Genomic DNA, 43,513 nt, shown 5'->3' with positions numbered 1-43,513 from the left:
GATAAAGTGCATAAGGCTAAGGAGTTAGGTGAAACATCGGACAATATTTCTACCTAATCCTTAGCCTTTTTTGTTGCGCAAATGCCTGTCTTAAACCAAATTAATTCCCGAGTTCACGTTAATTATTCTAATGAAAATACCCTTCCAGAGAGCATAGAGCAAAAAAATGCTGATGCCTGCAAAGCCGGAGTTACACTTTCGCCACAAGGCTATATTTGTGTTCCGCAGCTCTTGCTGGCATCAGCGCTGAGAATAGTTTTGGTTTTACTGCTTATCCTTTTTTTTGAAAATATCGAAGGGGCCTGGCTTCTCTTCTACCTTTGGCGGTTCTTTTTTCTTGAAGATATCAAACGGGCCAGATTTTACCTCCTGTTTTGGAGGTTCCTTCTTTTTAAAGATATCCAGCACACCCGGCTTTTCTTCCTCTTTCTGGTTATTCTTTTTCTTGTTTTTAGTGTCCTCCTCTTTTCTGCCAAAAGGCCACAGGGTTTTCTTTTTCTTTTTTTCCGCCAGAATGACGTACCTGATCGAAATGCCTGTTGATAGGGCTACCCAGTCTTCGTGATTTATATGAAAAGCCGGTTTTATATCTGTAGAGATAAGAATAGGAAGGCCGTTTACTTTATACTCCAGCCCTAATATCGCATCCAGGCCAGTAAAGGCTCCTCTGTCTTTTAAGTTGCCAATGTGGCCGCCAGCTCCCAAGTAGTAATTGAGCCGCCTGCCAAGTATAGGGCGGTGCCACTCATACAAGGCAGTGGCGCTAACATCGCGGGAGCCAACTGCAAAAATGCCTTCTATAGTCGATTTCTCAAACACCCGCTGCTGAACTGAAAGCCCAAACCGATCCCCATCTAACCTAACACCGGCGGCAGTACGGTATACCTGCGCCTCACTAACAAAGGCTGTACCCATAAGCAGGCAGCCCATCCAAAAGCTTTTCTTCATGCTACATTTAGTCTACTGCTGCCCCTGCAAATATCTTACCTAATGTGGCGACTATTATAGATGCAACAGGCAAAGTTTCTGGGCTAAGCTTGCGATGCCTGTATTCTTGCATAGCAAAAGCACTTTCCTGAAACTGAAAAACACTGGTACAATTACTTACTATTTCTAATTGAAAGACCAGGGCTAAACCAATTATTCTAATGAAAATGGCCTTCCAGAGGCATTTTAATCAGAATCGCCCCTGAACCTGCCCCTGCCCGATTTTTTCTCACTTTGCCTCCGCTTGCTTTCCAGGCGCTGTTTTACGGAGCCATGCGTAGGTTTGGTGGCCTTTCGGTGTTTCTGCTTTGTAAAGGCCTGGCGCAGTAGCTCATAAAATTTGCGGATGCAATCTTCTTTGTTCTGTAACTGGCTTCGTTCTGCCTGGCACACCACCTGCAGGTACCCGTCGCCCGTTATGCGGTTGGCTAGTTTCTGCTCCACCAGGTGTTTTTCCTCTTCTGTAAGCAAGGCCGAAGAAGCCACATGAAACCGTAGTTCTACTTTGCTGGCTACTTTATTTACATGCTGTCCACCAGCGCCCCCGCTTCTGGAAGCCTGAAATTCCAGCTCCCTGGTAAAGTCTCTTTCACCTAAACGCATATCTGTTTTGTTTCTGATTTATGCTGCTATCGTACCTGTGCTGCCTTTGCGCCTGACTTTTTTTAAATAAAACAGCTAAGCAGCAGGGCATTTATTTAAATGTAGCAGTAATACGCAAGGAGTTTATCAGGAGGTGAATATAACCATACATCTTAAAATTATCGTAAACCCGATACGAGTTCCGGTAGCGCAGGAACAAAGTAACGTTAAACAGCTAAAACCACACCTATGAAAAAAGAAATTGGCCATAAGGTATGGGCCATTGCCGAAGGGTACATTCCGTCTTACGGTAATGGTCCCGAGCCTGCCTTTACCAGCCACGAAACCGCCTGCATTTTGAATACATCGGAGCAGGATGCGCACATAGAGATTTTTATATACTTCGAAGATCGTGAGCCTGTTGGCCCATATAAGGTAACGGTGCCGGCAAAACGCACCAAGCACCTCCGGTTCAACGACCTGCAAGACCCTGAGCCTATTCCTCGCGATACCGATTATGCCAGCACCATTACCTCCGATGTACCGGTAGTAGTGCAGCACACCCGCCTCGACTCCCGGCAAGCAGAAAACGCTTTAATAAGCACCTTGGCTTATCCTGTAATTAATTAATATGAAAAGAGCTATGTTAGAAAAAGACCATTGGTATAAAGCAGGCGTATGGTACGCACTAGATGTAGAAACTTTTCAGGACTCTGATGGCGATGGTGTTGGCGACTTTCAAGGTCTGATAAGCCGCTTAGATTATCTGGCCACACTAGGTGTAACCTGCATCTGGCTGCTGCCTTTCTACCCCAGCCCCGGCCTCGACAATGGGTACGATGTAATGGATTACTATAACGTGGATAAGCGCCTGGGCTCCCTTGGCGATTTTACGGCTTTTGTGCGAGAAGCCAAAGAGCGGGGTATGCGCGTGCTCATCGATCTGGTGGTAAATCACACCTCGCGGGAGCACCCCTGGTTTCAGGAGGCAAGAAAAGACAAAAACTCCAAGTACTATAAATACTACATCTGGCGAAAAGAGAAACCGGAAGACTCGCATGCTGAGCCTATGTTCGGTGGCGAGGAAGACGACATCTGGTCTTACGACGAAGAGGCTAAAGAATACTACCTGCACCGTTTCTACAGCCATCAGCCCGACTTGGAAATCACTAATCCGGAGGTGCACAAAGAAATATTTAACATAATGGGATTCTGGCTGGCGCTGGGAGTAGCTGGTTTCAGGGTAGATGCCGCCCATATTCTGGTGCAGGACGACAACAACGAGTCAGCAGAGCACTTTTACAAACTGCTCGAAGACATGCGCTCCTACATTAACACCCATAGTACCGATGCCATTTTACTGGCAGAGGCTACCGGACCGCCAGAAATGATCGGCAACTTCTTTAAAGAAGAAACGCGCATGCACATGGCGTTTAATTTCCTGATGAACCAGCACCTGTTCCATGCCATGGCCATACAGGAGGCCGAGCCGTTGAAAAAAGGCTTTGGCTTACTGCCAGACAAGCCGGAAGCCTGCACCTGGCTTAACTTTTTGCGGCACCACGATGAGCTCACGCTGGTAGACTTAAAACAAAATGAGATAGAAGAAACCTTTGCTGCCTTTGCCCCGGAAGAAAACATGCAAATCTTCGGGCATGGCATCCGCCGCAGGCTGGCTCCTATGCTGGGCAACAACAGGCAGCAGCTTGAACTCTGTTATAGCCTCATGTTCAGTTTGCCAGGCACTCCACTCATCCAGTATGGAGCCGAAATAGGTATGGGCGACGATTTGTCGTTACCTGGGCGTATTAGTGTACGTACCCCCATGCAATGGTCTTCTGTTCAGAAAAATGGAGGCTTTTCTACTGCCCCTGCCGATAAGCTGGTGCGGCCCGTTATTAGCGGCGGTCCTTATGGCTTCGAAGAGGTATCGGTGCGGGACCAGCAGAACGACAGCTTCTCGCTCCTGAACTGGATAGAACGCCTGATCCGGATACGCAGGCAATGCCACGAAATTGGCCGGGGCAGGTGGGAGATAATTGAGGTAGGGCATAAATCGGTGCTGGTACACAGCTGCATCTTGCACTCCACTACAGTCTTTTTTCACAACCTAAGCGATACGCCCTGCTCCTTTACAGTGCCATCGCCTCTAAACGAAGCAGAAGAAGTAACAGAATACCTTAGCGACCAGTCTTACAGCCGCCCCGATGCTAACGACAAAATATTAGAGTTAGGGCCCTATGGTTACCGCTGGTTCAGAATAGGACATACCAAGTAGCAAGAGTTAACATTTAGAAAACGAAAAAAATGGTAAGAATAGGCTATCAGGCATCGCATGAGCAGTTTAAGCCAAGCGAGTTGCTTAAATATGTTAAAATGGCGGAACAGGCTGGTTTTAAGGCCTGTAACTCGTCTGATCACTTTCATCCCTGGAGCCACGACCAAGGGGAGAGTGGCTTTGCCTGGTCGTGGCTTGGAGCCGCCATGCAGGCTACTTCGCTAGACTTTGGTATTGTAAATGCCCCTGGGCAACGCTATCATCCGGCTATCATTGCGCAGGCCGCCGCTACCCTGGCAGAAATGTTTCCGGAGCGGTTCTGGGTAGCGCTGGGCACGGGGCAGTACCTAAACGAGCACATTACCGGCACAGTATGGCCCGTAAAGCAGGATCGTAATAGCCGCCTGAAAGAATGCGTAGACATTATAAGAGCGCTTTGGGCCGGCGAAAACGTAACGCACCACGGCCTGGTGACTGTAGAAGACGCCATCTTGTTCACGCGTCCCGCTACCCCTCCGCCTATTATAGGTGCTGCCATAACACCACCAACTGCCAAATGGGTAGGTGGCTGGGCCGATGGGCTTATTACCACAGCGCGACCACCTAAAGAACTTCAGAAAATGGTAGATGCCTTTAAAGAAGGTGGCGGCGAGGGCAAACCGATGTTTCTGAAAGTAGAAGTCTCTTTTGCCAAAACCGAAGAAGAAGCCATAGATGGAGCTTACGAGCAGTGGCGCTCCAATATATTCTCAAGTAGCGTGCTTACAGAGCTTCGCACCGCTAAACAATTACAGGAGGCTGCCCAGCTGGTGCAAAAGGAGATCATGAAAGAGCATGTACTCATTTCTACCGAACCGCAACAATATGCCGAGTGGCTGCAGCAATACATCGACCTGGGCTTTACAACCCTGGTGCTGCACAACGTAAACCTGGAGCAGGAGCGGTTTATAGAAGTGTTTGCCGAGCAGGTGCTGCCACAAGTGCAGAAATAACCCAGAGCACTAAAATAGATTTTAAGCTCCGGAAGGGCTTTTTTATTAGAATAATTGGTGCGGCTGCGCCAAGTGTAGCTGCACCGATTTAGAAACTATGAAAGCCCTTCCAGAAGCTGCAGTTTAGCAAAAAGCCTTGGACATAAAGTCTCTAAAAAAGCTCTGGAAGGCCAGTTTCATTAGAATAATTTAGCTTACTCTTGTTGCACTTTCATCTGGGCGCGTCTTGCGAAAGCCCAAAAAATAAACAAACCACAGAACCCTGACCTCAAAATAAGACATGATAGAAAAAGACTTCTGGTATAAAAATGCAGTGTTGTACACCTTGGATGTAGAAACCTTTCAGGATTCTAACAACGATGGCATAGGCGACTTCAGAGGCCTGATTAGCCGCATGGATTACCTGGCCACATTAGGTATTAACTGCATCTGGCTGCTGCCCTTTTACCCATCTCCCAACCGCGACAATGGCTACGATATTACCGATTATTATAGTGTAGACAGCCGCCTGGGCAACCTCGGAGATTTTGCCAGCTTNCATCTGGCTGCTGCCCTTTTACCCATCTCCCAACCGCGACAATGGCTACGATATTACCGATTATTATAGTGTAGACAGCCGCCTGGGCAACCTCGGAGATTTTGCCAGCTTTATTCAGGCGGCCAAAGAAAGGGGCATCCGGGTAATTATAGACCTAGTTATAAACCACACCTCTAACCAGCACCCCTGGTTCCTGGAGGCCCGGAAAGATAAGAACTCGCCCTACCGCGAGTATTATACCTGGAGTAAAGAAGAACCCAAAAACCCGGAGTACGAGCCGGCTTTTAAAGGCGAAGACAACAGCATTTGGGAATACGACGAAGTGGCAAAAGAATATTTTCTGCACCGCTTCTACAACCACCAGCCCGACCTGAACCTTGCAAACACAGCTGTGCGAAAAGAGATCCATCAGATCATGGGTTTCTGGCTGGCACTGGGAGTTTCCGGCTTTAGGGTAGATGCCGCCCATATTCTGGTGGAGAACGACGATCCAAAAGACCAGGGCGAGTTCCACGACCTGATAGAAGACATGCGTGAGTTTATAACTTCGCACAGCCGCGATGCTATTTTACTTGCCGAAGCCTCCGGGCCACCCAAAGTAGTAGGCAAGTTCTTTAAAGGAAAAGAGCGGATGCACATGATGTTCAATTTCCTGCTGAACCAGTATACTTTTCTGGCTTTGGCCACAGAAGAGGCAGAACCTATCCGAAAGGGAATTTCTATTCTTCCGAAGAAAGATATCTCGTCGGCCTGGCTCAACTTTTTGCGGCACCACGACGAGCTAAACCTCGAAGACCTGCAGGAGAAGGAACAAAAAGCCGTATTCGAAAAATTTGCTCCTGATGAAGACATGCTCATTTTTGGCCGTGGCATCAAACGCCGGCTCGCTCCTATGCTTAACGGCGACCAGCGCCGCCTGGAGCTGGCCTACAGCCTGCTGTTCAGCTCGCCTGGCACGCCCGTTATACAATATGGGGCCGAGATAGGTATGGGCGACGATATTTCGCTGCCGGGCCGGAACAGCGTACGCACCGCCATGCAATGGTCGCCAGAGCGGAATGGTGGCTTTTCGGAAGCTCCGCCATCCAAACTATCCAGACCAGCCTTAGCCCAGGGCGACTACTCTTATAAGCGACTGAATGTGATACAGCAACAGTGCAAACCAGACTCGTTGCTTAACTGGATGGAGCGCCTGATCCGGCTGCGGCGGCAGTACCTGGAGCTTGGTAACGGAGAATTGGAGATACTGCCAGTAGAGCATAAAGCTGTGCTGGCTTGTGCCTACAAACTTAGTTTTGAGATTGTGGTGGTGCATAACTTAGGTCAGGAAGCCTGCGAAGTTAACCTGCCCTTGCTGAAGGAAGACCACGAGAGCCTTATAGAGATTTTTAGCGACAGCACCTATCCTACTCCGAAACAAGGTGAGGTAGAATTAAACCCTTACGGTTATCGCTGGTTCAGATTAAGGCGAAAAGAAGATAAAGAAGAAGCCGCCAAGAAAAAGAAAATGCAGAAATAGGTGGTAAATTGTGGCAACAGCCATCAGAATTGCCTGGAGCGCGTGCCTCTGCCATTCTGATGGCTGTTGCATTTTAGTTGCACCTTCTCAATCTCAGTTAAATTGCGGAACTTGCGCCCAATTTTATAATGCCTGGTGTGCAGGTACAGCAGTATGCGGGAGAAGGTCGTACAATATATTTTTTTCTTTTCAGGGCTGATTTTGATCGCCCTCGGAAATGCAGTGGCGGTAAAGGTGAAATACCTGGGCCTGAACCCCTGGGAGGCACTTAACGTGGCGCTTTTTCAGAAGCTTGGCCTCACCATTGGCGCATGGAGCACCATTACAGGGTTGCTGTTGCTGGTGGTGGCGCTGTTTGTAAAACGGACCTACGTAAACATCGGCACTTTTCTGAATGCCCTGCTCATAGGCCCCATGATGGATTTTTTTCTCTGGCTTGATTTTCTTCCGAATGCGACAGAAACCCCTATAGACTATATTAATCTGGCTTGTGCTATTTTGCTGGCTGGCGCAGGAGGTGGTTTATATGTATCGGGTGGTGTGGGAGCCGGCCCTAAAGATGGGTTTATGCTTACCGTTGCCGAAATGACAAAGCTATCGGTAAGTCGTGCCCGCATGGCTGTGGAACTAGTGGTGCTGGTCATCAGCTATTTTTTGGGAGGACCTGTGTTTGTGGTTACATTTTTCTACACGCTGCTACAGAGTCCGATATTTCAGGGAAGCCTGAAATATTTTGGTAGGCTGAGAGTGTCGCTTACAGAGAAATGGCTAATGCAGGGAGCTGACTGAGGTTTGGTTGCTATAGGCAGGCTGTTCCTGTCTTAACTAATAAAGTATATTAGCTCCTCCGCTTAAAAAGATTCATAGCTGCACCAACACTTCTTCTTTCTCGCCGGAGTGCAGGTCTACTTTAAACAGTTGGTGGCTATTGGTGCTGGTTACCCAGAGTTTACCAGCCAAGAACATAATATCGTTTGGCTCCGAAAAACCATCGGCTAAAGTGCTTACCCGGTTCCGCTCCAGGTCGAGTACTTTAACTTTACCATTGTAGGTATCTGCAATGTAAATGTTGCTGTCTATTACCTCCACTCCTACACAATGCTGCAGCAAGGCATCATCTACAGTGCCATCAACGTCGCCAAAATCGAAAAGTCCTCTGCCCACCAGCGTAAGTACCATTCCTGATTTCAGATGCAGCGTACGAATGGCACTGGCCTCCGCATCGGCAATGTATAGCACCTCGCCGTATATGGCCAAGCCGCTTGGTTGGTTAAAGGCAGCCTCCAGAAGCAAACCATCGGTCAGGGCTTCGCGGCCGCTGCCGGCAAAGCGGTATACTTTTTCGGTGGCCAGATCCATACGTAAAATCTGATGATTGCCGGCATTGGCAATAAACAGGTTGTTGCCAACAAGCAGCAGGTCCCAGGGGCTGTTGGGATTTACAGGCACTCCGACTTGGTCTTCAAAGAAATAATAACCAAGCTCGCCGGTGCCTGCTACCGTGCTAACTTGCTTCTGCTGCAAATCTGCTTTCCGGATGGCATTATTTTTAGTATCGGCTATGTAGAGGGTTTGGCCATGCAAGGCTAGCCCGTGTGGTTCCTGAAAAGTAGCAGAGGCAAAATCACCGTTTTGAAAGCCTGCTTCGCTGCTTCCGATTGTCTCCAGCACCTGCCCCTGCTGATTTAGTTTCAGGATGCAGTTGTTGCCGCTGTCGGATAGGTATATATTGCCGTCCTCATCGCTGATGAGCTTGGAAGGGAAGGCCAAGGCAGCCGTGCTCTGGCTATGTTCCCCGTGGAAACCGAAGGGCACTTTATTTAAATCTTCGGCAAACTCTTCCTTCATTTTCTGAATATAAGGCTGTACCTTTTCGTACACGCCCTCCCCGGCATGCTGCCCAATTACTTTGCCATTTGGGTCTATGAGCACCACGGTAGGCCAAGCTCTTATGCCGTACTGGTTCCAGAGGTAATAATCAGCATCGTTTACCACGGGGTGCTCCACTCCAAACTTCCGGATGGCCTGCAAAATAGTTTCGTTGCTTTTTTCGGCGTCGAATTTAGCGGAGTGTACGCCAATTACCACCAGTACATCGGCAAATTCCTGCTCCAGGCGCCGCAAGTCTGGAACAATGTGCTGGCAGTTAATGCAGCCAAAGGTCCAAAAGTCGAGCAGTACTATCTTGCCCCTGAAATCTCTGATCGACCAATTTGTGTCGGTGTTGAGCCAGCCAAAGTGGGTGTTTAGTTCAGGTGCGTTTACGCGTCCGGTTAGCATAGGCGGTGCAGCTTTTCAGGTGTTTAACTCGTTTCTGTTACCGGAATAGACAGGAGAAGGTTGTGTAAGAAATGTAAGAGACAGGACGTTTTGCGCGAATCAAGATACAAAGGGGTCACAGATAAACTAGATAGCAACGAATTTCATTCGCTCAATCAAAAATTCCATATTAATCAAATTACTCTAATGAAAAAGGCCTTTCGGAGCCTTATAAAGCTCCGGAAGGCCAAGGGTCTTACCAACTGCTGCTGGCCCCGCCGCCTCCAAAGGAGCCGCCACCAAAGCCGCCGAAGCCGCCGCCACCACCTCCTCCAAAACCACCACCGAAGCCGCCGCCACCGCCAAAGCCACCCGGAATAAAAATGGGGCCACCGCCTAAGGTACGAGCGCCTCTGCGGCCTCCTCTGCCACCGCCGCCGCCTCTTCTGGAAATAAAGAACACGATCAGCATAACGATAATAATGATGAAGAAAATAGAAGGGCCACCTTCGTTGTCGCCACCTTGTTGCTGTGGGTCTGCCTGGTACTCGCCGCTGGCCAGGCTGAAGATGCGGCTCGTGGCTTCATCGAGTCCTTTGTAGTAGTTGTTCTGCTGGAAATTTGGCTTCAGAACGTTTTCTGTAATGCGCTTGGCAATGCCATCGGTTATAAAGTGCTCTACGCCATAGCCGGTAGCTATGGCTACCCGGCGCTCATTTTTCGCAATTAATATAAGCAAGCCGTTGTCGTTGGCTTTGCTGCCGATTCCCCATTGCTCCCCTAGCCGTGCGGCGTAATCGTCTATGGCATAGCCGCCAATGGAGGTAAGGGTTACAATGGCAATTTGGGTAGAAGTGGTGTCGTTGTAATTTACCAGTTTCCGCTCCAGGGCTGCCTCCTCTTCTGCGCTTAACATGTTGGCCAGGTCGTTTACAAGCCGTGGCGGGTTAGGGCGCGGCGGAAAATCGCTGTTCTGGGCAAAAGCCAGTACGGTGGCCAAACAAAAGTATATCGCAAAAAGTAGGTGCTTCATAGTGTTTATTCTCCGAAAGAGATATCGTCTTTGAGTTCGTTGAGATCCCCTTTCTGGTTGTAAGGAAAGTGCGCCTTCAGTTGCTCGCCAGCCATCAATATGCCCTCAGACAAGCCCTGGGCATACCGTTTCTCTTTGAAATGTGAAATAACTTTTGCCGTTACGTCTTCCCAGAAATGTTCTGGCACAATGGCATTGATGCCGGCATCGCCCAGAATGGCAAACTGGTGGTCGAGCAGGGCCACGTAAAACAGCACCCCGTTGCGCCCTTGAGTCTCGTGCATGTGCAGCTCTGCAAACACTTCGGTAGCCCGGTCGAGCACCGGGCCTTTGCAGTTGTTTTCTATGTGCACGCGTATTTCGCCAGAGGTATTTTTTTCGGCCTCTGCAATCGCCGCTACAATCTGCTGCTCGTCTGCCTCGGTTATAACATCTTTTGGCATGTCTTTGGTTGTTTAATGGCTAAATGGCTAAACTGTTACTTATTGGTTAGCGGGAGGCACAGTAAAAGCCTTCTTACATTTGCTGTCGCTCCTACAACCATTTAACAATTTAGCCATTTAACAGTTTAAATTAAAACTCCACCGTTGGGGCGCGTTCTGCGCCAGGGTCTGCCTGGAAGTGGCCTTTGCGTTCAAAGCCATAAATTCCGGCCATCAGGTTATTGGGGAACGATCGCACGGTGGTATTATAATCCTGCACCAGCTCGTTGTACTTACGTCGCTCGGTGCTTATCCGATTCTCGGTACCCGATAGCTCGGCCTGTAGCTCCAGAAAGTTATTGTTTGCTTTTAATTCCGGGTATGCCTCTGCTGTAGCCAGTAACCTCGACAGAGCTCCACTCAGTTGGTTCTGCGCCTGCTGAAAACGCTCAATGTTCTCTGGTGTCAGGTCTTCGCTGCTGATTTGGATGCTAGTGGCTCTGGAGCGGGCATTTATAACGGCTTCCAGGGTTTCTTTCTCAAAGTTGGCAGCCCCTTTTACGGTATTCACAAGGTTCGGGATAAGGTCGGCACGCCGCTGATACGAGTTTTCTACGTTGGCCCACTGGCCCTGAACCGCCTCATCCTTCTGCACCATCGTGTTGTACCCACAAGACGACTGCGAGGCTAGAATTACAAACCCAATCAGGTAAAAAAATAGTTTTTTCATAAGTAGCTGTTATAATTTAGTTCTTCGCGTGTATGTACTACAGGGCGCGATATGACTACGAATTTATTAAATCATCGTTTAGATAAACGTAAAACATACTAAAAATTGTATATTTTGTTTTGCTACCTCCCTCCTGCTTCCTTTGTTCACTCGCCTCTAAGCTTCTTCAATTATTCTAATAAAAAGGTCCTTCCGGAGGTTATTTGCCTTCTATAAGCCTAAGGCTCATGGTGTTTCTGGCCGAAAGCAGAAAGGCGCCGGCTTAAAGAACAGCGGAGGAATTGCGGCAGCCGGAGAAAAAAACGTGAATTGCTAACATAAACTTTTCGCAAAATCTACTGCCACTGCCGACTTTTCAACGTAAGCATCCAACAACTGCCAAGTTTTCATCAGAAAAGGTGGATATGATGCAAAAATCACAGCAATAACCTGGATTAGCAGCTGTTGGTGTTATAGATTGCGTCTGGAATTTGATATATTGCCTCAAATTGCGATTTATGAAAGTAGTTATACCCGTAGCCGGAGTTGGTTCAAGGCTTCGTCCGCACACACATACACAGCCTAAATCGTTGGTGCCGGTGGCAGACAACACGATATTGGGGCATATTATTGAGCGGCTGCTGGAGGCTGGTATCCAAGACTTTGTCTTTATTATTGGGTACATGGGCGAAAAAATAGAAAACTATGTGCGCAACAAGTACCCCCAGCTTAAGAGCGAGTTTGTAGTGCAGGAGCCACGCGAAGGCCTTGGCCATGCCTTGTGGGTAGCCCGCGACACTTACCGCACCGAAAGCAGCATTTTGATTATGCTCGGCGATGCCATTGTTGATGTAGACTTTGAGGCAGTGATAAATGCGCCGCACTCGGTACTGGGTGTGAAGAAGGTGGCAAAGCCATCGCTTTTTGGCGTTACAGAAGTAGGCTCCGATGAGTTTATAACGAAGCTGGTCGAAAAGCCCATGATTCCGAAGTCGAACTTTGCGCTGGTGGGGCTTTATAAAATTATGCACCCAGAGAAGTTGGTCGAGTCGCTGGAGTACATCATGAAAGCCGATATTCGCACCCAAAACGAATACCACCTCACCGACGCGCTCATGCACATGATCCGGAACGGCGAGAAAATGACCACCTGGAGCGTAGACAACTGGTTCGACTGTGGCCGCAAAGAAACGCTGCTCGAAGCAAATGCCACGTTACTGAGCCGGCCTGAGTTCCGCAAAAGAGACTACAGCCAATTCCCTAACACTATTATTATTCCGCCGGTGAGCATCGGGGAAAACTGCCAGGTAGCCAATTCTATTATCGGGCCCTATGTGGCCATCGGCGATAACACCATTGTTACCTCCTCCATCCTGAGCAACTCCATTATCGGCTCCTTCAGCGAGTTACAATACGCCGTAATGCGCGATTCGATTATTGGCAGCGATGCCTCCTTTAAAGGCCTCAGCCACAGCCTTAACATAGGCGATAGCACCGAAATTAACTTTGGGCAGTAGCTAATTAATGTGTTAATGAGTTAGTGTGCTGATGTGCTAATTTATTAATTTTGAATGACTGAGAGAATGGATGAGGAGTTCTTTTTAACTCTAAGCTCATAACTCTTAACTTAGAAAGCCTAACATCTACTATCTATCGTGAAAAGACCATCCTTACTTTTGCTGGCCGGGAGCATCGCTGCTTTTTCGGCCTGCAAGCCATCCCAAACAGAAAGCACTGCCACTGGCATGAAAGAAGAAACCACTGCAACTATGGCCGCAGCACCAACTGCCGGCACTTTAAAATATCCCGAAACTAAAAAAGTAGACCACACCGACGATTACTTTGGTACTACCGTAGGCGACCCGTACCGCTGGCAGGAAACCCACGATGAGGAGCTGGACCAGTGGATTGCTGCTCAAAACAAGGTAACACAGGGTTACTTAGGCAGTATTCCGTTCCGCAACAAGATCAAAGACCGCCTCACCCAAATCTGGAACCACCCGAAATACGGTGCTCCTTTTAAAAAAGGCGGCAAATACTATTTCTATAAAAACGACGGACTGCAGAACCAGAGCGTGCTGTATGTGCAAAACACTCTGGAGAGTGAGCCAACCGTTTTCCTGGACCCAAACAAGTTCTCGACAGATGGCACGGTGGCGCTAACGGCACTGGCTTTCTCTAAAGATGCCAAGTATGTGGCCTATGGCACTGCCAGCGGAGGCTCCGACTGGAACACGTATTACGTTATGGAAGCTGCTACCGGCAAAAAACTCGACGATGAGGTGGAGTGGGTAAAGTTCTCCGGACCAAGCTGGTACAAAGACGGTTTCTTCTACAGCCGCTACGATGCCCCTAACGAAGGCAACAAACTGGCCAACAAAAACGAGTACCATAAAGTGTATTACCACAAAGTAGGTACCCCACAGAGCCAGGACAAGTTAGTGTATGAAGACAAGCAGCACGCACTCCGTAACTTTTATGGCGGCACCACCGAAGACGAACGTTTTTTGGTACTAAGTGCTTCGGAAGGAGCCAGCGGAGCCAATGCTCTTTACTACCGCGACCTCACCGATCCTAAATCCACCATCAAACCAATAATCGATAATTTTGAGTCGGAGTACGATGTTATAGATAACATTGGCGATAAGCTGCTGGTGCGCACCAACAAAAATGCCCCACGCTACCGCCTCGTGCTGCTCGACCCTAAAAAACCGCAGGAGTCTAACTGGAAAGTGCTGGTTCCCGAAACTGATAATGTGATGAATAGCGTATCGTTTGTAGGTGGCCGCCTGATTGCCTCTTATATGAAAGATGCCGCCAGCGAAGTTGTGGTATTCGATACAAATGGCAAACGCCTGAACAACGTGGAACTTCCGGCTATCGGCACGGTAGCAGGCTTTAATGGCGAGCGCAACGACAAAGAGGTATTCTTCACCTTCACTTCCTTTACCTACCCCACCACCATTTACCGCTACGACATTGCCAGCAACAAGGCGAGCCTGTTCCGTAAATCGGATGTAGACATTAATACCGACGGTTACGAAACCAAGCAGATATTCTACACCTCGAAAGACGGTACCAAAGTGCCCATGTTTATTGTGCATAAAAAAGGCCTGAAGCTGGATGGCAATAACCCGACTTACCTGTATGCCTATGGCGGCTTTAACATTTCGCTTACGCCGAGCTTCAGCATCTCGAACATGCTGTGGCTGGAGAACGGGGGCGTGTATGCACTGCCAAACTTGCGTGGTGGTGGCGAGTACGGTGAGGCCTGGCACAAAGCCGGCATGACTCCGAACAAACAAAACGTGTTCGACGATTTTATTGGTGCTGCCGAATACCTGATTAAAGAAGGCTACACCAGCAGCGAAAAACTAGCAGTGGCAGGTGGCTCTAACGGTGGTTTGCTGGTGGGTGCCTTTATGACACAGCGCCCCGAACTGGCCAAAGTAGCCTTGCCAGCTGTAGGTGTTATGGATATGCTACGTTTCCACAAGTTTACTATCGGGTGGGCCTGGGTACCGGAATACGGCTCATCAGACAATGAGGCGCAGTTTAAAAACCTGTTTACGTTCTCACCTCTCCACAACATTAAAGAAGGCGTAAAATACCCGGCTACGCTCGTTAAAACCGCCGACCACGACGACCGCGTAGTGCCAGCACACTCCTTTAAATTTATTTCGGAGCTTCAGGCCAAAGGTGCACCAGGTAACCCTTACTTAATTAGAGTAGATGTACGTGCTGGCCACGGAGCCGGTAAACCTACTGCTCTGGTTATACAAGAAGCTGCCGATACTTGGTCATTTGTATACCAGAACATGGGTGTAAATCCTTATCCAAACTAATAACTGTTATTGGATTTATTTTATCGAAAGCCGTGCTACCTTCAACAGGTGGCGCGGCTTTTTTACATCAATCAGGGTAGAAAAAACCGGATAGTGTTTTGCTCTGTGGCCGTAGAGGCTTTTACAATGTAGATACCACTGGAATAGGGCCATGCTATCTCTATAGGAGCAGCCACATGTGCATAGGAGCTTTTGAAAATTACCTTACCCTGCAAGTCGAGTACCAGGAGCTGCAGGTTCTTTAGCTCCTGGTCAGGCGTAAGAACTACCTTATTGGCAGCAGTAGCCGAAAGGCGCAAGAATGTGTTATCAGCAGGTGCAGGTACGTGCGTGGGAGTTGCCTTATTTAGGAATACATGCACCTGAGGTTCCTGCGCCTGCGACAGTACCAGATCCAGGTAACCATCCTGGTTTAGATCTGCTAACTGGTAAATAGCCAGCTGCTCAGTTGTTGCTACAAGCACTGGGTTGCTATAACTGCCATTGCCATTGTTCCGGACAACATACAGCTCATTTCCCCAGGCACCATCTGCAGAAGAAGCAAATAGTATATCGAGTTGGTTATCGTTGTCAAGGTCTGCAATGATTGGCTGCACCGGGTGCGGCACCTGGAGCGTTAGCGCAGGTTTTGCTGCAAAATGCCCATTGCCGTTGTTTAAGCGCACAGTTATGCTATCATGCTCAAAATGAGCTGTTACCAGATCAGGATACTTATCGTTGTTGTAATCCCAGAAACTGATTCCTCTTTCGAACATAACACTATACAATTCAACGGTGTGGTGGGTAAAGGAGCCGTCCGGCTGCTGCATAAACACCAGAAAGTAATTTGCTGAAACAGGTGCTGCTATATCTAACCTACCATCTTGGTTCAGGTCGAGCGACAACAGGTAACGAGCAGAAGCGGTGTTTGTTTCATAGCTTGTTTTCTGCTGCAGGCTTCTTTGTTGGTTACCATATAAAATGTGTAGCCTGTTTGGTTGCCCTGAGCCAGTGGTTATGTTGAGCAGGTCCTGCAGGCCATCGTTGTTAAGATCAGCAAAAGCAGCAACCTGACCGTGTACTGCAGTAGGGGCAAACAATCGGTTTTCGTAGCCTCCTTGCGGGTTGCCAAAGTAGAGGGCAACGCCATTGCCCCAGTAGGTAGAGCAGAGCACATCGGGGTAACCATCCCCATCAAAATCACCTACATCCTGTATTTTATCTCCTTCAAGCGAGTTAAATAGCTGTTCCTGCTCAAAAGCGCCCTGCCCTAGGTTCCTAAGCACACCGAAAATGCGTGACGAAACAGTATTAATATTGCCGTTCCCCACTATGTCCGGGCTGCCATCGTTGTCGACATCTTTTACTACCAGGTTTCGGAAAGGCTCTGAAACCTGGTAACTTTGCGCCGGACTGAAACCGATAATTTGGCAAATACCAATGCTAGTGGCAGCAGCCAGTGCAAAAACTGTGAGTGGAAAGGCTTTTTTCATAGGTGCAAGAGAAGCTGGTATTCTGAAGATGCCGGATTAACTGGAAGCGTTGCAATGGCGTACATTAAATTTCTATTCAGAAACCGGTGCATATGATGAAAAAAATAGGATGGCAAGGCGGCAGGAGCCAGTTTATAGTGCGCTCCAGCGAAATAGATGCTAGAGGGCTTGCTACGCTGCCTTCGCTGTTAACGTACATGCAGGAAGCTGCCTGGGATAATACCGCTACGCTAGGCATCTCTATATACGACCTGTTAGAAAAAGGGCTTACGTGGGTACTGCAACGCATGCGGGTAGAGATGTTTCGTTACCCCAAACACCGCGAAGAACTGACAGTAGAAACCTGGGCATCGGGCCAGGAAAAAGTGTTTCTGCACCGCGACTTTAGACTATACAGCCAGGAGCGGGAACTGCTGGGGCAGGCAACGAGTGTGTGGCTGGTAATGGACGTGGCGAAGCGGCAAATGGTAGCGGTACCCGACTTTATAACGGCAGTAGCTGTAGCTCCTGGCCGTGCCTCTTTGCCGTTTGCAAAAGGCAAACTTCCGGTGCTGGCAGAGGTGGCTTATGAGCAGCATACCACCGTGCGCTGGCACCACACCGACCTGAACCGGCACGTGAACAATACCTGGTATTTGCGATGGGCACTTGCCTCGCTCCCTGTGGAGCTGCTGGAGCAGGCATATTTACGTGAACTCGACATTATTTTCAGAGCTGAAAGTACGCTGAACGATACTGTTGTAGCCGCCGCATCGCCTGCCTTCGAATCTAATACTTATTTGCACAGGCTCTATAACCAGCTTACTGGCAAAGAACTGGTGCAGGCCAAAAGCAACTGGAAGTATGAGCCAACTAAATTAAATTGATTAGAATATGATGTCTGTAACAGTAAGAAAAGGAATTTTAGAAGATTTGCCACAGGCACACAGCCTGATTAAAGAACTTGCCTTATTTGAGCGCGCGCCACAGGAGGTAACCAATACCTTAGAAGACATGGAGCGTGACGGTTTTGGAGAAAATCATATCTTCAGCTTTTTTGTAGCAGAAAAAGGCGATCAGATTATTGGCATGGCCCTTTACTACATTGCCTACTCCACCTGGAAAGGCAAAACACTTTATCTTGAAGACTTGATCGTGACAGAAAAGGAACGGCGCAATGGTGTCGGGAAAAAGTTATTTGACGCAGTTGCTCAGGAAGCAAAGGACACTAACGCAAAACGCTTTGCCTGGCAGGTGCTGGAGTGGAACGAACCTGCCATTGCCTTCTACAAACAAATAGGAGCCACCCTGGATAGCGAGTGGATTAACTGCCGCATGACAGAAGAGCAGATTCAGCAGTATACAGCCTGAGCCTAGCCTCCTTGATGCCCAAAATACCTCCGGAAGGCTACTTTCATTAGAACAATTTGGTCCGTTGCCAGGAAACTAAACGGCTAAGTTGTTAAGTGGCAAATCTGACTATAAGCAGAAAAGACCAAGACCTGTCAGCCTGCGCAGCTCCTGTAAGTGTTGGGCGCAGCAACGTATTGTACCTTGTGCCTTGTATCTTCAAAAAGCCTCTGAGAGGCCGATTTCATTAGAATAATTGAAGTGGCACAAAAGCAGAGCCAGAAGCTATGTTAGCCTTTGCGCTCTACGTCAGTACCTATAACCTCCAATAGCGAGCGAAACGAAAGGGCTTTTTCGCCATAGCGGTTAGTATGTTTCTCTTGTAGCTCCGGCGCATGGTCGCGTTGGTATTCCTGCAGGTCGTCGAGGTTGCGGCAAAAGAACTGAACGGCATAGGTAACGCCACCATTCTCCACTTCGTTCAGCAACCTGCTAACCTGGTTACGCAGAAAATATCCTGTTGCCATCATTTCAGGAATGTGCACATTTATCATCCAGTCCAGCCATTCTTCGGCCACACTGTTTTCAACGTTAACGGTAATGTTGTATAAGATCATACACAAAGCTACGAAAATACTGGCTTGGAGGTGGCCCAAAGATCAAATTTCGGCGGCTTCAAGGTTAATCAGGCTAATGCGGCAGTAACTTCACCATAAACAAAAAACGCTCTTCCATTGCCCTATATAAAGCAGACAATGGAAGAGCGTTATAAAATGTATGCTTCTTTATTTAAGTATGGCAGCGGTGGTTATGTTACTTTCTGTTACTACCACAGGGGCCCCACTTTCAGCCTCTACCTTTGTGTCGGCTGGTTTTAAGCAAACAGAGCAATAAACCAGCAGGAGCATAAAAAGTGCTGCAATTATAGATAGGTCTGATTTGTTAGATGTGGTGTTCATGGCCGTAGGGTTAAGAGTTACAAATTAGTTAGTTGGCTGCATGTATTTATTGTCTGAGTGGATGAAGAAAAACATCTTGTTCTTTTTAAATTAACTAACATTAGTTATTAAAATGGAAATCGAATACATCCCGCATGAAATAAATCTATATGCTGTAAGTTATTTATTTTTCCTGAATTAGCAAGTATATCTAATGACCAGCAACATATTTTTTTCTTAAAAACTATTTTTAAAGTGCTGATACAAAGTTTAAACCGCTGTTGTGCGCCAAAACCAGATATTACCTTTTTATTTGAACGCAAGCGGATTAAATAAAGTTCTAACAGTTGTTAGTAAAACTGTTGACCAGACAACATTTTTTTTCGGCACAAGCTGATGCACCTTATCTGCCTCCGTTTATTTAAATTATTTTTGAGCGCAGAGAATGAAAATGTTTTGACTACAAGCATATATGATACAGGAATTGGGTAAGAAGCTGCAGCTAAAGCAGGCGCAACAGGTAGTGGTACCACAGGCTCCTGCTGCTTTTACAGATGCACTCTCAGCAGAAGGGTTTACGGTGGCTACTACCTTTGAAGCATTACAGGAAAAAGCTGCTGCTGTGCAGTTGTTTGTGGAGGAGAAGGCAGCGTTAGAAAAATTAGTGCCAGAGGCAGTCGCCGCGCTTCAGCCGGAAGGCATACTTTGGATCGCCTATCCTAAAAAAACATCGGGCATAAAAACTGATTTGACACGTGACGAGGGCTGGCGTATCTTATCGGATTTTGGGTACGAGGCTGTCAGGCAGATTTCAATAGATAATACGTGGTCGTCAGTGCGTTTTAGGCATCAATCCGAAAGGAAAGTGCCATCTAAGTTTGGGGCCACATACGAAGGCATAGATAGGCAAGCCCGGACTGTTACGCCCCCGGCAGACTTACGCGAAGCGCTGGAGGAGCAAAATCTCCTGAGCATTTTCGATAAACTAGCGTTCACGCATAAAAAAGAGATGGTGGTATCGTTGCTGGAGGTAAAGCGGCCCGAAACACGAAAAAGTAGGGTACAGAAGGCACTGGAACTGGTTCGAAAGCTTGCTGCAAAAAGCTAGATAGCTTTGCGGCTACCACTGCTTGTTTACCAGGCTTCTAATCCTGAATAAAAACCGGGAAAGTAATATCGATGTCTGTTTCGCCGGTATCTATGTTGCTGCTGCCGCTTTTAAGACCTGGTTGGTGCTTTAGCACAACGCGCAAGGTGCCGGTGCTTGGAGAGGTGGTAGCGGCTGTAGTCTCCAGGCCAATAGCACGATTGTTTCTGTCTAAATCTGTCTTTTGTATGCTCAGGCTGGCACCGTCTACAATATAAAAGACATCATGGTTATACCCTTCTGCTCTAATTTCTGCTGTTAAGTCTATAGGGGCGTTTGGGTTGCTTTCGTTTAATATGGTGAGGGTGCCGCGGTAGGTGGTATTTGCTTTCAGAACCAGGTTCTCAACCAAGGGCCCCTGTCCATCAGGGCCGTCTAGATCTTTCCAGGTGGCAGCTGCGTTTTGCCCTTTTCCTTCCGGCACAAGCTGTATTCTTACGGTTGTAATAACTTCTTTTTCATCTTCTGGCTCCGGTTCCGGCCCTGAGTTTTTGCAGGAAGAAAACAGGCACATACTACTTAGCAGCAGCATAAGAAAACGGTTCAGGAAGAAAGCTTGTTTCATGGTGATCAGGTTATACCTTATAAGTAACGGAGCATTTACTAAGATAGTACAGTTATTGTAGAGCAATTTAGTAAATAAGTGCAAAATTTTAGCATTTTTGCAAAAAAGAGGCAGCTTCTTAGGCTGCCTCTTTTAGTTAGATTGTAGTAAGGTAGTTTAATTATTGTACTGTTAAAGGAAATTCTATATCCACATCTGTTTCACCAATATTCATTTTTGCATTATCGTCGTTGCTCGTGATTTTGAGACCTGGCTGGTGCTTGAGCACTACGCGGAATACGCCTGTGCCTGCAGCATTGGTGGTAACAGTTGTCTCTAAACCTATAGGACGGTTATTTTCATCTACATCCGTTTTGGTAACAGTTACCAGGCCTTCTGGTGTTACTCTGTAGAATAGCTCGTGGCTATCGCCTTCTTCTCTTATTTCTTTGGTAAGGTCATGGGCGTGGCTATGGTCTCCGTGTTCTTCCTCACTTTCGAAAGAGATGGAGCCAGTATAAGTTGTATTGGCACTAAGAACTAAATCATCAATGGTAGCAGTGGCACCAACACCAACTAGGTTTTCCCAGGAGGCTGTTACAGTAGGCTTGTTGGTATCGGTCGGTACAAGTCGCAGCGTAACATTCGTGATAAGCTCATGCTCGTGATCTGGCTCCGGCTCTTCGTCGTCTTTACAAGCAGTTGTAAAAAGTAAGCTGCCAAGTAGCAAGAAAGCGAGGTATGGTCTAAATAAGTTTTTCATGATAGTAATTTCTGTTTAGTGTTAAGTTTTTGTTTTAAACAATTGTGCTGCACGTGCAACGGTTACAGTAAAATTTTAACCCGAAACAACAGCATGCGGCCCATTTCATCGGAAAAGTACCGGAGGCGGTTCTGGTAATCACGATAGCTGGTGTTGAGGAGGTTGTTGCCCACCACCCCCAGTTCTAGTTGCTGTCGACCTATCCTGAGAGCAGTGCCAACCTCTGCATGAAGCAGAAAATAGGCATCTGGGGCAGGCAACACAGGGTCCGACTGCTCATCTGAGCGGCTTTGCCTGGCAACATACAAGCCTCCTAGCGCCAGGTAAGTATCTGAGAGTTTAGAGGCGCTCCTGTCTTCGAAGCTGTAGCGCAGCGTGTTGTCTGTTCTGTTAGGAGTTATAAAGGGAAGGTAATTCCCAGTTTCTCTGTTCTTGGCATATACCAGCGATGTTTTATTGTTTAAAGTGAGCCTGTTGGTAACAGCATAGTCTGCAGTTAAGTCAGCTCCCCAGAAGTGTGCATCAGCTTGCTGGTAATTTGCCTTCAGAAAAGCTCCTTGTACGCCTAGAGCATATTCTGGAGCAATTTGGAGGTAAATGTAATTGTTTATGGTGTTAGAGTAGAGACTAAGTTCCCCGTTTAGCCGGAGGTTAGAATGGTAGGTAAAAGTAGCCATCGTGTTCAGTGCTGTCTCAGAAATCATGTTAGGGTCACCTTCCTCGTAGGTGGCGGCGCTGTTATGAAGCCCTCGGGCAAACAGCTCGTAAGCATGCGGTGCCCGCGAAGCATATCCTACCTGCCCACTTAAAGTAACGTGGTACCCCAGCTCATAAAGTGCTCCTAAGCTTCCTGATAAATTATGGAAGGTGTAGGACGGTTTTAAAAGCTCGCGGTTCGTGTCCCAGCGCTGAATATCGAGTGTTTTGTTATCGTAGCGTACCCCTGCCTCTAATTGCCAGTTGCCTTTTTGCCACTTCTCCAACATAAAGGCCCCCACTGTTAGTCCTTTGAAGAACGGCAGCAAAGCCCTGGTATTCGGAGCGTATGTGTTGTTCTGCCATATAGTGGTGGCTCCTATGCTTCCGGACAAATTGTGAATAGGCTTGTGCTCCCAAACCAGCTCCGTCGTGTGCGTCTGCAGGTCGAGGTCCAGTTGAGGCCTATCGCCGGTATTGCGGTGTCTATCGTACTCCTGGCGCCTGTTGTTCTGCAAGCCATAGGTAAACTGCAGCTCACCTATTTCACCTGTTTTGTAATAGCCTCTGGCTTTGAGGAGATGATGTGTCGCATCCTGGTAAGGACGTGCAATGGTATAGGTAAAACTACCTGTCTCCTCCGGCTGCTCGCGTCCTATGGCATTAGCCAAATCTGTCAGGTTGCCAATATGCGCCGACGACAGAAAGCCCAATTTGGTGTGGAAGTAACTGTAGTAAAGCTCTGCCCCAAAACGCTCTTGCGTGTAGCCAAGCGTAGCGGCCAGGTTCTGCTCCTCAAAACCAGTATTGTTCAGGTTGTAAGAAGGTGCCTGGGCACTACCGGCCTTTTTGAGCGAAGTATGCAGGCGCCAGCTCAGCGGTAATTGCTTTAGCCGCCCTTGCACCATGCCTCCCACAGCACCCATGCGGTTATTGGTGCTGCCAATCAGGTTAAGCTCTCCGGCTACACCTGCTGTATCGGGCATTGGCCTGGGGTTAACCATTACAATGCCCCCAATAGCATCAGAACCATAGCGCACGCCGGCGGCTCCTTTCACAACTTTCAGCTCCTGTGCGTTTAGCGGATCTATTTCAGGTGCGTGTTCATTACCCCACTGCTGCGACTCGTGCCGCACTCCATTGTTCAGGATAAGTACGCGGTTACCAAACAAGCCATGTATAACAGGTTTAGAAACAGTTGGCCCGGTTTGTACAGAGCTTACACCAGTAAGCTTTTTCAGCGACTCCCCTAAGGAGAGACCACGGGTTTCTTCCAGCTCTCTTCCGGCCAGTGTTTCGGTTGCCTGGGCCTGCCTCTCTATTCTTCCGCCCACCACCTCAATGGCGCCAAAGGTTTTAGCATCTGTGTGGAGCGCCATGTTCCGGACTACAGAAGAACTGAGCCTGAACGAAGCACTTATTTCCTCATACCCGATGTAAGTGGTTCTAACGGTATAGGACCCACGGCAGAGGTGGTGGAAATGGTAATTGCCATACTCATCTGTAATGGCGGCCTGGCTGAGCTCTTCTATGATTACAGTAGCTCCGATCAGAGGCTCGCGCGAATCGTGGTCTATTACCTTGCCCGATAGGGTGAGGCCGCAATCTTGCTCTATGTCCAGTTCAGGCGCCATGTACATGTCCTGCGCCCCCACAGGCAGCACCAGGTACAAAAGCACAAACAGGAACAGCAGGCTCTTTGCAACAATAGGATTATTAAACACTTAATTTTATTATATAAAAATGAAATAGAGCGCAGTAGCCTGCATCTCAGCCGAGGGAGGTCATAAAACCAACTTTGGAGGAGCGGCATGCGCAAAAGGAACTGAAAATAAGTAGCTAAAGGCAGGTAAAGCCAAAGACTATTTATTCAGTGAAATAGAATAAGGAAAGGATATGCTTAGTTAAGCGGAGGGCCACGCAGGTAAGCGTGAAAAACAGGAATACCTAGCCAGCTTACTGGCTGTGCCACAGCAACCACTGTGGCATAGGTAACAGGTAAGAAGTAGATGGCAGCAACACCCGGCTGAAAAGGTGCTCCAAATAGGTCTTCTACATCGCAGTGTATATGCTTTTTGCCAACCTGTGCCTGATGATGGTCGCATGGCACCTCATGAGTGGTATGCTCATGGCTGTGCAGGCTCAGCAGCAGTCCGTCGGGCACCAAGGGCCGAACGAAGAGCAGCAGTAAAAACAGGGCGATATAGGATTTGAGCTGTTGCACTAGTTTCTTAAACCATACAAAGATACAATAAATTCACCATTGTTGCATTTACGAACAAGTGTTATGCTGCAGAATGGCTTCAGAAAGTAAGTGCTTATACTATAAATGTGCCATAATGGATAAATTTAAAGAAGTGTAATGGAGAAAATAATTTTAGCAGGGTTAAAATTCTGACAAGCTGTCACAAAGCAGCAGCAAATACAGCTCTGGAACAGGATTTGAAAAGCCATAGCTGAAAGCAAGTTTAAGCAACAGCATTTATTTTATATACTAAAAGTAAAAACATGGAAGAAAGAGGTAATATTTCGATTCACACCGAAAACATTTTTCCGATCATTAAGAAGTTTCTGTATTCAGATCATGAGATCTTTTTACGTGAGCTGGTGAGTAACGCCGTAGATGCTACCCAGAAGTTAAAGCGCCTGGGTGGCATTGGTGAGTTTACAGGAGAGCAGGGCGACCTGAAAGTGGTGGTAAGTGTGGATAAAGAAGCCAAAACCATTACTATTACTGACCGTGGTATCGGCATGACTGCCGAGGAAATAAAGAAATATATAAACCAGATCGCTTTCTCGGGTGCCACTGAGTTTGTGGAGCGCTACAAAGACGCTGCCGGTGAGAAAAACCAGATTATAGGTCAGTTTGGTTTAGGCTTTTACTCTGCCTTTATGGTAGCAAATGAGGTAGAAATTATTTCTAAGTCATTTAAAGAAAACACTGAGCCTGCGCGTTGGGTTTGCGATGGCAGCACCGAATTTGCCATTACAGAAGCTACTAAAGAAGACCGTGGCACCACCGTAATACTGCATGTGGCAGAAGACTCAGAGGAGTTCCTGGAAACTGAGCGAATCCGGACTGTGCTGAACAAATACTGCAAGTTCCTACCGGTAGAGGTGGAGTTCGACGGGCAGGTGATCAACAACCCCAACCCGATCTGGACCAAGCAACCATCTGAGCTAACCGACGAAGACTACAAAAACTTTTACAAAGAACTGTACCCTTTCTCAGAAGCGCCGCTCTTCTGGATTCACCTGAACGTAGATTATCCGTTCAACCTGACAGGTATTTTATACTTCCCTAAAATTAAGAACGAGTTTGAACTGCAGCGCAATAAAATTCAGCTCTACTCACGCCAGGTATTTATTACCGATGAGGTAAAAGACGTGGTGCCAGAGTTCCTGATGCTGCTGCACGGTGTAATCGACTCGCCGGATATTCCGCTTAACGTAAGCCGTAGCTTTCTTCAGGCCGACTCAAACGTGAAAAAGATTAACACCTACATCACGAAGAAAGTAGCCGACAAGTTAAACGACATCTTTAAGAAAGACCGCGAAACGTTTGAGAAAAACTGGTCCGACATTAATGTATTTATCAAGTACGGCATGCTCTCCGACGACAAGTTCTATGAAAAAGCCAAAGACTTTGTGCTGCTGCAGAATACAGAGGGCAAAAACCACACATTTGAAGAGTATAAAGCGCTGACTCAGGCCAACCAGACCGACAAGACAGAGCAGTTGGTGTTGCTTTATACGACCGATCCGGAAAAGCAGCACGCATACGTGGAGGCCGCCCTGAACCGTGGCTACGATGTGCTGAAGCTGGATACAGTCATCGACAGCCACTTTATAGGCCTGCTGGAGCAGAAGCTGGAGAAAACCACACTCAAGCGCGTAGACTCTGAAACCATAGACAAGCTGATTCAGAAAGACGACGCTAAGGAGAGTGTGCTTAGCGATACGGAGAAAGAGGAAATTAAGAAAGTATATGAGCAGGCTATCAACAACCAGCACATGCAGGTAGAAGTAGCTGCCATGTCGCCAGACGATGCGCCTGTGGTTATTACCATGCCTGAGTTTATGCGCCGTATGAAAGACATGAGCCGGGCAGGTGGTGGCGGTATGATGTTTATGGGCGATATGCCGGACACTTACAACGTTACTATCAACGCCAACCATAGCCTGCACCAGCGCATTCTTAAAGCCAGGGAAGAAAACAAAGAGCGTATTGCACGTCAGGCGTTCGATCTGGCGCTGCTGTCGCAGAACATGCTCTCTGGTTCAGCTCTTACCGCATTTGTGAAGCGTAGTGTTGAGTTAATAGATAAGGAATAGTTTTAAGCTGCCATGCATTGCAGGCTGAGTGAAAGCCCGGCTTTATATTTTATAATGGCAATTAGCGTTTACAAAAAGAAGGCAGCACTGCAAGGTGCTGCCTTCTTTATTTTAGACAAGCCGCATGAAACTATGTTTCAGGCAGTATAGTTATAGAGAGCAACTGCAGAAGCACCATTGGTGTGTATAAGAATTATGCGCATCTTTACGTTAATTATTATATTATTAGCGTGTTTGGCGAAGAGGCCACTCCTTCATCAAAATCATATTCCCAAAACTTCAAAAATGAGGTATTCTTTTCTCTTGCAATTAGTTGGTATTGTGCTCTTGCTGGCAACAGGTTTGAGTAGCTGTGGACCTGCCAAGTACAACAGCGACTACAACCTTGCGAAGGCACTTCAGAAAGAAGGTGCGAAGAACAAAACAGTAGCCCTGGCCGATACAGCCAAGCCATCGTTGGAGAACAAACTGCCCGATGAAGAAGAGGATGTAGTAGAGAAGAAGAAGAAAAAGAAGAAGCAGAGCAAGCGCTTCTTTATGGGCTATAAAGTAAACCGAGGCTTTATCAAATCAGGTGGCAGCGGTAACAGGCAGGTACTTGAAACATTCAGTTTTTTGCCTGTATATGAGGAGCCTAACCCATACGCCCCCGAAAAATACTTCTACGATACCAAAAAGCGTAAAATATACCGCACCAGCGGCCAGGTAAACCCCGAAAAGTTTAAGATCCTGCACGGGCCTTACAAAAAGAAAATAGGCGACCAGGTGGTGGAAGAAGGTTACTTTTATGTGGGCACCAAACACCTGCGCTGGGAACGCTACCGTAACAACGAGGATAATGTGCTCCTGGACAAAAGGCATTATGAGAAAGGGTTCCTGCGCGATGCCGTTGTAACCTACTATGGCGATACCAAAAAAATTAAAGAAGTGGTGCCGTATGCCTACGGTGAGGTGCAGGGCATGTACTACCGTTTCTATGAAAACGGGCAGGTAGAATGGTCGGGCATGTACGAGAAAGGCCGCAAAGTAGGCGTCTGGATAAAACATTACGACTTCCGGAATCGCCGCCACTACGAGTACCAGTACCCTAAAACCTGCTACGATGCCCCCGCCGATCCTGTGCTCATAAAAGAATACGACCGGCATGGAACCATGGTATACGAGAAGGGTAAGCTTGACAAGCGCTCTTCTGCTCAACGGTAAAGTAAACTGTGTCGGTAAAGGTTCTCCTGTTCAGCCTAAGTTCAAATTCTTCTAATGAAATAGGCCTTCCGGAGGCTATCGGAGCGGAAAACTACCAAGGTTTAAAAGAGGTTTAGTGGAAGGCATCTTCTATATGATAGATAACTGGTGGCGTGCTAAGTGTGATAGAGATAATATCGAAACGGATATCGTGATGCCAGTCTGTTTGGTGAATATATTCTTCTGCAGCTGCAAGGAGCATGGCCTCTTTTTTAGCGCTTACAGCCTCTTCCGGAAAGCCAAACTTGTCGGAGCCGCGGGTTTTAACTTCAACAAAAACAAGTACTTTGTCTTTTTGAGCGATAATATCTACCTCAGCCCGTTTGTACCTGAAGTTTCGACAACAAAGCTGATATCCTTTTTCGATTAGATAGCTGGCAGCAGTAGCTTCACCCTTGTTACCAGTTATGATGTGTTTTGTTTGAGATGCCATTAAATTATTTTAAATTGCCCATGCTAAGTTAGCAATAGAAGGCGCGCTTAAATTAAAAAATTTGAATATTTCTTCTTTAGGTTGTTATTAAATTTCTAAAAAATAAATAAAAGGCCGTTTTCTACTGGTATAGCCATAGAGAATGATTGAAACATAAAACAGCGTGTTACAAAATAAAGAAATAAGCTTTGAGCAGCTAGGCCTTATTGATTACAAAGAGGCGTGGGAGTATCAGGAGAAGCTGTTTAATAGTGTGCTTAGCATTAAATCGCAGAACAGAGCAGCGGCTCCTGAGGAGCAAGTGCAAACGCCTAATTATTTGTTGTTTTGCTCTCACCCGCATGTGTACACCTTGGGCAAAAGCGGTCACGAGTCGCACCTCCTGATCGGGGAAGAAGGCCTTAAGGCGAAAGAAGCCACCTATTACAAAATTAACCGTGGAGGCGATATTACCTATCATGGACCGGGGCAGCTGGTGGGTTACCCCATCCTGGACCTCGATAACTTCTTTACCGACATTCATAAGTACCTCCGTTTTTTAGAGGAGGCTATTATTCTTACTTTGCAGGATTACCAGATTAAGGCAGGCCGAATAGCGGGCCTTACCGGCGTGTGGCTCGATCATGAAGCGCAGCTCAACCCTCGGAAGATCTGTGCTATGGGAGTAAAATGTAGCCGTTGGGTAACCATGCACGGTTTTGCCTTCAACATTAACACAGATTTAACTTATTTTAACAATATTGTGCCTTGTGGCATTTCAGACAAACAGGTAACTTCCCTGGCAAAGGAACTTGGGCGGGAGGTAGACATGGGAGAAGTAGAAAAAAAGCTGCTTCACCACCTTGCTAGTTTGTTTGAAGCCCACATTACTGTAGCAGCAAATGAAAAAAGATATTGATTTCGGACTGGTAGAAGGGATTTCTGTTGCGGTAGCTTCTTCTCCTGATGAGCTGGGAGCTCCAACATGGAACGTGTATCTGATAAATAACAACCCTCATCCTCTCACTAATGTACTGATCGCTTCCACCGGATATGGTACAATGGATGATGGAACAGAAGTAAAGACATCTACCCTGCGGCATATGTTTGAGCAGGTAGAAGCAAAGAGCTTTGTACAGATAGAGCCCATAGATCCAGGCATTTTTCATCTGAACAACGAGTATTGGGTAAGCTATTATGTAGATAACAATATATATGATAAGAAGTTTATCTTTGTGCCTGATTCTATTACAGAAGATAACCTGATAGAAATAAGTATGTTGCAGATGCAGGGCATACTTCATTCTTAAGCTTGTAAACTATATTTGTTTATCTGCTGTTATCAGCTACATCAGAAATCTATAATTTCTTTGATGAGGGCAACAGCCGGTCTTTGCTCTAAAATTTGCTCTAAATTACTTTAAAAGTCGAGGCTTGATCCTCAACTTTGCATCACAAGCTTATGGAACAGAAACTACTGCCCTTATTTCTTACTTCTAGCTGGGCTTTTCTTATAGCCATTTTTGCTGTTCCCTCTATCATAAGAGTGGCACACCTGAAGAATATTCTGGATCAGCCTAACCTCCGTACCGTACACGAGACTCTTACACCCCGCCTTGGCGGAGTGGCTGTTTTTGCTGGATTTATGTCGGCGCTCACTATCTTCACAGAACTTAACAATGGGGTACAACAACTACTGGCAAGCTGCATTATTTTGTTCTTTATTGGCCTTCAGGATGACCTCATCACGCTCTCTGCTCTAAAGAAGTTTGCGGTACAACTGCTGGCAACTGGTATAGTTATGTTTATGGCCGATATCCGGATTACCAGTTTTCAAGGCATTTTTGGCATTGGGGAGCTTCAGATTGGTATGAGTTACGGCTTTACTTTTCTGGTAATTGTAGGTGTTACCAATGCTATAAACCTGATAGATGGGCTTGATGGGTTAGCTGGAACCATGGTTTTGATCATCAGCATGACGTTTGGGGTATACTTCTTTTTGTATGGTGGGGCGGCTTATGGTAATTATGCAACAGTAGCTTTTTGCCTTATAGGCGGTATTTTAGGTTTTTTACGCTATAATTTTCATAAGGCTACTATTTTTATGGGCGATACCGGCTCGTTGCTCTGTGGTTTTATTGTATCCATACTAGCTATTCAGTTTATAGAGATGCGAGCTGTGCCAGCCTCTCCTTCTGTAGCACTTGGAGTACTGTTTGTGCCGCTTTTCGATACGCTACGGGTTTCTACAATCCGAATCCTCAAAGGGAAATCGCCTTTTGCCCCCGATAAAAACCATATTCATCACCGGTTGCTCGCCATGGGCTTCAACCAGATCAGTACTGTACTTATTCTGGCACTGATAAACGTGCTGGTAATTTTGTTTGCTTTTAATTTTTCTAGCTGGGGCAATGTTGGAGTGCTGCTGATGCTTCTGTCTTTTTCAGTTGTTCTGAGTGTTATTTTGGGTGTTTATAAGTCGCGGAGTCCACAGAGTGTTGCTAAAGCAAAAGTTTAATATTTGCTGGCATTATTGTTTTGTTTGGCTGGCTATACTAGTTAGCGCCGTAGCTCCTCTGCAGGCGCAGGTACTGCCTCTTGACCAAAAAAATACTATAAATGCTAACTGGCTAATTTACGAACCAGGTTCCACGCAGCTTTCTCCTTATATAGCCGATCTGCATACTGGCTATAACGCTGTGCACCAATGGGTGTCCATAGCCCCTGCTCAGCCCTTTACCATAAGCTTTACAGCTAAAAAGGAACAATGCATTTATCTCAACAACCAGCTTATTTTTGTTGCTGACTCAGCTCTCAACTATACCCTGGATCTTACTACCTACCTAAGCAGAGTTAAGCCCATAGAAGGGAAATACTTGCTAACAGTATGGCACCCGTACCAGCACCCCAATGTGAGTACCTTCAGGAACAAAGTAAAAGAGCAGGAAAGCAGGAAAGAATCCGCGCAGAGACCCTTTTCGGTGGTGGTGCGGGAATATGTAAATCAGAACGTCTTTATTCTTTTTCTGCTACTCATAGCCCTATTGTATGGTGGTCTTAAGGCTACTTTCCCTTCTGACTTTAATGATATTTTTAGCTTAGGCAGTTTTAGTCGCTCCAGCATAGAAAAAGGTTTTTTATCTAAACCAATAACTTGGTCAGTCATCCTGTTTATCCTTACTTTTTCTTTATCGCTGGCCCTGCTCATTGCAGCCATTCACACCAATGTGCAACACTTTGTGCTTTTTAACAGGTTGTTCCCAGTCTCGGAAGCTGACATAACTACCAAGATACTTTTTTACTCTGTATTCATCTTCTTGTTTGTACTGATAAAGTACTTATTTCTGAGAATTATGGGCTTTATATTTGGGTTAGAGCAACTGGTGCTGCTGCAGTACCGGGAGTTCCTGCGCACGAGCCTGTTCTGGGGTATGTTTCTGCCAATTATCATGCTGCTTTACCTGAGCTTTAATATAACCCAGCCACAAACAGTGCTATTTGTATCGAACCTTGTTGTTTCTTTATTACTGATTTTTACAATAATAAGGATATTTACTACTGTAAATAAGAAAGCCTCGGTACTTAATTTGCATTTATTTTCATACCTTTGCGCCACAGAAGTGATTCCGCTGGCAATTATGCTAAAACTTATTGTTTTTAATTACTAAAGTATAATTTAAGGAAGCCGGCGGAGAGCGGGTCAACATTTAAATAACCTCATTATATGGCTGACAGCAATGAAAAGGCGGGTATAAACCCAGAAAGGCATAGCATTCCAATTAAAAGTATTCTTGTTACACAACCACAGCCCACAACTGACAATTCTCCATACTTGTCTATTGCGGAAAAATATGGTATAAAGGTAGATTTCAGAGCTTTTATAGAAGTGGAGCCCGTGCCTTATAAAGACTTCCGCAAAGATAAGGTCGATATTCTCGCGCATACAGCCATAATTTTTACTAGTCGCAACGCAGTAGATCATTTCTTTAGAATTTGCCAGGAAAGTAAAATTGAGATGCCTGCCGATATGAAATACTTTTGCATATCGGACCAGACAGCTTATTACCTGCAGAAGTACATTGTATTGCGCAAGCGTAAATTATTTGTAGGCGAAAAAACAGCCAAAGACCTTTTTGAAGTTATTAAAAAGCACAAGAACGAGAAGTTCCTGTTTCCTTGTTCTAACATCCGGAAAGAAGACATCCCAGAGTTCTTAGAGGCAAATAAAATAAAGCACACAGAGGCTGTTATCTATAAAACAGTGGCGGCAGATCTTTCTGACCTTGATGATGTAACGTATGATTGCATCGCCTTTTTCAGTCCATCTGGCATAACCTCGCTTTTTGCTAATTTCCCTAATTTTAAGCAAAATAATACACGCATTGCAGCGTTTGGACCTACAACAGCCAAGGCTGTCCGCGATGCGAATTTAGAGTTGGATATTGAAGCGCCTATGCCAAATGCCCCTTCTATGACCGGAGCCATAGAGGTTTATATTCAAAACCAGAAGCAAGGCACAAAAAATGCGTAGACAATTGTAACTTTTAGTTTATTTCTCCATACTACTAAAACGCAAATGCGTGTGGCAACTCAGCTGCTGCACGCTTTTGCGTTTTCACATTAATGGTTATATTTGAACAACAGCTTGCGGTTATGTCTCAAACTTTCTACGCATCTTAAAATAAACTATGAGAAAGCTTCTACCCTTTATTCTGTTGATGCTCTTCTGTCAGACATACGCCTGGGCCCAGCAACAACCACAATTTGGTCATTATGGTTTTAATGGCATGTTTATTAGTCCTGCATATGCAGGAATTACCAACAGGCCAGAGGTTATGTCGCTTTACAGATATCAATGGCTAGGGTACGATGCAAGTTTTGATGATGGAGGCTCGCCACAAACACTTTTACTTACAGCCCATACTCCAGTGGCTTTGCTCAAAGGCGGAATAGGACTGCAGCTTGTGCGCGACCGGGTAGCCAACACAAGCGTAACCAATGCAGCGTTATCTTATTCTTACCATATTAACCTTGGCGAAGGAAAGCTTGGAATTGGAGTACAGGGAAATATAAACAACGTTAAAAAAGGCAACTACAGAGCCATTGATCCAGGCGATCCCAATATTCCATACAACAGCTCCGATACCAAGTATGATATAGGTGCAGGCCTATGGTACGAATCTGAAACTTTTTATGCGGGTGGTGGTGTTACGAACCTGCTGCGGGCACAATATGAGTTTGCGGACTCCACAAATACGAGTACAGGTAAAGTGCTTGGAGAAAACCATATTTATTTGACCGCAGGCTTTCATATGCCGCTTACCAACATGCTTACCTTAACGCCTACTGCTTTGCTAAAGCACGATACAGAGACCTTTTCATATGATGTAGGTGCCCGGTTAACATTTGATGATAAGTACTGGGGTGGCCTTAACTTCAGGCATCAAGAAGCACTGGGAGCTTTGGTAGGAATTTCTATGCTACAGAATAACTCTTTGAGAATTGGGTATGCTTTTGATTTTATAACTATAAACCGAACAGCCAAAGCACCTACCTCGCATGAAATAATGCTTTCTTATCGCTTGCCAGAACCAGCTCCTCGAGTTAAACCCCCTATCCGTACGCCTCGATATAATTTTACCAGATAACTTCCTTATATTCAGTGTGTTTTTTATAAAAGACGAAGAATTAAAGATAAGTTAAGCCGAACTTCCGTATGAGGTACTAAAAAATACCTAGAAACAGGTATTTAATAACTTAACCAATTAAAAGAAATTTGTAAACTGAGTAAAATTTTAAACCTGCTAGATTTTAAGATATTTCATAACATGGGCTGTTTGTGGAATTATTTTTGTTATAAGTTTGGCAGGTAAATAGCTGGAGTTTTTAGACTTTATATAGTATTGATTTGGACTTTGTGGTTGTTGCTCCCTCTTGAAAAAATGCAGGAAAAAATTACTTGTAATTAATACTAATTTTTTTTAACTGTCGTTGAAAAATAATACTTTCAGTAAAGTCTGTAATTGTTTTTTATTATTTTCAAATAATATATATTTGCTACATCAGAAAAAGTGTGCAGGAACTAATACTCAAAAATTTACCTTTTTAAAATTATCATGAACAAACTAATGAAGCTGTCTTCCTTTGCTTTGGCGGTGATATTGCTGGCGAGCTGCGGAATGAGAAGAGGACCCCAAGGTGACCTTGTCGGAGCAGAGGACCGCCCGGAGTATAACCCACAGGAGGTGCCTTATGGTATGGTGCCTTGCCCTGGAGGTACATTCCACATGGGTCAGGCAGATCAGGATATTGCAGCCTCTATGGCTAACCTGAACAAGCAAGTAACAATTGGCGGTTTTTATATGGATGAGACTGAAATCACCAATAATGAATACCGTCAGTTTATGAATGTAATGATGGAGGATTCACTTGATGTATTAGGCGAGGAGTTCGTGATGACACAGCTCTACCCAGATACAACTGTATGGGTGCGTGATTTTACGTATCACATGGGTGACCCCCTGATGGAGTATTATTTCTCACACCCTGCCTTTGATGATTACCCGGTAGTTGGTGTTGATTGGTTTGCTGCCAAATATTTCAGCGAATGGCGCACCAAGCATAAAAACCAGGCAAACACAGAACAAGGTCTTGCTCCCGTACCTGCTTTCCGTTTACCATCAGAGGCTGAGTGGGAGTATGCAGCCCGAGGTGGCCGCGACATGGCAGTTTACCCATGGGGTGGGCCTTACCTGCGCAATGCAAAAGGCTGTTTACTTGCAAACTTCAAACCTGGCCGTGGCGATTACTACAGCGATGGCTTTACCTACACTGCACCAGTTGCCCAGTTCTTCCCGAATGACTTTGGCCTTTATGATATGGCTGGCAACGTTTCTGAATGGTGTGAAGATGCTTACTATGACGCTACTGTTCCTGTAGTATGGGACTTGAACCCCGTGTATAGAGACGACAACGAGCCCCGCAAAGTAGTGAGAGGCGGTTCTTGGAAAGATATTGCTTATTTCTTGGAGACTGGTACCCGCAACTTTGAGTTCCAGGATTCTTCCAGATCATATATTGGTTTCAGAAATACTATGATCTATATCGGAAGATCATCCGGACGTGAATTACGATAAAATTGAACTAAATTAAAGGCTAAACAATTAACCTATAGCTTACTAAGAGCTATTTTAAACAAACAATAACCCTAATCATTCACAAAAAATTATCTATTAACATGAGTAAAGCTAAAGGTCGCAGTTTTTTATACGACGTATTGATGCCCAAAATATATGGTCTTGGTGCGGCTGTCGTTATCGTTGGTGCTTTGTTTAAGATCCAGCACTGGGCAGGAGCGGATTTGATGCTGATTGTGGGTTTGAGCACAGAAGCAGTAATTTTCGCATTGAGTGCATTCCAACCACAAGGTCATGAGCCAGATTGGGCAAGAGTATATCCGCAGTTAGCTGATGATTATGTAGGTGAGGGATTAGTGCCTGCTACAGCTGCTGTTGCAGGAGGTCCTTCTGCAACTAGAAAGTTAGACGATATGTTCCGCGATGCCGATATTACTCCGGAAACGATCAATAGATTAGGTGCTGGCTTCAACAAGCTGACTACCGTTACAGGCCAAATGGCTGACTTGTCGCAGGCAACTGCTGCAACACAGGATTATACTGTAAAAGTAAAAGCTGCGGCAGATTCACTTACTAAAATCAACGATGCCTACACGGCAACTGCCAATGCAATCTCGCAAATGGCTGGTTCTACAAAAGATGCCCAGGAGTACCACAAGCAGGTACAAAGCATGACCAGAAACCTGGGAGCACTTAACGCTGTGTACGAAATGGAGCTGCAGGATGCAAACAACCACCTGAAGGCCATGAACAAGTTCTATGGTAACCTGAGCATAGCAATGGAAAACCTGACAGATGCCAGCAAAGACACAGAGCAATTCAAACAAGAAGTATCCCGATTAACTCAGAACTTACATTCACTTAACACAGTGTACGGTAACATGCTGACAGCCATGAAGGGCTAACTTCTCTGATCATTTAAAATTTAACTTTTAAAAAGTAACAGTATAAAAAATGGCTGGAGGAAAAGAGACGCCACGGCAGAAGATGATCGGTATGATGTACTTGGTACTGACCGCACTTCTCGCCCTTAACGTGAGCTCGGCTATCCTGTTAAAGTTTGAATTCCTGGATAATAGTTTAAAGGAACTGAACGATAAAACAATTGGGGATAATGCCGGCGTAATATCTAATATAACAAAAGCTGTTGCCGACGGAGGTAACAGAGCAAATGACCAGCAGGTACTTCAGAATGCAAAAGAAATACGCCAGAAGACCTCTGATTTGATTACTTATATTCGTGGTTTAAGAGCTGAACTAATTGATAAGACTGGTGGTGAGAACGAAGAAGGGCACTATGTAAACCCAGAATCCAATGAAGTGGTAAATATTACTATGATTGGAGGAAAGAAGAATGGTGCTGCCTATGAGCTTAAAAACCGTTTAGATGACTACGCTAAGTTTATGCGTCAGTACAATCCGAACATGCCTCAGTTAGCTTTGAGCGGTTCTGAAGACCCAGTGGCAAGCAGAGACAGAGCGCAACGGAACAAAGACTTTGCTCAGTTGAACTTTGAAGAAACTCCGATGGTAGCTGCCTTAGCCGTTTTATCGCAGAAAGAGTCGGAAGTGCTGAAGTATGAAGCGGATGCTTTATCTGCACTGGCTCAAAAAGTGGGTGCTGACATTGTGAAGTTCGAGAAAATTTTTGCCATGGCACGTGCTGAATCTAAAACAGTGGCCGCTGGTACAAAATACAAAGCCGAAATGTTTATTGCCGCTTCTTCCGATGCCATTACACCACGTATGACATTCCAGGGTAAACCTATTAATGTAGTGGATGGTAAGGGTATTGTGGAATTTACCGCAGCTGCCTCTAACTACGATGCTGACGGTAACTCAAAGCAAACCTGGAAAGGACAAGTTATTATAGACAAAGGAGGAGAGCAGGAGATTTTACCTGTAGAAGAAAGTTATGTGGTTGCAAAACCAGTAATTCAGATTCAGTCAGCTTCTGTTCAGGCTCTTTATTACCAGTGTGCCAACGAACTGAACGTACAGGTACCAGCTTTAGGAGCTATCTATGATCCAAGCTTTAGTGCCACAGGTGGTTCTGCTATTAAAGGTGCTCAAAAAGGTATTGTAACGATTGTACCAACAGCAGCTGAAGTTACACTTAATGTTAGCAGCGGTGGCAATGCTATCGGGTCAGAAAAGTTCAAAGTTCGTCCTATACCAAAGCCAGAGCTGGTTACGTTAGTAAATGGTAACCCAATTGATGTTAGAAGAGGAGTAGCCTCAAGTGCCCTGCGCCAGGTAGAAATACGAGCGGTAGCAGATGAAGGCTTCAGACAGTTACTTCCTAAAGATTCTAACTTCAGGGTATTTAAGTGGAAAGCGTATTTAGTAAGAGGTAACCAGCCAATAGACCAGACAGAAGTGAACGGTCCTACAGCTAACCTCACTAACTTTGCCTCTAAAGCACAAAAAGGCGATAGAGTGGTAGTAGAAGTATTAGACGTGAAACGTTTGAACTATCAGAACAGCCCGCAACCAGCAAAGGTTAGTGAAACCCTCTTTACAATACCATTAAACTAAAGCCTAAACAAGATAGGTTATGAGAATGATTAAAGTATTTAGCCTGATGGTTGGGGCCTTACTTTCCGTGGAAGCTATGGCACAGCAAGTGCCTTCTTCTGTAGACAGTAGTCCTTCAGTAAGGCCCATACCAGACCATGATGTTTTATTCAAGAAAACGGTGTGGCGTAAGATTGACTTACGTGAGAAGCAGAACAAACCAATGTTCTCAGAGAACAGGCAAATCACTAAGATTATTATTGATGCTGTAAAAAGCGGAGAGTTAATAGCCTACCGATCTGACACACTGGCCACTCCTATTACGCAGGCTGAGTTCGTACAACGTATGACTCCAAGCGGATCACAGGAAGCTACTCCGGAAGATGAGATCTTTAAAACCCAACCTGATGATGATCCGTGGGGTGCCGTGGTTTCTGAAAATACAGGACCTGTAGCGCCAGTAAGTATGGAATACTTTCCAAAGGATCTGTACCTGTTAGAGCTGAAGGAAGATTTAATCTTTGATAAAAAGCGTTCCAGAATGTATCATGACATTCAAGCGATCAGCATTAAAGTGCCATCAACACTTAGTGCCAAAGGATTTGAGGAGCATGTAGCAAGCTTTAAAATGAGTGATCTGGCTCGTGTATTCAAAAATAATCCCGAATCAGCTATCTGGTACAACCCACGCAACGAGGCGCAGCATAAAAACTTAGCTGAAGCTTTTGAGTTATGGTTGTTCAGCTCTTATATCACAAAAATATCTAACCCGGGCAACCAAGGCTTAGGCGATATTTATGGCCCGGGGCAAAAGAGTTTGTTGGCAGCACAAGAAGCCGCAGAAGCACTTATTGAATATGAGTACAGCCTCTGGAGCTACTAATCATAATGGAAATAACAAAAAAAGGAGACTCGTAAGAGTCTCCTTTTTTTGTGCCTGTTAATAAACATACTATGACCGCGCACTAAATATGCTATAAAGCAAAAGCTGCTTTTAGCCTCCGAAAGGCCATTTTCATTAGAATAATTTAATCTTAAAGGATTTGTCGCCTTTATTGAATGAAAGAAGTAAAGGTGGCTTGAAGCTTAAAGCTTTCTCAATGGATCCTTCCAATGAAAATGGCCTTCCGGAGGCATTTTCATTAGCAACAGGCTTAGGCATGCTAATGGTGAAATTTTTTTGAGATAGTGTTGTAAAAGCAGCTTGAATTAAAATAAGCGCTGATTAAGTGCTCTCTTTGGCAGATGGCGGAACATATTATGGGTTAGCAGGGTGCAGATGTGTGTATAAAATCCCGGCTTTTCGTTCTCCAATTTCTTTTGCCAGCTCTTCTTGCGAAAGCTGCTTAAGTTTCTTCACCGATTTGAATTTAGTTAACAAAGCTTCTGCCGTAGCGGGGCCTATACCTTTTACAGTGGTAAGCTCTGTTTGAAGCGTACCAGCATCGCGCTTGCTTCTATGGAAGGTAATTGCAAATCGGTGAGCTTCATTTCGCAGTCGCTGAATGAGCATCAGCGACTCAGACTTTTTGTCGATGTACAAAGGTAGGCTATCACCAGGATAAAAAATTTCTTCCAGTCGTTTCGCAATACCTATAATAGCAATCTGGCCATACAGGTTAAGATCTTTTAGAGCTTTAACTGCCATACCAAGTTGGCCTTTGCCGCCATCAATAATGATGAGTTGTGGCAATGGCTGGTTTTCTTCTAAAAGTCTTTTATACCGCCGGGTTACTACTTCATACATGGAGGCAAAGTCATCGGGGCCAACTACTGTTTTAATATTATAATGCCGATAGTCTTTTTTAGACGGCTTCCCATTTTTAAAGCAGACCATAGAGGCCACCGGATTATCGCCCTGGAAGTTAGAATTATCGAAGCACTCGATGTGCCGTGGCAATTCGGTAAGGCGTAGATCCTTTTTCATGGTCTCCAGCACTCGAACTTCGCGCTGCGCTCCTAAGTCCTTATTCTTTTCCTGTCGGCCCTCCCGCTCCTTGCGCAGGTACATCGCATTCTTCAGCGAAAGGTTGAGCAGTTTGCGTTTATCACCAATCTGAGGATAAGTAATAGAAATGTTATCGAGTGGCAGCCTGATTTCGAGGTTTGTAATTACTTCCCGCGATGTACTTTCATACTCATGCCGTAGTTGCACTATGACAGTGGCTAAGATTTCCTCATCAGGCTCATCCAGTTTCTTTTCCAGTTCCAGCGATTGCGTTAAGATAATAGAGCCGTTCATTACCTTCAGGTAATTGATAAAGGCACATTTGTCATTGGAGGTAATGGTAAAAACATCAATGTTAGTGAGCGAGTTGCTAACTACTGTAGACTTAGTTTGAAAATCTTCCAACATGTCTAGCTTCTGCTTATACTGGTGCGCCAGTTCAAACTGAAACTCCTCTGCAGCAGCCGCCATTTTTTCTTTAAAGTAGTTTTTGGCCACTGATAAATTACCAGATAAGATGCTTTTGATCTGGGCAATATTATGGTTGTAAGTGGTTTCATCTACCAGGTTCTCGCAAGGACCTTTACAATTCCCTATATGATATTCTAAGCAGACCTTAAACTTTCCTGCTGCCACATTCTCAGGCGACAGGTTATAAGTGCAGGTGCGAAGGGGGTAAAGGGTGCGTATCAAATCCAGCACAATATGCATGGTAGTTACACTTGGGTAAGGACCAAAATAACGCGAGCCATCATTGATTTTATTTCGGGTATACATTACCCTTGGGAAGCGTTCGTTTACAATGCAGATGTAAGGGTATGTTTTACCGTCTTTGAGCAGAATATTGTACTTAGGCTGGTACTGCTTGATAAGATTGTTCTCCAGCAAGAAAGCATCTGCTTCAGTATCTACAATAGTAAACTCAATATCTTGTATCTTAGAAACAAGCTTCAGCGTTTTTTTATTATGCTGTGCGGAGCGGTTGAAATAGGAAGTAACTCGTTTCCTGATATCAATCGCCTTGCCAACATAAATAATACCTGACTCATCAAAAAACTTGTAAATTCCGGGTTTATGAGGCAGATGTGCTATTTTTTCCTTCAGCTTCTCGTTTGCAGCCATTCTCGCTATTAAAAATTAGATTACATCTCCAAGGTCCACATCAGCCGGAAACTTTAGAAACTCATCCTGTCGGGTGGAGTCTAACTGGTAGCCACTGTTGTACTTCGAGCAATCTAATTCTACCGATAAAGGCGTAGAAGGTTTAGCAAATGGTTCTTTAGATACATCAAGGCTTTTATCAGCATATACTTTTTGCATAAAGTTACCATAAACAGGCATTGCCAGCTTAGCGCCCTGCCCTTCCCTGATCGTACGGAAGTGGATAGAGCGATCGTCGCCACCTACCCAAACACCACCTACCAGGTTAGGAGTAATTCCCATAAACCAAGCATCGGATTGGTTTTGAGTTGTACCGGTTTTTGCGCCAATTTCGTTTTTAAGCCCATGCCGCGATCGGAGACCCCAGGCAGTTCCTTTGCCATTTTCGGTAGCCGCCTGCAACATGTGTACCATCAGGTAAGCTGTTTCCTCACTCAGAGCTTCTACTTTGGTAGGTACCGGCTCGTAAAGCACATTGCCATGCTTATCTTCAATGCGGGTAATGTAATTAGGTTGCGTCCACGTCCCGGCATTAGCAAAGGTACCATAAGCGCCAACCATATCGTAGAGCGTTACATCACTTACACCAAGGGCAAGAGAAGGTGTTGGATCCAACGGCGTGGAAATGCCCATGCGCTTGGCTGTGGCCGCTAATGTCTCGGCACCTAATTTATTTACAAGAAAAGCAGAGATAGAGTTGACAGATTCTGCCAAAGCATTACGAAGCGTGTATTTATTACCAGAGTATTTATTATCAGCATTGTTAGGGCACCAGGTGTTACCATCTGGCAAAGGAACACATACTTTGGTATCTATGGCCTCATAACATGGGTAATAGCCGTTTTCAATAGCAGCCGTGTACAAGAAGGGCTTAAAGGTGGATCCTGGCTGGCGAGCTCCCTGTTTCACGTGGTCGTATTTAAAGTGCTTATAGTTGATACCGCCTACCCAAGCTTTAATGTGGCCAGTTTGAGGCTCCATGGCCATAAAGCCAACCTGCAGGAAGTGCTTATAGTATTTTAATGAATCTATAGGGCTCATTTCTACATCCTTCTCACCGTCCCATGTAAAAATAGTCATGGGTATCTTTTTGTTGAGATAGTAGTTAATAGAGTCCATGTTGCCATCGAAGCGGGCATTCAGCCTTCTGTACCGGTCAGTACGTTTGATGGCGTTTTCTACATATCCTTTGATTTCCTGATTATCGCGGTCGACCCATGGGTTTCGACCTTTCCAGTGTTCAAAGAAAGCTTTTTGCCGGTCCTTCATGTGCTCTATTACTGCCTGCTCGGCATAGCGTTGCATCCGCGAATCTATAGTTGTATAAATTTTCAGTCCATCGGCGTATAGATCGTAGCCGCTTTCTCGGCACCATTTTAAGAGGAACTTGCTGGCCTCGGTGCGGAAATAAGGAGCAAGTCCTTGGTTTTGGTTCTCTACACGGTAATCCAGAGCAATGTTCTCTTCTTTTATGTTGTCATATTCTTCAACAGGTAAATAGCCATATTTCACCATTTGCATCAGCACCACATTGCGGCGGCGCTTCGAGTTCTCCGGGTTCATTTTGGGGCTATAATACGTCGGTGCCTTTAACAGGCCAACAAGTACTGCTGACTCCTGTACCTGCAGATCCTGCGGCTTTTTATTAAAGAATGTTTTAGCAGCTACTTTTATACCAAAGGCATTACTGCCAAAGTCTACTGTGTTTAGGTACATCAGCAGAATCTCTTTTTTAGTATAAGAGCGCTCTAACTTAATGGCCATTATCCACTCTTTGGTTTTTAGTATAAGCATACGGAGGCCGGGTACATCATTTAGCAGGCCATTATTCAATTCTTCGCTGCGCGTACTAAAGAGGTTCTTCGCCACCTGCTGCGTAAGCGTACTGCCCCCACCCTTCGACTGACCAGTTAAAACAGAAGCTACCACACGGGCAGTTGCTTCTGCATCTATACCAGAGTGTGATTCAAACCGAGCATCTTCAGTTGCAATTAAGGCGTGAATCAGACTTTCCGGCAGCTCCTCATAGTCTACTGGCGACCGGTTTTCACGAAAGTATTTTCCCAGCAGTTCATTGTCAGCAGAGTAAAGCTCAGAGGAGAGTTCACTTTTAGGGTTTTCCAGCGAGCGCAGATTTGGCAGCTCTCCGAATAAGTTCAGAAAATTAATGCTGACAGCATAGATGTAGAGCACAAACATCACGATGCCTCCGAAAAAGAGAACCCAAAGGGTAGTTGCTACTTTTGGAGATACGCTCTTGTTTGATTCAACCTTTTTTTGACGGGTAGCCATGTATTCTATTTATTATTTTCCAGAAAAGTCAGATATGTGTCCAAATCCTTCTTTTCTATGAGTTTCTGATAATTTGCTGAAGAAATTACAAAGGTAGTAAAATTCACACCTCTGATTCTTCCTACAGGAGCCTGTGGAGCCTTTTGTTTTACATTAAAAGATTGTGCCATACTGTAGTCGTCGAAAGAGCTGAGCGTGAGCATCGATTGGCCTTCTGTAAATTCCGCTAAAGTAGTTTGCAGCTGCTGTTTCTTATAATAAGTGCTGTTATACTTTTCGTACCTGATGTCTATATCCTTAAAAGCGGGTGCGTCAGAAGGATAAATTATCACAAAGTAGTAAGCAGTATCCTGTGCCATTACATACTCCAACGGATCCACGTCTGGCTCTGGTGTAACTACTAGCGGTGTAGCGGTT

At 45.7% G+C, this 43,513-nt stretch carries 40 protein-coding genes (1 of these 40 running past the window's edge); 23 read left to right on the top strand and 17 right to left on the bottom strand.

Annotated features, from left to right (window positions below; all coding sequences use genetic code 11):
* Nucleotides 1–264: 264 nt before the first annotated feature.
* Nucleotides 265–948 (bottom strand): hypothetical protein, encoded by a 684-nt coding sequence (locus ACMA1I_RS19200; protein ID WP_337070081.1) that lies wholly within the window; start codon nucleotides 946–948, stop codon nucleotides 265–267.
* Between the two features lie 225 nt (nucleotides 949–1,173).
* Nucleotides 1,174–1,590 (bottom strand): alternative ribosome rescue aminoacyl-tRNA hydrolase ArfB, encoded by a 417-nt coding sequence (arfB, locus tag ACMA1I_RS19195; protein ID WP_337070080.1) that lies wholly within the window; start codon nucleotides 1,588–1,590, stop codon nucleotides 1,174–1,176.
* 228 nt (nucleotides 1,591–1,818) lie between these two features.
* Here arfB and ACMA1I_RS19190 point away from each other — a divergent pair, with 228 nt between their 5' ends.
* From ACMA1I_RS19190 to ACMA1I_RS19165, 6 genes are all read left to right on the top strand, one after another.
* Nucleotides 1,819–2,199, top strand: a complete 381-nt coding sequence (locus tag ACMA1I_RS19190; protein WP_337070078.1) for a sensory rhodopsin transducer — start codon at nucleotides 1,819–1,821, stop codon at nucleotides 2,197–2,199.
* A gap of 1 nt (nucleotide 2,200) precedes the next feature.
* A complete protein-coding gene (locus ACMA1I_RS19185; protein ID WP_337070077.1) occupies nucleotides 2,201–3,847 on the top strand; it encodes an alpha-amylase family protein in 1,647 nt (548 codons plus the stop codon).
* Nucleotides 3,848–3,876: 29 nt separating this feature from the next.
* Nucleotides 3,877–4,839 carry a TIGR03885 family FMN-dependent LLM class oxidoreductase gene (locus ACMA1I_RS19180; protein WP_337070076.1) on the top strand — a complete coding sequence of 321 codons (963 nt, stop codon included), beginning with the start codon at nucleotides 3,877–3,879 and terminating at the stop codon, nucleotides 4,837–4,839.
* Nucleotides 4,840–5,119: 280 nt separating this feature from the next.
* Entirely contained in the window at nucleotides 5,120–5,446 is a 327-nt protein-coding gene (locus ACMA1I_RS19175) for an alpha-amylase family glycosyl hydrolase (protein ID WP_414703942.1), read from the top strand.
* Nucleotides 5,367–6,896, top strand: a complete 1,530-nt coding sequence (locus tag ACMA1I_RS19170; protein ID WP_414703941.1) for an alpha-amylase family protein — start codon at nucleotides 5,367–5,369, stop codon at nucleotides 6,894–6,896. The genes ACMA1I_RS19175 and ACMA1I_RS19170 overlap by 80 nt, the downstream gene beginning before the upstream one ends.
* 153 nt (nucleotides 6,897–7,049) lie before the next feature.
* Nucleotides 7,050–7,685, top strand: coding sequence for a hypothetical protein (locus tag ACMA1I_RS19165; RefSeq protein WP_337070070.1), 636 nt, complete (start codon nucleotides 7,050–7,052; stop codon nucleotides 7,683–7,685).
* A gap of 72 nt (nucleotides 7,686–7,757) precedes the next feature.
* On the opposite strand, the gene ACMA1I_RS19160 is transcribed toward ACMA1I_RS19165, so the two are convergent.
* From ACMA1I_RS19160 to ACMA1I_RS19145, 4 genes are all read right to left on the bottom strand, one after another.
* Complete coding sequence (locus tag ACMA1I_RS19160) at nucleotides 7,758–9,176, bottom strand: thioredoxin-like domain-containing protein (RefSeq protein ID WP_337070069.1); 1,419 nt, start codon at nucleotides 9,174–9,176, stop codon at nucleotides 7,758–7,760.
* A gap of 235 nt (nucleotides 9,177–9,411) precedes the next feature.
* Nucleotides 9,412–10,188, bottom strand: coding sequence for a TPM domain-containing protein (locus tag ACMA1I_RS19155; protein WP_337070067.1), 777 nt, complete (start codon nucleotides 10,186–10,188; stop codon nucleotides 9,412–9,414).
* A 5-nt stretch (nucleotides 10,189–10,193) separates the two neighbouring features.
* Entirely contained in the window at nucleotides 10,194–10,631 is a 438-nt protein-coding gene (locus ACMA1I_RS19150) for a TPM domain-containing protein (RefSeq protein WP_337070066.1), read from the bottom strand.
* A 130-nt stretch (nucleotides 10,632–10,761) separates the two neighbouring features.
* On the bottom strand, nucleotides 10,762–11,340 hold the full coding sequence (locus tag ACMA1I_RS19145; protein ID WP_337070064.1) for a LemA family protein: 579 nt from the start codon (nucleotides 11,338–11,340) through the stop codon (nucleotides 10,762–10,764).
* A gap of 497 nt (nucleotides 11,341–11,837) precedes the next feature.
* Here ACMA1I_RS19145 and ACMA1I_RS19140 point away from each other — a divergent pair, with 497 nt between their 5' ends.
* Complete coding sequence (locus ACMA1I_RS19140) at nucleotides 11,838–12,836, top strand: sugar phosphate nucleotidyltransferase (protein ID WP_337070063.1); 999 nt, start codon at nucleotides 11,838–11,840, stop codon at nucleotides 12,834–12,836.
* Between the two features lie 228 nt (nucleotides 12,837–13,064).
* Nucleotides 13,065–15,164 (top strand): prolyl oligopeptidase family serine peptidase, encoded by a 2,100-nt coding sequence (locus ACMA1I_RS19135; protein WP_414703943.1) that lies wholly within the window; start codon nucleotides 13,065–13,067, stop codon nucleotides 15,162–15,164.
* A 71-nt stretch (nucleotides 15,165–15,235) separates the two neighbouring features.
* Here the strand turns inward: ACMA1I_RS19135 and ACMA1I_RS19130 are convergent, their stop codons facing one another.
* The gene (locus ACMA1I_RS19130; RefSeq protein WP_337070060.1) at nucleotides 15,236–16,636 is read right to left on the bottom strand and encodes a VCBS repeat-containing protein; all 1,401 of its coding nucleotides are present in this window, start codon (nucleotides 16,634–16,636) and stop codon (nucleotides 15,236–15,238) included.
* 92 nt (nucleotides 16,637–16,728) lie between these two features.
* On the opposite strand from ACMA1I_RS19130, the gene ACMA1I_RS19125 reads away from it, so the two are divergent.
* Both ACMA1I_RS19125 and ACMA1I_RS19120 read left to right on the top strand, forming a co-directional pair.
* Nucleotides 16,729–17,502 carry an acyl-[acyl-carrier-protein] thioesterase gene (locus ACMA1I_RS19125; protein WP_337070058.1) on the top strand — a complete coding sequence of 258 codons (774 nt, stop codon included), beginning with the start codon at nucleotides 16,729–16,731 and terminating at the stop codon, nucleotides 17,500–17,502.
* A gap of 10 nt (nucleotides 17,503–17,512) precedes the next feature.
* Nucleotides 17,513–17,986, top strand: coding sequence for a GNAT family N-acetyltransferase (locus ACMA1I_RS19120; RefSeq protein ID WP_337070073.1), 474 nt, complete (start codon nucleotides 17,513–17,515; stop codon nucleotides 17,984–17,986).
* Nucleotides 17,987–18,255: 269 nt separating this feature from the next.
* On the opposite strand, the gene ACMA1I_RS19115 is transcribed toward ACMA1I_RS19120, so the two are convergent.
* Entirely contained in the window at nucleotides 18,256–18,582 is a 327-nt protein-coding gene (locus tag ACMA1I_RS19115; RefSeq protein ID WP_337070057.1) for a DUF4286 family protein, read from the bottom strand.
* A 168-nt stretch (nucleotides 18,583–18,750) separates the two neighbouring features.
* The gene (locus ACMA1I_RS19110) at nucleotides 18,751–18,924 is read right to left on the bottom strand and encodes a hypothetical protein (protein ID WP_337070055.1); all 174 of its coding nucleotides are present in this window, start codon (nucleotides 18,922–18,924) and stop codon (nucleotides 18,751–18,753) included.
* A 451-nt stretch (nucleotides 18,925–19,375) separates the two neighbouring features.
* On the opposite strand from ACMA1I_RS19110, the gene ACMA1I_RS19105 reads away from it, so the two are divergent.
* Nucleotides 19,376–20,011: a YdeI/OmpD-associated family protein gene (locus ACMA1I_RS19105; RefSeq protein ID WP_337070053.1), complete on the top strand. Its 636-nt coding sequence runs from the start codon at nucleotides 19,376–19,378 to the stop codon at nucleotides 20,009–20,011.
* Between the two features lie 37 nt (nucleotides 20,012–20,048).
* On the opposite strand, the gene ACMA1I_RS19100 is transcribed toward ACMA1I_RS19105, so the two are convergent.
* The 4 genes from ACMA1I_RS19100 to ACMA1I_RS19085 form a co-directional block, all read right to left on the bottom strand.
* A complete protein-coding gene (locus ACMA1I_RS19100) occupies nucleotides 20,049–20,615 on the bottom strand; it encodes a hypothetical protein (protein WP_337070051.1) in 567 nt (188 codons plus the stop codon).
* Nucleotides 20,616–20,775: 160 nt separating this feature from the next.
* Nucleotides 20,776–21,357 (bottom strand): hypothetical protein, encoded by a 582-nt coding sequence (locus tag ACMA1I_RS19095; RefSeq protein WP_337070049.1) that lies wholly within the window; start codon nucleotides 21,355–21,357, stop codon nucleotides 20,776–20,778.
* A gap of 62 nt (nucleotides 21,358–21,419) precedes the next feature.
* The gene (locus ACMA1I_RS19090; protein ID WP_337070048.1) at nucleotides 21,420–23,777 is read right to left on the bottom strand and encodes a TonB-dependent receptor; all 2,358 of its coding nucleotides are present in this window, start codon (nucleotides 23,775–23,777) and stop codon (nucleotides 21,420–21,422) included.
* 176 nt (nucleotides 23,778–23,953) lie between these two features.
* Nucleotides 23,954–24,277, bottom strand: a complete 324-nt coding sequence (locus tag ACMA1I_RS19085; protein WP_337070046.1) for a hypothetical protein — start codon at nucleotides 24,275–24,277, stop codon at nucleotides 23,954–23,956.
* Between the two features lie 284 nt (nucleotides 24,278–24,561).
* Here ACMA1I_RS19085 and htpG point away from each other — a divergent pair, with 284 nt between their 5' ends.
* Both htpG and ACMA1I_RS19075 read left to right on the top strand, forming a co-directional pair.
* Nucleotides 24,562–26,388, top strand: coding sequence for a molecular chaperone HtpG (gene htpG, locus ACMA1I_RS19080; protein WP_337070044.1), 1,827 nt, complete (start codon nucleotides 24,562–24,564; stop codon nucleotides 26,386–26,388).
* Nucleotides 26,389–26,673: 285 nt separating this feature from the next.
* Nucleotides 26,674–27,591: a hypothetical protein gene (locus ACMA1I_RS19075; protein ID WP_337070042.1), complete on the top strand. Its 918-nt coding sequence runs from the start codon at nucleotides 26,674–26,676 to the stop codon at nucleotides 27,589–27,591.
* A 112-nt stretch (nucleotides 27,592–27,703) separates the two neighbouring features.
* On the opposite strand, the gene ACMA1I_RS19070 is transcribed toward ACMA1I_RS19075, so the two are convergent.
* The gene (locus ACMA1I_RS19070; RefSeq protein WP_337070041.1) at nucleotides 27,704–28,063 is read right to left on the bottom strand and encodes a YraN family protein; all 360 of its coding nucleotides are present in this window, start codon (nucleotides 28,061–28,063) and stop codon (nucleotides 27,704–27,706) included.
* A gap of 163 nt (nucleotides 28,064–28,226) precedes the next feature.
* Between ACMA1I_RS19070 and lipB the strand changes: the two genes are divergently transcribed.
* The 10 genes from lipB to gldN all read left to right on the top strand — a co-directional run bounded on the left by lipB (nucleotide 28,227) and on the right by gldN (nucleotide 38,578).
* Entirely contained in the window at nucleotides 28,227–28,961 is a 735-nt protein-coding gene (gene lipB / locus ACMA1I_RS19065) for a lipoyl(octanoyl) transferase LipB (RefSeq protein WP_337070040.1), read from the top strand.
* Nucleotides 28,945–29,352: a hypothetical protein gene (locus ACMA1I_RS19060; RefSeq protein WP_337070039.1), complete on the top strand. Its 408-nt coding sequence runs from the start codon at nucleotides 28,945–28,947 to the stop codon at nucleotides 29,350–29,352. Before lipB ends, ACMA1I_RS19060 begins: the two co-directional genes overlap by 17 nt.
* Before the next feature lie 152 nt (nucleotides 29,353–29,504).
* Nucleotides 29,505–30,560, top strand: coding sequence for an MraY family glycosyltransferase (locus ACMA1I_RS19055; RefSeq protein ID WP_337070038.1), 1,056 nt, complete (start codon nucleotides 29,505–29,507; stop codon nucleotides 30,558–30,560).
* Entirely contained in the window at nucleotides 30,538–31,710 is a 1,173-nt protein-coding gene (locus tag ACMA1I_RS19050; RefSeq protein ID WP_337070037.1) for a DUF4271 domain-containing protein, read from the top strand. The genes ACMA1I_RS19055 and ACMA1I_RS19050 overlap by 23 nt, the downstream gene beginning before the upstream one ends.
* A 56-nt stretch (nucleotides 31,711–31,766) precedes the next feature.
* The gene (locus tag ACMA1I_RS19045) at nucleotides 31,767–32,573 is read left to right on the top strand and encodes a uroporphyrinogen-III synthase (RefSeq protein WP_337070036.1); all 807 of its coding nucleotides are present in this window, start codon (nucleotides 31,767–31,769) and stop codon (nucleotides 32,571–32,573) included.
* A gap of 157 nt (nucleotides 32,574–32,730) precedes the next feature.
* Nucleotides 32,731–33,690 (top strand): type IX secretion system membrane protein PorP/SprF, encoded by a 960-nt coding sequence (locus ACMA1I_RS19040; RefSeq protein WP_337070035.1) that lies wholly within the window; start codon nucleotides 32,731–32,733, stop codon nucleotides 33,688–33,690.
* Nucleotides 33,691–34,158: 468 nt separating this feature from the next.
* Complete coding sequence (locus ACMA1I_RS19035; protein ID WP_337070034.1) at nucleotides 34,159–35,178, top strand: SUMF1/EgtB/PvdO family nonheme iron enzyme; 1,020 nt, start codon at nucleotides 34,159–34,161, stop codon at nucleotides 35,176–35,178.
* A 101-nt stretch (nucleotides 35,179–35,279) separates the two neighbouring features.
* Nucleotides 35,280–36,083 (top strand): gliding motility protein GldL, encoded by an 804-nt coding sequence (gene gldL / locus ACMA1I_RS19030; RefSeq protein WP_337070033.1) that lies wholly within the window; start codon nucleotides 35,280–35,282, stop codon nucleotides 36,081–36,083.
* Nucleotides 36,084–36,132: 49 nt separating this feature from the next.
* Nucleotides 36,133–37,716: a gliding motility protein GldM gene (gldM, locus tag ACMA1I_RS19025; RefSeq protein ID WP_337070032.1), complete on the top strand. Its 1,584-nt coding sequence runs from the start codon at nucleotides 36,133–36,135 to the stop codon at nucleotides 37,714–37,716.
* Nucleotides 37,717–37,735: 19 nt separating this feature from the next.
* Nucleotides 37,736–38,578: a gliding motility protein GldN gene (gene gldN, locus ACMA1I_RS19020; RefSeq protein ID WP_337070031.1), complete on the top strand. Its 843-nt coding sequence runs from the start codon at nucleotides 37,736–37,738 to the stop codon at nucleotides 38,576–38,578.
* A 375-nt stretch (nucleotides 38,579–38,953) separates the two neighbouring features.
* Here gldN and uvrC read toward each other — a convergent pair whose 3' ends face one another.
* The 3 genes in view from uvrC to ACMA1I_RS19005 are tightly spaced (at most 15 nt apart) and all read right to left on the bottom strand, a layout consistent with a single transcriptional unit that may run on beyond the window.
* Nucleotides 38,954–40,765: an excinuclease ABC subunit UvrC gene (uvrC, locus tag ACMA1I_RS19015; RefSeq protein ID WP_337070030.1), complete on the bottom strand. Its 1,812-nt coding sequence runs from the start codon at nucleotides 40,763–40,765 to the stop codon at nucleotides 38,954–38,956.
* A 15-nt stretch (nucleotides 40,766–40,780) separates the two neighbouring features.
* Nucleotides 40,781–43,096, bottom strand: a complete 2,316-nt coding sequence (locus ACMA1I_RS19010) for a penicillin-binding protein 1A (protein ID WP_337070028.1) — start codon at nucleotides 43,094–43,096, stop codon at nucleotides 40,781–40,783.
* Nucleotides 43,097–43,101: 5 nt separating this feature from the next.
* On the bottom strand, nucleotides 43,102–43,513 hold the 3' end of the coding sequence (locus tag ACMA1I_RS19005) for a tetratricopeptide repeat protein (RefSeq protein ID WP_337070027.1). 2,429 nt of this gene lie beyond the right edge of the window; only the last 412 of its 2,841 coding nucleotides appear in the window; the start codon falls outside the window, past its right edge; it ends in the stop codon at nucleotides 43,102–43,104.

Origin of the sequence: Pontibacter sp. 13R65, from assembly GCF_047525655.1 — a bacterium.
Taxonomy (GTDB): domain Bacteria; phylum Bacteroidota; class Bacteroidia; order Cytophagales; family Hymenobacteraceae; genus Pontibacter.
The sequence above is the reverse complement of the archived record's forward strand: the minus strand, read 5'-3'. Positions and strand labels throughout refer to the sequence as shown.

Bases quoted from the DNA above. Each gene is read 5' to 3' on its own strand.
- ACMA1I_RS19200 (WP_337070081.1), bottom strand. From the start codon at position 948: ATGAAGAAAAGCTTTTGGATGGGCTGCCTGCTTATGGGTACAGCCTTT.
- arfB (WP_337070080.1), bottom strand. From the start codon at position 1,590: ATGCGTTTAGGTGAAAGAGACTTTACCAGGGAGCTGGAATTTCAGGCT.
- ACMA1I_RS19190 (WP_337070078.1), top strand. From the start codon at position 1,819: ATGAAAAAAGAAATTGGCCATAAGGTATGGGCCATTGCCGAAGGGTAC.
- ACMA1I_RS19185 (WP_337070077.1), top strand. From the start codon at position 2,201: ATGAAAAGAGCTATGTTAGAAAAAGACCATTGGTATAAAGCAGGCGTA.
- ACMA1I_RS19180 (WP_337070076.1), top strand. From the start codon at position 3,877: ATGGTAAGAATAGGCTATCAGGCATCGCATGAGCAGTTTAAGCCAAGC.
- ACMA1I_RS19165 (WP_337070070.1), top strand. From the start codon at position 7,050: ATGCGGGAGAAGGTCGTACAATATATTTTTTTCTTTTCAGGGCTGATT.
- ACMA1I_RS19160 (WP_337070069.1), bottom strand. From the start codon at position 9,176: ATGCTAACCGGACGCGTAAACGCACCTGAACTAAACACCCACTTTGGC.
- ACMA1I_RS19155 (WP_337070067.1), bottom strand. From the start codon at position 10,188: ATGAAGCACCTACTTTTTGCGATATACTTTTGTTTGGCCACCGTACTG.
- ACMA1I_RS19150 (WP_337070066.1), bottom strand. From the start codon at position 10,631: ATGCCAAAAGATGTTATAACCGAGGCAGACGAGCAGCAGATTGTAGCG.
- ACMA1I_RS19145 (WP_337070064.1), bottom strand. From the start codon at position 11,340: ATGAAAAAACTATTTTTTTACCTGATTGGGTTTGTAATTCTAGCCTCG.
- ACMA1I_RS19140 (WP_337070063.1), top strand. From the start codon at position 11,838: ATGAAAGTAGTTATACCCGTAGCCGGAGTTGGTTCAAGGCTTCGTCCG.
- ACMA1I_RS19135 (WP_414703943.1), top strand. From the start codon at position 13,065: ATGAAAGAAGAAACCACTGCAACTATGGCCGCAGCACCAACTGCCGGC.
- ACMA1I_RS19130 (WP_337070060.1), bottom strand. From the start codon at position 16,636: ATGAAAAAAGCCTTTCCACTCACAGTTTTTGCACTGGCTGCTGCCACT.
- ACMA1I_RS19125 (WP_337070058.1), top strand. From the start codon at position 16,729: ATGATGAAAAAAATAGGATGGCAAGGCGGCAGGAGCCAGTTTATAGTG.
- ACMA1I_RS19120 (WP_337070073.1), top strand. From the start codon at position 17,513: ATGTCTGTAACAGTAAGAAAAGGAATTTTAGAAGATTTGCCACAGGCA.
- ACMA1I_RS19115 (WP_337070057.1), bottom strand. From the start codon at position 18,582: ATGATCTTATACAACATTACCGTTAACGTTGAAAACAGTGTGGCCGAA.
- ACMA1I_RS19110 (WP_337070055.1), bottom strand. From the start codon at position 18,924: ATGAACACCACATCTAACAAATCAGACCTATCTATAATTGCAGCACTT.
- ACMA1I_RS19105 (WP_337070053.1), top strand. From the start codon at position 19,376: ATGATACAGGAATTGGGTAAGAAGCTGCAGCTAAAGCAGGCGCAACAG.
- ACMA1I_RS19100 (WP_337070051.1), bottom strand. From the start codon at position 20,615: ATGAAACAAGCTTTCTTCCTGAACCGTTTTCTTATGCTGCTGCTAAGT.
- ACMA1I_RS19095 (WP_337070049.1), bottom strand. From the start codon at position 21,357: ATGAAAAACTTATTTAGACCATACCTCGCTTTCTTGCTACTTGGCAGC.
- htpG (WP_337070044.1), top strand. From the start codon at position 24,562: ATGGAAGAAAGAGGTAATATTTCGATTCACACCGAAAACATTTTTCCG.
- ACMA1I_RS19075 (WP_337070042.1), top strand. From the start codon at position 26,674: ATGAGGTATTCTTTTCTCTTGCAATTAGTTGGTATTGTGCTCTTGCTG.
- ACMA1I_RS19070 (WP_337070041.1), bottom strand. From the start codon at position 28,063: ATGGCATCTCAAACAAAACACATCATAACTGGTAACAAGGGTGAAGCT.
- ACMA1I_RS19060 (WP_337070039.1), top strand. From the start codon at position 28,945: ATGAAAAAAGATATTGATTTCGGACTGGTAGAAGGGATTTCTGTTGCG.
- ACMA1I_RS19055 (WP_337070038.1), top strand. From the start codon at position 29,505: ATGGAACAGAAACTACTGCCCTTATTTCTTACTTCTAGCTGGGCTTTT.
- ACMA1I_RS19045 (WP_337070036.1), top strand. From the start codon at position 31,767: ATGGCTGACAGCAATGAAAAGGCGGGTATAAACCCAGAAAGGCATAGC.
- ACMA1I_RS19040 (WP_337070035.1), top strand. From the start codon at position 32,731: ATGAGAAAGCTTCTACCCTTTATTCTGTTGATGCTCTTCTGTCAGACA.
- ACMA1I_RS19035 (WP_337070034.1), top strand. From the start codon at position 34,159: ATGAACAAACTAATGAAGCTGTCTTCCTTTGCTTTGGCGGTGATATTG.
- gldL (WP_337070033.1), top strand. From the start codon at position 35,280: ATGAGTAAAGCTAAAGGTCGCAGTTTTTTATACGACGTATTGATGCCC.
- gldM (WP_337070032.1), top strand. From the start codon at position 36,133: ATGGCTGGAGGAAAAGAGACGCCACGGCAGAAGATGATCGGTATGATG.
- gldN (WP_337070031.1), top strand. From the start codon at position 37,736: ATGAGAATGATTAAAGTATTTAGCCTGATGGTTGGGGCCTTACTTTCC.
- uvrC (WP_337070030.1), bottom strand. From the start codon at position 40,765: ATGGCTGCAAACGAGAAGCTGAAGGAAAAAATAGCACATCTGCCTCAT.
- ACMA1I_RS19010 (WP_337070028.1), bottom strand. From the start codon at position 43,096: ATGGCTACCCGTCAAAAAAAGGTTGAATCAAACAAGAGCGTATCTCCA.